This window comes from Streptomyces sp. NPDC058665 (assembly GCF_042714995.1).
Lineage (GTDB): Bacteria > Actinomycetota > Actinomycetes > Streptomycetales > Streptomycetaceae > Streptomyces.
In genome coordinates, this window is the sequence record NZ_JBHXRX010000030.1 from 57,094 (window position 1) to 99,912 (window position 42,819).

Here is a 42,819-nt window from a genome sequence, read left to right on the forward strand (position 1 = left end):
CGGCGGCTTCCGTGTGGCCGCCCAAATTCCCCTGACAGAAAGGGACTTCACGTGACGACGCGCGTCATCATCGTCGACGACCAGGCGATGGTACGAGCCGGCTTCGCTGCGCTGCTGGCCGCCCAGAGCGACATAGACGTGGTGGGCGAGGCCCCCGACGGTGCGCAGGGCGTCGAGCTCAGCCGGCGCACCCATCCGGACGTCGTGCTGATGGACGTCCGCATGCCCGAGATGGACGGCCTGGAGGCCGCGCGCCGGCTCCTCTCGCCCCCGCCGGGCGTGACGCACCGGCCGCGCGTCCTGATGCTCACCACGTTCGACGTCGACGACTACGTGTACGAGGCGCTGCGGGCGGGCGCGAGCGGATTCCTGCTGAAGGACGCGCCACCGGCGGACCTCATCGCGGCGGTACGCGTCGTGGCCTCGGGCGACGCGCTGCTCGCCCCCTCGGTGACCCGCCGCCTCATCGCGGACTTCGCCCGCCAACGCCCCACGGCCCCGGGCAAGCCCGCGCTGCGGCTGAAGGCGCTGACAGCACGCGAGACGGAGGTGCTCACGCTGGTGGCCCGCGGCCGGTCGAACACGGAGATCGCGGAGACGCTGGTGCTGGCGGAGCAGACGGTGAAGACACATGTGAGCCGCGTCCTCACCAAACTCGACCTGCGCGACCGCGCGCAGGCGGTGGTGTTCGCGTACGAGTCGGGCCTGGTGTCCGCGGGCGAGTAGCCGCACCGACCTGGGCGTCGCCGCCGTGCCAGGGCGTGTCCCCGCGCAGGGGCAGCGCCGCGCGCCAGCTGCGGAGGGGGGCGGGCCCGCGTCCCGGACAGGGCCGCCGGGACGCGGCTCTCCGGCCCTTGTCGTCCCGTCGGGGCGGGTCACCCCTGGAACCCGGTCGGCCTCCTACTCGGCAGAGCGTGCTCGCCCAGGCGGCGCGCTCACGCCCGCTCCGAGAGTGGAGCGGGCTGGCTCTTTCCCGAGCAGCCGCAGCCCGGGGCTTCGCCCCCCGGACCCCGTCCCTCCCCCACCCCCTACCCCGGTAGCACCTCCACATTGGCTCCCGGGTATGACGCCCCGCCCGCAGCCCGCCCCGCACTCTGCATTCCGTCAGCACGAGACGTACGAGACGTACGAGTAGCGCGCGAAAGGGCAGAGCATGAGGCTAGGCAAGAGCAAGCGGCAGAAGGCGGACGAGCGGCCGGAGGTGCCGGTCGGGGCGGCCGGGCTCGCCGTTGAACTGCGGGGGGTGCGGCGGCAGTACGGTCGTGGTGCCGGCACCGTGCACGCGCTCGCGGGTGTCGACCTCGCCCTGCCGCGCGGCACGTTCACCGCCGTCATGGGCCCCTCCGGGTCCGGCAAGTCCACCTTCCTGCAGTGCGCCGCCGGGCTCGACCGGCCCACATCGGGGTCGGTGCGCCTCGGTGGCACCGAGATCACCGGAATGAGCGAGAACGAGCTCACCGAGCTCCGCCGCAGCCGCCTCGGCTTCGTTTTCCAGGCGTTCAACCTGCTGCCGTCGCTGACGGTGGAGCAGAACGTACTGCTGCCCATGCGCCTGGCCGGCCGGCGCCAGGACCGCCGCCGGGCGGCCGAGGTGCTCGGGCAGGTCGGGCTCGCCGACAAGGCGCGGCGCCGGCCCGGTGAGCTCTCCGGCGGCCAGCAGCAGCGCGTGGCCGTCGCCCGCGCCCTGGTCACCAGCCCCGACGTGGTGTTCGCGGACGAGCCCACCGGCGCCCTCGACACCGGCACAGCCGCCGAGGTCCTCGGGCTGCTCCGGCACGCGGTGGACACCCTCGGCGCCACCGTCGTCATGGTCACCCACGACCCGTCCGCCGCCGCCTGGGCCGACGGCGTGCTGTTCCTCGCCGACGGCACCTTCGCCGGCGGCCTGGACCGCGGTTCGGCGGAGCAGATCGCGGCGCGGATGACGGAGCTCACCGCCCGTACCGCCCACGCCGGCCGGACGGCGGGTGCTGCGGCATGAAGCGCCCCAACGGACTCGCCCGCGCGGCCGTCCGCTTCAAACCCGCGTCCTTCGCGGGCACCTTCGTCGCCCTGCTGATGTCCGCGCTGATCGTCACCGCGTGCGGCGTCCTGCTGGAGACCAGCATGCGCGCGTCCGTGCCGCCGGAGCGGTACGAGAAGGCGCCGGTCGTCGCGGCGGCCGACCAGTACGTGCGCGTGGCCACCGGCAGCGGCGAGGACCGCGAGGAGGAGGCGACCCCACTGCCGGACACGGCACGGTTGGACGCCGGTCTCGCGGCGAAGGCCGCCGAGGCGCCGGGCGTGGCCACCGCCGTCCCGGACTTCACCTTCGCCGTGCGCACGGCGGACGGAGGCGCGGGCTCCGGCACCCGTGAGCTGCCCGTTGAAGGCGGTGTGCTCACCGGGCACGGCTGGGGCTCGCACGCCTTCACCGGTACGGCGCTGACGTCCGGCTCCGCGCCCCGCGAGGGCGAGGTCGTGCTCGACGCGGGTACGGCCCGTGCCGCGAAGGCCGCCGTCGGCGACACCGTCGCGCTCCAGACCGCCGACGGACAGCGGGACTTCCGCGTCGCGGGCGTCGCCAAGGCCGGACCGGCCGACACCACCCGTAACACCGACACCGACACCGCCGCCGGCGCCCTCGCCTGGTTCGCCGACGCCCAGGCCCCCACGCTCGCCGGCCACCCCGGCAAGGCGGACGCCATCGCCGTACTGGCGAAGCCAGGCACCGACGCCGACACCCTCGCCGGCTCCGTGAAGAAGGCCCTGGCCGGCTCCGGCGCCGGCGTGCACACCGGCGACGACCGCGGCGCCATCGAGGACCCGGGCCTCGGCTACGCCAAGGAGACGCTCTTCGGAATCGGCGGCTCCTTCGGCGGCATCGCCGCCATCGTCGCGGTCTTCACGGCGGCCGGGACCGTGGCCCTGTCCGTATCCCAGCGGGCCCGCGAATACGCGCTGCTGCGCGCCGTCGGCGCCACCCCCCGGCAGATCCGCCGCGCCGTCGCGTCCGAAGCACTGCTCGTCGCACCGCTCGCCGGGATCCTCGGCTGCCTGCCCGGCATCGGGCTCGCGCACTGGTGGTTCGGGCAGTTGCAGGACCGCGGCGCGATCCCGGAGGCGGTGCGGGTGCATGTCTCCGTGCTCCCACTCATCGCCGCCGTCGTCATGGGGCTGCTCACCGCGCTCGGCGCCGGCTGGATGGCCGGGCGCCGGCCCGCGAAGATCAAGCCGGGCCAGGCGCTCAGCGAGGCGTCGGTGGAGCGGCTGCGGCCGGGCGTGGTCCGTACGGTGCTGGGCATCGTCGCCCTCGTCGGCGGCGCGTTCCTCACCGGACTCTCCGCCAGTTCCTCCGGGGACGACGCGGCCGGCGCCGCCCTCGGCGTCGTCATGGCCTTCATGCTCGCCGTCGGGCTGCTCGGCCCGCTGGTGGCGCGGCTGTCCGCGGGCCTGTTCGGCCTTCCGCTGCGCGGCGCGGGCCCGGCCGCCCAGCTCGCCGCCGCCAACTCCCGTACCAACTCCCGCCGTCTCGCCTCCGCGATCACCCCGATCGTGCTCGCCATGGCCTTCGCGTCGACGCTCGTCTTCATGCATACGAGCGAGAACCGCGTCGCCGACAAGCAACTGCGCGCGGGCATCACCGCGGACCATGTGGTCACGGACCCGGCCGGGCTCCCGGTGGACGCGGTGGCGGACGCCGCCCGCGCGCCGGGCGTGGACACGGCCGTCGGCCTGCTGAACACACAGGTGCTGGTGCCGGTCGGCTCGGGCGAGTTCAAGTCGCTCCAGGGCGCGAGGACCCAGGGCGTCACCGGCTCCGGCGCCGAGTTCGCGAAGGTGCAGGACCTGGATGTACGCGAAGGCAGCCTCAACCAGCTCGGCGAGGGCCGCATCGCCATCGACAAGACCCTGGCGACCACGGCGGACGCCGCCGTCGGCGACCAACTCCCGCTCTATCTCCCGGACGGCACCAAGGTCAGCCCCGAGATCGTCGCGGTGTACGGCCGCGGCCTCGGCCTGGCCACGGTGACGATGGACCGGGCGTCCCTGGCCGGGCATGTCAGCTCGGGCTTCGACAGCACGCTGCTGGTACGCGGCGGCTCGGAGAAGTCGCTCGCCGGCCTGGGCCAGGTCACCGACGCCTCGGGTTACGCCACCGAGAAGAACCTCGACGCGAAGCTGGGTGCCTGGACCAACAACACCATGGCCGCGGTCCTCGGCGGCTTCGCCGCCGTCGCCGCCGTCAACACCCTGGTGATGACGGTCATCGACCGCCGCCGCGAGCTGGGCACGCTCCGCCTCGTTGGTACCACCCGGCGCCAGGTGCTGACCATGCTCCGCTGGGAGAGCCTGCTGGTCTCCGTGGTCGGGGTGGTCCTCGGCTCCGCGATCGCCGCGGCCACGCTGTTCCCGATGATGCGCGGCATGACCGGCGCGGCGCCGTACGTGCCCCCGCTGGTGTACGGCGCCTTCGCGAGCGCCGCCGGCACCCTCGCACTGCTCGCGGTCACGCTGCCCGCCCTGGCGGCGCTGCGCCGCAGGCCGTAGCGCAGGCGTACGGAGCGGTGGCCGGCCGCCCGTCGGCTCCCCGCCCGTAAACCCTCGTCTGGCTGGATCTCGCTCATCACCGGCTCTCTCCGGGCCCGTCGAGCGGCCCGGCGGCTCGACTCATTGTGGCCGGACGCCTCGAAGGCTATGGTCTTATCTGAGAGAGACACCTTATTTAAGAATGGAGTGTCATCGTGTTCATCGCTGAGGCAACGGACAGCGTGTCCATCGCTCCGAGCTGGGACCGCACAGCGGCGGCGGAGATCCGCCGGCTGGCGGAGGTGCCGGCCGCCAACGTCGGCGACGCGCTGGAGCGGATGACCGTCATGGACGGCGGCATCAGGCTGTTCACCGGGCACGCCACACTGCTGGGGAACGCCCTCACGGTGAACGTGCGGTCGGGTGACAACCTCGCCATCCACCGGGCGCTCGACGAAGCCCGGCCGGGCGACGTCCTGGTCGTCAACGGACATGGGGACATGACCCGCGCGCTGGTCGGCGACCTCATCGGCGAGATCATGGTGAACGCCGGGGTCACCGGCGCGGTGGTCGACGGCGCCATCCGCGACGTTCAGGCGCTGTCCGAGATGGGCCTGGCCGTCTACGCGCGGGCGATCACCCCCGCCGGTCCGTTCAAGAACGGGCCCGGCTCCATCGGATCCCCGGTGGCGGTCGGCGGCGTCGTGGTGGCGGCGGGTGATGTGCTCGTCGGTGACGCCGACGGCGTTGTCGTCGTCCCGCGCCGCCGCGTGACGGAGGTCCTCGACGCGGTCGGCGGGATTGTCGAGAAGGAGGAGCTGCTACGGCAGCGCATCCTCGCCGCGCGCCCCGACCAGGCGGCGGCGGTGGCCCGATGACCGCGATGTCGCCCGCCTTCCGGGTTGAGGAACTACGTCGCCTCTCGCGGCGCCCGGCCCTCGCCCCGGCCCTGCCGGGAGCCGTCTCCCTCGCCATGGGTGAGCCGGACTTCCCGACACCGCCGCCGGTGATCGAGGCCGCCGCGGCGGCCCTGCGCGACGAGCACACCCACTACGCCGACCAGAAGGGCCTGCGGGAGCTGCGCGCCGCGCTCGCCTCCGGGCTGCCGGCGCACCCCGGCCGGACCTGGACCGCGGACGACGTCGTGGTCACCCACGGCGCCACCGCCGCGCTGGCGGCGGTCGTGCTCGCGACGGTCGGCCCCGGCGACCGCGTGGTCATACCCGAGCCCGCCTACTCGCTCTACGCGGACCTGGTCGTCCTCGCCGGGGGTGAGGTGGACTTCGTCCCGCTCGCCCCGGACCTGCACTGGGACCTCGACGCGCTGGCCGCCGCGCTTCCCGGCGCCACGATGATGATCTTCTCCAATCCGTCGAACCCGACCGGCATCGTGCACAGCGAGCAGGAGCTCAAGGCCCTCGGAGAACTACTCGACGGCTCCGGCGTCCTGGTCGTCAGCGACGAGGCGTACCACCGGCTGGTCTACCCGGGGCACGCGTTCACCTCGGCGCTGGAGGTCGCATCGCTGCGGGACCGGACCGTATACGTGCAGACGTTCTCCAAGACGTACGCGATGACCGGCTGGCGGGTGGGCTGTCTGACCGGGCCGCGCGAGGTGGTGGACGCGGCGGCCCATGTGCACCGGACCCTCAACGGCTCGCTGAACACGGCGGTCCAGTACGCGGCCCTCGCCGCCCTCGATCTGCCGGACAGCGTCGTGGACGCGATGGTCGACAGTTACCGGCGGCGCCGCGAGCTGGTGGTCGAGCAGCTGTCGGGCGTCCCCGGCCTGCACCTCGTTCCGCCGGAGGGAGCGTTCTACGGGTTTCTCCGCTACGACGCCGGCCGGGACTCCGAGACGGTCGCCCGCGAACTCGCCGAGCGGAAGGTGATGGTCAGGGCCGGCGCCGAGTACGGCCCCTCGGGCGAGGGGCACATCCGGATCTCGTTCGCGGCCTCCGAGGACGACCTGCGGACGGGGCTGGCCCGTATCGTCCGACACCTCGGCGTCGCGAGATCCGGATGAGGCCGGGCGTGCGTACCGCGTACCGCATACGCCGAAGTGGTCGAACGCACCTCACTTGGGAGGCGATACCCTTTGCCTGCACTTCGATGAGGCGGGGGAGGCCCGTGACCGATCAGCAGGCCGACCCACGCGGGGGGCGCAAGCTGCGCAGCGACACCCGCCGCAACCGCCGGCGCCTCCTTGAGGCCGTCGGCGAGCTCGCCCGGGAGTCGCCCGACCAGCTCACCATGCAGGCGGTCGCGTCCCGCGCGGAGATCGGCCCGGCCACCGCGTACCGCTACTACTCCTCGATGGACGACGTACTCGCGGCCTATGTGCTCAGCGTCGTCGAGGAACTCCGCGACTTCAGCGAGGAGTCGACCGCGCAGGGGCGACCGCTGTTCGACGCCGTCGTGGACAAATGGGTCGACCTTCTCGCCGAGCACGGCCCGGCGTTGGTGCGGCTTCGATCGCGACGGGGCTACCTGGAACGGCTCCACAACGGGAACGAGATCATCACCGCCCTGCGGGACGGCTGGACCGAGCCGGTGCGGGGACTGCTCGACGACCTCGGCCTCCCGGCCGAGATGCTTGAATACGCCCTGTTCCTCAGCAACATGATCTTCGATCCACGGGAGATCCAGGACCTGTTGCAGGAGACAGGTCTGTCCCGCCGGGAGGTCATCACCCGGCTGTCCGAGGCCTACCGCGGCGCGCTGCGCGGGTGGGCGCGGGCAGGCTGACCGGCCCGCTGCCGGAGCCTGCCGGACACTCCCCAGGGCCGGCGCGGGAACGCTTCACGTACGCCGGCCGCTTCGCGGTCGGTCGGCATGGCTCGGCCATGCCCTTTGCCCCGCTTTCCAAGGGCACCTTCAGCCCACCTCAACCCACCTCAGTCCGCCCCGGTCCCCGGGATCTGACAAACGGGACCCAGTGAAAACGGGCGCTCCTCACCTGATCCGGTGCAGGCATTAAGTGATACGCTCCTCTCGAATTGTAGGAGTGTCTACGTACCACCTCGACAAGGAGGTCACGGTGGCAACGCAAAAGGTAGAGCGTGAATCAGCCGAATCAGCCAAATCGGCCAGTTCGACCGTACGAGCGGGTGAGCTCGTCGTCGGGTTCATCGACAGCGGTGAGGGTGTGCCGCTCGTGCTCGTCCATGGCGGCGAAAGCGACCGCACCCAGTTCGCGACGCTCCGCTCGCGGCTCGGCGCGGGGATACGGGCGATCTCCTACGATCAACGCGATTCGGGGATCACCGTGAACCCGCCGGTCCCGTACTCGCTGGAGGTCCTCGCCGACGACCTCGTCGCCCTGCTGGACGCGTTGGGGCTCCGGCGCGCGCATCTGCTGGGCACCTCCTTCGGCGGCGCCGTCGCACAGCACGCCGCGCTCCGGCATCCCGAACGGGTCGCGTCGCTGATCCTGGTCGCCACCACGCCGAGCTACGCGATGGGCGGCGAGGCGGTCGACGAGCTCCTGAACATGACCCACGACCAGCGGCGGAACGCGGTCGCGGACTTCTTCTTCACAGCCGGGAACCAGGCCGAACTGCACGCCCGGCCCCAGACGCTCACCGCCCGTGATCCCGAGCAGAGCGCCCGTCGGCACGCTGTCGCCCGACAGCACGAGATCCGGGACCGCCTTGAGCGGATCGCGGCACCCACCCTGGTGGTGCACGGCACGGCGGACCGGCTGGCGCCCTACGCCGGCGCCGTCCTGATGGAGGAGCGGATTCCGAACGCCGAACTGCGTTCTATCGAGGGCGGGCGACACGGGATAGCGGTGGAGTTCGCGGACACGATCGCCCGCTGGGTGCGCGAGTACCTGGGAGTGAAAGCGGCATGAGCGGCACGGCGTACGCCCACCTGCGACATGTCACCCGTTACGGCGTCGGGCCGCGTCAGACACGGCCCCGCAGCCATGACTGACGCCCGCCGCGAGGTCGCGAACCGGATGGCCGAGGCGGCCCGCGCGTGGCTGGACTCCCTGGACGCGGACCAGCGCGCGGTGGCCGTCGGACCGCCGCCGGGCGCCGACGGCGCGGCCGAGGCCGAACGCACCAGCTGGTACTACACGCCCACCGACCATGGCGGCCTGACGTTCCATCAACAGCGCGCCGCCCAGCACCGGTTGGTGATGCGGCTGGTCGCGAGCGGACTGTCCGGAGCCGGGTACAACACCGTCGCCACTGTGCTCGGCCTGGAGAACGTGCTCGACCACGTCGAGGGCTTCTCGGTGAACTGGGGGCGGGAGCGCACCCGCGACCCGAGCATGTACTACCTGCGGGTCTTCGGTGAGCCTGGCGGACCGCGGCCGTGGGGATGGCGGTTCGGCGGCCACCACGTCTCGCTCAACAACCTTGTGGTGGACGGGCGGGTAGCCGCCACCACCCCGTGCTTCATCGGCGCGGACCCTGCCGTGTCTCCCCTGTTGGGCGGCGAGAGGCTGCGCCCGCTGGGGACGGCCGAGGACCTGGCCCGTGAGCTGGTCCGCTCCCTGCGCCCCGAGTCCGCCGCCCGCGCGCTGCTGCTGCCCCGCGCGCCGAACGACGTCGTGTCGGGCAACAGCCCCCGTGTCGACGACCGCGTGCCGAAGCGCGCCGAACTCTGGCGCCCCGGCGGGCACATCCCGGACCGCGCCGAGCACCCGGTCACCGGCCTCGACGGTGCGAACCGGCGGGCGCTGGCGCTCACCCCGACGCCCAAGGGCGTACCGGGCACTGAACTCGACGCAGGGCAGCGGGAGTTGCTGCGCGCCCTGCTCGGCACCTACCTCGACCGCGTACCGGACGGGGTGTCCCCGCTGTCCCGTTACGACGACCCGGCGGCGCTGGCCGCCGTGCACCTCGGCTGGGCCGGCTCGACCACGGCGGGCGAACCGCACTACTACCGCCTGCACGGCCCGCGACTGCTCATCGAGTGGACCAACATCCACCGGGGCGTCAACCACGCGCACGCCGTGTGGCGGGACCCGGAGACCGACTTCGGCGGCGATGTCCTGGCCGCCCACCACGCCGCCCACCACGCGCCGTAAGCACGACGCGCCGTAAGCCCCACGCACCAAGAGCCACCACCTGCCATACGAACGGAATGTGACAGACATGGCCGGTCCGAAACCGTCACCGACCGACGACACTCCCTCGCACACCTCGCGCCCCACGCTGCGCGGATCCTTCGGCATGTGCGCGTCGACGCACTGGCTGGCCTCCGCGACGGCCCAGTCCGTACTGGAGCGGGGTGGCAACGCCTTCGACGCGGCCACCGCCGGCGCCTTCGTACTGCACGTGGCCGAGCCCCACCTCAACGGGCCGGGCGGCGATCTCGTCGCCGTACTCGCCACCGCCGGGGACCCCTCACCGCGCGTGCTGGCGGGACAGGGGCACGCCCCACGGGGAGCCACGATCGAGCACTTCCGGGGCGAGGGGCTCGACCATGTCCCGGGCGCGGGTGCCCTCGCCGCCGCCGTCCCTGGCGCCGTCGACTCCTGGCTCTGGCTGCTCGCCGAGTTCGGTACGTGGGAGCTCGCCGACATCCTGGCCTACGCGATCCACTACGCCGAGCGGGGAGTTCCGGTCGTACCCCAACTGGCGCGTGTCCTCGGCACGGTCGAGGATCTCTTCCGTACGCACTGGCCGACGTCGTACGCGCAGTGGATGCCCGGGGGACGGGTCCCGCGGCCGTACGACACCCTCATCAACCCCGCCTACGCCCGCACACTGCGCCGGCTGAGCGGCGAGGGCGCGGCGGGCACCGGGGGCAGCGCGGGCACCGTGGGCACCGCGGGTCCCGGCGGGACGCGAACCGCACGGATCGACTCCGCTCGAAGCGCCTGGCGCACCGGGTTCGTGGCAGCGGCCGTGGCCGAGTCCGCGGCCGTACCGCATCGGCATTCCTCGGGCAGCGACCACGCCGGAGTGATCACCGCCGCCGACTTCGCCGACTTCCTGCCGTCCCTGGAGCCCGCGGCCACCGCGGAGTTCCGGGGGATCACGGTGGCGAAGGCGGGCCTGTGGTCCCAGGGGCCCGTGCTGCTCCAGGCCCTCACCATGCTCGACCACTTCGACGACGAGCGGATCGATCCGTCGACCGCCGGCGGCATCCACACCATCACCGAGGCCCTGAAGCTCGCCATGGCCGACCGGGAGGCGTACTACGGGCATCTGGATCCGGCGGACGCGGAAGCCGTCGTACGCCGACTGCTGTCCCCCCGGTACAGCAAGGTGCGCGCCGGTCTGATCAGCGCCGTCGCGTCAAGGGAGTTCAGGCCCGGCGACATCGGCGGCAGCCCGTACATACCACCGCTCGTCACCCGTCAGCACGCCGTACTGGCCGACGGCGTGGGCGAACCCACCGTGCAGCAGACCGGGGAGACGCGCGGCGACACCTGCCACATCGACGTGGTCGACCGCTGGGGGAACATCATCTCCGCGACACCGTCGGGGGGTTGGCTCCAGTCCTCGCCCACCGTGCCGGGTCTCGGGTTCGCACTGGGCACCCGGCTCCAGATGACCTGGCTGGACCCGGCCGCGCCGTCGCGCCTGACGCCGGGGCGGCGGCCTCGTACGACTCTGACGCCGACCCTGCTGCTGCGCGACGGCAGCCCCGTGGCGGCGCTGGGCACACCGGGCGGCGATCAGCAGGACCAGTGGCAACTGATCTATCTGATACGCACGTTGGCTCTCGGGATGGACCCGCAGGAGGCGATCGACGCACCCGCGTTCCACACGACCGCGCTGCCGAGTTCGTTCTGGCCGCGGACCTGGACGCCGGGCGGGCTGGTGATCGAGGAACGGGCGGACGAGGCGGTCATCCACGAACTGCGCGAACGCGGCCACGATGTGACCGTCTCCGGACCGTGGAGCCAGGGCCGGCTGTCGGTCGTCACGCGTGATCCGGACAGCGGCGATCTCCGGGCGGCGGCGAATCCGCGCGGTGCCCAGGGTTACGCGGCAGGACGATGAACGGCTCCGCGGCGGGCACCTGGAGAGGCGCCCGCACCGGCGGTCGGAGAAGCGGCCGTAGCAGCGGTCGTCTTGTACGACGGCGGGTGACGCCGCTCGGTCTGATGCTCGCCCTCACCTTCGCGACGGGCGTGGTCGACGCCGTCGGATACCTGCGCCTTGACCAGGTGTTCGCGGGCAACATGACCGGCAACGTGGTCATCCTCGGGATGGCGGCCACGGGCGGGACGGACCTGCCGGTGCTCGGCCCGTCCGTCGCGCTGGTGTCCTTCCTCGTCGGCGCGGCCGTGGCCGGGCGGGTGCTGCGCACCGCCGCCCCGGGCTGGACCCACCGGTGCACGGTCTGCTGGGCGGCGCCGGACTGGTCCTGGCCGCCACGGCGCTCGTCCTTGGCGTGACAGGGGTGGGCGATCCCGGTACCCGCGCGTCGATGGCGGCGGCGCTCGCCCTCGCGATGGGGGCGCAGGCGGCGACGGCCCGCCACCTGGCGGTGAAGGACGTCACCACCGTGGTCGTGACCTCCACGCTGACCGGCCTCGCGGCGGACTCCCGGCTGGGAGCCGCCCGCGGGCAAGGGGCAGGGCGCCGAGCCGCGGCCGTCACGCTCATCATCGCCGGAGCGCTCGCCGGTACGGCGCTGTGCCAGGTGAACGAAGGTCTCGCGGTGGCGTCGGCGGCGTTCGTCGTGCTGGCCGTGACCGTCCTCGGCCACGCGACAGCGTCCCCGACGGGCGGTTCCGCGACCGTGCCGTCGAAGGCCCGCGCGGGCGGCAGAGCGCATACCCCCATGTAAGGGCGCGTACTCCCGCGTACCCCCGCGTAAGGAGGCAGCACCAGGCGTACCGCAGACCCCTTCTGCCCCAGCAATGACGGAAAGGATGCATATGACCACAACCCTGGCTCCCCCGGTCCCCATCGGGAAGGCCGCTGTCGGGGCCCTCGGCATGCTGGCGGTCGCCACCGGTGCCCTGGAGTCGGTGGTGACGCCGACGCTCCCGCTCCTGCAACGCGAGCTGGACATGAGCCCGGCCGAAGGGGCGCTGCTCAGCATCGTGCTCCTCATCACCGGCGCGCTGATCACACCGATCGCCGGCAAGTTCGGCGACCGCTACGGCGGGAAACGGGTCCTGATCCGGCTGATGGCGGTGGTCTGCGCCGGCGGTCTGGTCTCCGCCCTGGCGCCGAACCTGCCGGTGCTGCTGCTCGGCCAGGTGCTGCAGGGGGCGATGGTGGGCGCGCTGCCCCTGTCGTTCATCCTGGTGCGAAAACACCTCCCCGAGGGCGAGTCGAAGGTGGCCATCGGGGTGGTCAGCGGGCTGTTCGTGGGTGGCGGGATGGCGGGAACGCTGTCGGCCGGGCCCGTGGCGGAACAGCTGTCCCGGCACTGGATGTTCGCGCTGCCGACGTTCGCGGTCATCGGGTCCACCGTGCTGGTGAGCAGGCTGATGCCGGAAGATCCGCCCGGCCGCTCGGACGACGGCGGGATCGACTGGCCCGGCCTGGCGCTTCTGAGCGGAACGCTGGTGACGCTCATGCTCGTGCTCGCGCTGGCGCCCGACATCGCCTCGCAGCCACTGGTGCTCCTTGCTCTCCTCGGGGTCCTGGCCGCCTTCGTGTACGGATGGACAGCCGTCGAGCGCCGTGCGGTCTCGCCGATGGTCGATCTGCGCATGCTGGCGCGGCCCGCGGTGTGGAAGTCATGTGTGCTGACCTTCGTCATATGCGTCGGTACCTCGGCGGCGGTCTATCTCGTACCGCAACTGTTCGCGGTGCCCTCCGACGAGTACGGATTCGGGGCCAGCGCCACGGCGATCGGCTTCTTCCTGCTGCCCGGCGCCGTGGCCGCGTCACTGGCCGGGCCGATCGGCGGGATCGGGGCGCGGCGGTTCGGCTCGCGTGCCGTGGTGATCGCCGGGGTCGTGATCATGGCCTTCGGCCTGCTCGCGATGGCAGCCGTACACACCGAGAGCTGGCACCTCGTCGTCGGCAAGGCGCTGGTCGCGCTCGCCAACGGTCTGTGCGTCACGGCACTGGTGACCACCACCGCCACATCCGTCGACCAGAGCGACACCGGCATCGCCACCAGCCTGGTCCTGGTGACCCGCGTGATCGGCTTCGCCGTGGGTGTGCAGCTCAGCGGTGCGCTCCTCACCGCCGCGACCCCCGCCGGGTCGGACGTCCCTGCCGAATCGGCCTTCGTCACCGGCTTCGTCATCGCCGGCGCCCTCACGGCGCTGTCCCTGCTTGTCGTCCGCACCATGAACAAAGGAGTAAAGGAATGACCCGTACCACGCCGAGGCGCGAGGTCCTGATCTCCGGGGCCAGCATCGCGGGTCCCACCCTCGCGTACTGGCTGAACCGTTACGGATACGAGGTCACCGTCGTCGAGAAGGCGGGCACACTTCGCAGCGGTGGCTACCCGATCGACGTACGCGGCACCGCACTTGAGGTCGTCCGGAGGATGGGCGTCCTGCCGCGACTGCGGGAGGCGCACATCGATCTGCGCCGGCTGACCTTCCTCGGCGGGGACGGCGGCCAGGTCGCCTCGGTCCACCCGCACAGCGTCACCGGCGGTGTCGAGGGACACGACCTGGAGGTGCGGCGCGGGGATCTGACCGACGCCCTCTACACGGCGGTCCGTGACGACGTGGAGTTCCTGTTCAACGACTCCATCGACGCCCTCGTCCATTCCGATCACGGGGTGGATGTCACCTTCCACGGGGGCGGCAGCCGTACGTTCGACATGGTGTTCGCCGCGGACGGTATGCACTCACGTACCAGGGAGATGGTGTTCGGCCCCGAGGAGCAGTTCCACCGGTATCTCGGCTACTGCTTCGCCGTGTTCACCATGCGCAACACCTTCGGGCTCTCCCACGAGACGGTGATGTGGAACACCCCGGGCCGGGCCGCGGCGCTCTACGCCGTGGGGGACCACGACGACGTGCACGCCTTCCTCAACTTCGCCCGGCCGCAGTCGCCGTTCGAGGCGTTCCCGGACCCGAAAGCCCAACGGGCCCTGGTCGCCGACGTGTTCGCCGACGCGGGATGGGAGGTCCCGGGCATGCTGGCGGCCATGCATGACGCGGACGACGTGTTCTTCGACGCGGTCAGCCAGATCCGTATGCCCCGCTGGTCCAGCGGCAGGGTCGCGCTGGTGGGCGACTCGGCGTATGCCCCCTCGTTCCTCACCGGCCAGGGCACCAGCCTCGCCCTCGTCGGCGCGTACATGCTCGCCGCTTCCCTGACCGACCGGGACCACGCCACGGGCTTCGCCGCGTACGAACACGACACCCGCGAGTTCGTGACCCTGAACCAGGGCCTGGTGGGCGAGGGCGGCGCCACCCTCTTCCCGACGACGGCCGAAGCCCTGGAACAGCGCAACGAAAGGCTCCGCGGCCTCCGCGCCATCCCTACCCCGAAGGCCCGCCCGGCCCACTCGGCACTCACCCTGCCTGCCTTGCCGCCCACGGCGTAAGCCGGCCGTCGCGAAGCCCACAGACCCCGCTCGGTTTCAATAGCGCCGTTGCCCGAGCGGAAACTCCCCGGCCACCCCACAAGGGTGGCCGGGGACCCCACGTTCACGGAGGTCCAGCCCGGTCTGGACGGAGGCGAACGCGACTGGACCTGTCACCAAGGCCACGGCCCCGTCCAGTGGTGGCGCGGGGCGGATCGGGCGCCAAGGCGGTCTGCGTCAGCGCTTCTTGGTCTTCTTCTTTTGCGGCGGGGTCCACTTGCCTCGGTGAATCTGGCAGCGGGAGTAGCCGATCATCGCCGGTTTCCGGCAAGCCTTGCCTGTCTTGGTGTCGGTCGACCCGCACTTGACCTGCTTCCCCATATGTCCTCCCCTGTCCGGTCGAAGGTGCCCAATGTCATCCCATCGTCTCGGCCAGAGGCGTTCGTGGCTCTACTCGCAGGCGTATTCGGCTGATTCGGTAGCCTTCATGCCTGGATAGTGATAATTATCGGCCCAACTAGATCACTTGCACACGGTCGACCGGTCGCCGGAACGGCTATCGCCGTGTTGTCCATCGCCTCGCGTGGACCTGGGGATGCTCCAGACCTCAGTGACCACAAGTCGTCGGTGTCATCGCGCGTTCAGACCGATAGCGAATCCTTGGCTGATCTCCCTTTTGTTGGTGTGCGCCTCAGCCTGGACCATCGTTGCGAAGAAGTCGCTTCGGTTATTCGGGCCGTCGCCGAAGATGGAGCCCGCGCCCCGTTCCCTGGATTCCGCGGAGCAGCCCGAGGCCGCGGAAGCAGTGGCCTATCTCGGCTGCAAGAGGTTCAATGCCTCCTGCTCGAAGCCAACAAGCGCCGGAACAGCACCCGTTGGATGCTGGCCCTGGCGCTCGGACTGCGCTGGTCGGACGTCGACTTGGGCAACGAGTACCTGAAACTGCGCCGCAACCGTCTGCGCCCCCGGTACGAGCATGGGTGCCCGGAAGCCTCACCGTGCGGCCGGAAGGCGGGGTACTGCACGGCCAAGGCGCAGGTCCGGCGCGAGACCAAGAACACCAAGTCTCGCGTCGGCCGACGCGCCGTGCCCCTTCCGGGCCCGCTGGTCGCCATCACGGACTACCGACTGGTACAAGACGCGGGAGTTCGGGACGCTCGCCTTCACGACGCGCGACACACGGCCGCAACCGTGCTCATGCTGCTCGGGGTCCCGACCCGCGTGATTGACCAGATCATGGGCTGGGAGCCGGGCACCTCCGCAAGCATGCGTGCCCGGTACCTGCACGTGCCGGACGCCATGCTCAAGGACGTGGCCCGGAAGATCGCCGAAGCGATCTGGGGCCCCCAGGAAATGCCCGCTGTGGACAAAAACCAGGACAACGAGGTCTGAGAACGTCGAAGGCCCGCCATCGCTAGCGACGGCGGGCCTTCGACTATTGCCCGGTGAGAGCAATGGCGGAGGATACGAGATTCGAACTCGTGAGGGGTTGCCCCCAACACGCTTTCCAAGCGTGCGCCCTAGGCCACTAGGCGAATCCTCCGCGACGAACCATACAAGACGTTGAGCGGTGCTAGCGAACTCGTTCCCGGGGGTGGGCATCGGGTACTGTGGGCGCAGCCCCTCACGTGGCGCTATCTGACTGAACTCCCCCAGGGCCGGAAGGCAGCAAGGGTAGGTTGGCTCTGGCGGGTGCGTGGGGGGCGTTCGCGTTCGCGGGGGTGGGATGTCGTAGCGGGCCGATATCGTCGTAGGTGTGTCGTCCCTAGCGCTGTACCGCCGTTACCGCCCCGAGTCGTTCGCCGAGGTCATCGGGCAGGAGCATGTCACTGACCCGCTGCAGCAGGCCCTGCGCAACAACCGGGTCAATCACGCGTACCTGTTCAGCGGGCCGCGGGGCTGTGGGAAGACGACCAGCGCGCGCATCCTCGCGCGCTGTCTGAACTGCGAGAAGGGGCCCACGCCGACCCCCTGCGGGGTCTGCCAGTCCTGTCAGGACCTGGCCAGGACCGGGCCCGGGTCGATCGATGTCATCGAGATCGACGCCGCTTCGCACGGTGGTGTGGACGACGCGCGTGATCTCCGGGAGAAGGCGTTCTTCGGGCCGGCCGGCAGCCGGTACAAGATCTACATCATCGACGAGGCGCACATGGTCACCCCGGCGGGCTTCAACGCGCTGCTGAAGGTCGTCGAGGAGCCGCCGGAGCATCTCAAGTTCATCTTCGCGACCACCGAGCCGGAGAAGGTCATCGGCACGATCCGGTCGCGTACGCACCACTATCCGTTCCGGCTGGTGCCGCCCGGGACGCTGCGGGACTATCTCGGCGAGGTGTGCGCCAAGGAGCGGATCCCGGTCGCCGAGGGGGTGCTGCCGCTCGTCGTGCGTGCCGGTGCCGGGTCCGTGCGGGACTCGATGTCCGTGATGGACCAGCTCCTCGCGGGTGCCGCCGAGGACGGCGTGACGTACGCGATGGCGACGGCCCTGCTCGGATACACGGACAGTTCGCTGCTCGATTCGGCGATCGACGCCTTCGCGGCGGGCGACGGGGCGGCGGCCTTCGAGGTCGTGGACCGGGTGATCGAGGGTGGCAACGACCCGAGGCGGTTCGTCGCCGACCTGCTGGAGCGGCTGCGGGACCTGGTCATCCTGGCCGCCGTTCCGGACGCCGGTACGAAGGGGCTCATCGACGCTCCCGACGACGTGGTCCAGCGGATGAAGGACCAGGCGTCGGTCTTCGGGGCCGCCGAGCTGAGCCGGGCCGCCGATCTCGTCAACACCGGGCTGACCGAGATGCGGGGCGCCACCTCGCCCAGGCTCCAGCTCGAACTGATCTGCGCGCGTGTGCTGTTGCCCGCCGCCTTCGACGACGAGCGGTCCGTACAGACGCGGCTCGACCGGCTGGAGCGGGGGGTGTCCGCGGCGGCGTTCTCGACCGGGGGGCCCGCGCCCGCCATGGGGTACGTCCCCGGGCCCGAGGCCCATGGGGCGCCGCGCGCCGCCGGACAGGGCGGTGGGGGTACGCCAAGCCCGGCGCCCGCGCCCGCACCCGCGGCCCCACCCGCGCCCCCGGCCCCACCCGCGCCCGCCGCCGACCCCGCGCCCCCGAGCGGCAACCGCCCCGGCGCCTGGCCCGGCGCGGCGGCCCCCGCCTCGGAGGCCCCCCGCAAGCCCGGCGGCTGGCCCACGGCCTCCGCCCCCGGTCGCGGGCCGGGTCCCGCCGAACAGGCCCCTGCCCCGCCCGCGCCGGAGCCCGCCGGTCCGGCCGCCCAGGGCGGCGGTCCCGTCATGACCCAGGGCGCCGGGCAGGTGCGGAACATGTGGCCGGACATCCTGGAGGCCGTGAAGAACCGCCGTCGCTTCACCTGGATCCTGCTCAGTCAGAACGCGCAGGTCGCGGGCTTCGACGGCACGACCCTCCAGATCGGCTTCCTCAACGCGGGCGCCCGCGACAACTTCGCGGGCAGCGGCAGCGAGGAAGTGCTCAAGCAGGCGCTCTCCGAGCAGTTCCACGTGCAGTGGAAGATCGAGGCGATCATCGATCCCTCGGGCGGCACCCCGCAGCCGCCCGCGTCCGGCGGCGGTGGCGGCAACAGCCCCGGCGGCGGCGGAAGTTACGGCGGCGGAGGCGGCTACGGAGGCGGTGGCGGCGGTGCCCCCGGCGGCTACAGCGGCGGGGACGGAGGCGGCGGCTCCAGACCGCCCGCCCCCGCCCCCTCCCAGCGGCCCCAGCCGCCCGCCCAGTCCTCCCCGAACCCCGCCCCCGCGCCCTCCCAGCGACCTGAGCCGCCCGCACCCGCCCCCGGCCGTACGCCGCCCGAGCAGCGCCGCCCGTCGGACGCTCCCGCCGCGCCGCCCCCTCACCACGTCGCCCCCGAGGACGACACTCCTGAAGAGGACGACGCTGACCTCGTCGACTCCGCGCTCTCCGGCCACGACCTGATCGTCCGCGAGCTCGGTGCCACCGTCGTCGAGGAGTACCCGAACGACTAGGGTCTGTCGTTCGGATTTTGCCGGGCTCGCGGGGGCTGGCACGCACGTTCGCCGCGTTGTCGTCGGTCGCCATGTCTCCCTCCTCCGCCTTGCGACCGCACGCACCAGCCCCCGCTCCCTGATCCGGCCTGATCCAAACGACAGACCCTGGTCCCGTCGGGAACGACATCCGCGGCAGCGCTAGGCTGCCCCCCGTGAAGGTCCTTGTCATCGGCGGCGGTGCCCGCGAACACGCCCTGTGCCGCTCTCTGTCCCTCGATCCCGACGTCACCGCTCTGCACTGCGCGCCCGGCAACGCCGGCATCGCCGAAGTCGCCGAGCTGCACGCGGTCGACGTCATGGACGGTGCCGCCGTCGCCCGCCTCGCCACCGAGCTGGAGGCCGGGCTCGTCGTCGTCGGACCCGAGGCGCCGCTCGTGGCCGGGGTCGCCGACGCCGTACGGGACGCCGGGATCGCCTGCTTCGGCCCGTCGGCCGAGGCCGCGCGGCTGGAGGGTTCCAAGGCCTTCGCCAAGGCCGTGATGGCGGCGGCGAGCGTGCCCACCGGGCGCAGCTACGTCTGCACCACCCCGGAAGAGATCGACAAGGCCCTCGACGCCTTCGGCGCCCCCTTCGTCGTCAAGGACGACGGTCTCGCGGCCGGCAAGGGCGTCGTCGTGACCGACGACCTCGCCACCGCCCGCGCGCACGCGCTCGCCTGCGACCGCGTCGTCATCGAGGAGTTCCTCGACGGCCCCGAGGTCTCGCTCTTCGCCGTCACCGACGGCCGTACGGTGGTCCCGTTGCGCCCCGCCCAGGACTTCAAGCGCGCGCTCGACGGTGACGAAGGCCCCAACACCGGTGGCATGGGCGCGTATTCACCGCTCCCGTGGGCCGACCCCAAGCTGGTCGACGAGGTCCTGGAGACGGTCCTCCAGCCGACCGTGGACGAGCTGCGCCGCCGTGGCACGCCCTTCTCCGGGCTGCTGTACGCGGGGCTGGCGATCACCAGCCGCGGTGTGCGGGTCATCGAGTTCAACGCCCGCTTCGGTGACCCCGAGACGCAGGTGGTCCTGGCCCGGCTGAGGACCCCGCTCGCCGGTGTCCTGCTCGCCGCCGCCGAGGGCAGGCTCGCCGACCAGCCGGCCCTGGTCTGGCGCGACGACGCGGCGGTCACGGTCGTTGTGGCCTCGCACAACTACCCCGGTACGCCGCGTACCGGCGACCCGATCGAGGGTCTGGCCGACGTCGTCGCGCAGGATGCGCCGCACGCGTACGTCCTGCACGCCGGGACCCGGCTGGCCGACGACGGCGGCACGGTCCTCAGCGCCGGCGGCCGTGTGCTGTCCGTCACAGCGACCGGCAAGGATCTCGCGCAGGCGCGGAAGCGCGCGTACGCGGCCGTCGACCGCATCCGGCTGGACGGCTCGCAGCACCGTACGGACATCGCCCGCGAGGCCGCCGAAGCCTGAACCGGCCCTTCAGCACGCGGCATCCAAGGGCCCGAAACCGGCCCCGGCCCCGTCCGAACCGATCGGACGGGGCCTTTTCACGCCCCGTTCACCGCATCTCCGCCACGTCCCGGACGTCACATCAAAGAACATTGGCCACGTCAGCACCTTTGACCAAAGCCATTCCATCGAGTGACGGTTAACCCATCCGAATGACCCCCGCCGGGGCCCCAACTATGGTGCGGCGCATGCATTCGGGCACTTGGCCCACCGGCATTGCGATGTCAGTGGCGGGTGCCACAGTGGGGGAGTGAGCAAATCCGCCGTTGTGCAGGCAGAGGGGGTGAGATCCGGACGTGTCCGGTTCAGGTGTCGTTGAGGAGATCGGCGCGCAGGGCGCCAGGGTCCGGGCTCTCGCCGTGCTGCGCGTGCGCGGCAGAGCGGCGGGCATCGCTCTGCTGCCCACGGCCGCAGCGGTCGTCCTGCTCGCGGCCGATGCCACCGGCCGTCTGACCGGCGGGAGTTGGGATGCCGCGCGCTGGATCGTGAGCGGTGTCGCCGTCGTCGTGCTGCTGTGCGCGGCGGCCGTCGCGGCGGTGATCGCCAGGGCCAGACCCGCACTCAGCCCCACCGTGGAGATCGCCGAGAGCTCGGCCCCGGACCTGTACCGCCTGGTGCGGGAGCTGGCCGAGCGGCTCGACGTGCCCGCGCCCTCGTCCATAGCGCTGACACCGGACTGCGACAGCTGGCTGGAGGACCGTACGCACCCCGCGCACGCCCTCGCCGACGCGTCGGGCGGCCCGCACGACCCACACGCCGCACCACACACCCCGGGCACCTCGGCAGGCACCCACGGCACCCCCGCCGCCGGTCGCCGCGCCGCGCCCTCCGCACCAGCCGCACCCGTCCTCGTGATCGGCTCCCCCTTCCTCTGGTGGATGCGCGTCGCCGAGCTGCGCGCCGTGCTGGCCCCGGTCGTGGCCGGTACGGGCCCCGCGTCGCAACCGGACATAGCCGCCGCCCGCCGCTTCGTACGGGGCCTGGACGCCGCGGTGGCCCTCGCGGCCCGCGAGGACCTGGGGCTGATACGCCGGGCTGCTCTCGCCGTCGTCGGCGGCGTCGCCTGCCTGATGCTGCGCGCGTGCGCCGAGCACGCCGCCCTGATGGAGCGCGGTGTCGCGTCCGCCGCGTCCGAGCGTGCGCAGAGTGTGGACTACGGCCTGCGGATCGTCGCCCAGGAGCAGGTCGGCCTCGCCTACGCGGGCTGGGACCGGCTGCTGACCCGCGTCGCCCTGCCCGCCTGGCGGATGGGCCGCTGGCCGTCCCGGCTCGACGCCGGAGTCGTATCGGCGCTGACCGAGCTCTCGCGGCGCGACCGGCTGGCCGAGGGCTTCGCCTCCCGGCTCGGCGAGCGCCCCGCCTGCGATCTGCTCGAAGAGCCCGGCATGGTCGACGAGGCCGCGTCCCTGCTGGCCGCGCGCCTCTTCCACGGGGGCCCGGCCGCCTCGGGCCCCGACTGGTCCCCGGTCGACTGGCAGCAGTATCCGGAAGAGGTCGTGGACCGTAAGTGGCGTACGGAAGCGGCGAGGCTGCACCGCGTCCTGGACGGCATGGGCGTACGCAGCCCCGTGCGGCCGGGCGATCCCACGGCCGACGCCGCCGTGCCCGGACCCACGCTGGACCGGGTCATGGACCATCTCGCCGGACAGGGCGAGGAGGCGGGCGACATCCTGGCCGCCGCGATCAGCGCCGAGGTGGCGCGCGAGGAGGCCGAGGCCGTGCCGCAGGCGCCGAGCGCGCCTCAGGCCGCCGAAGCCACGGGCGACGCCCTGGCGCTCCGCGGGTCGGACCCGCTGCCGCTGTTCCCGCTCATGCCGCCGCGTACGGGCCGTGAGCTGCTCGCCGACCACGTCACAGCGATGGTCTGCTGCGCCGCCGTCGACACGGCGGGCGCGGCCCCGGGGCTCGACTGGCTCGACGGCCCGGCTCTCCTGATGGACGGCAGGCGCCGCACGGATCTGGCGGGCGGAGTGCTGAGCCTGGTGGAGGACGGCGACGGCGAGCCGCTGCGACAGTGGCTGGCGGCGACGGGCGTACGGGCGGAGAAGCCGGTCCGTCTGGTGTGAGGCCGGTCACCGCCCGACCGGCGAAACAGGCCAAACAGTCCGAGCGTGAGCCCACGGGAGGCCCCTCGCCCGCTCCGGCGCACACCCGGCGCACCGCTTCCATCCACTTCCGGTCAGTTCCATTCACAACGAACGGTGACGGAGCGCGTGCGTTATGTGATGTGCTGGGGACCGGCGCCGACGCGGACCGCCCAACAGCGGCCCATCCGGCGGCAGTCGATCAACCATCAACACCTGCACGGGGCATCCAGGGAGGGGCGCGCCAATGTGCGCCGATCACATCCGACGGTGGGAGTCGGGCGCGCTCGCCCACGCAGTCTCCGACCCCTTCGGCCAGGGACCGGTGCCCTGGCTGCGCGGCAGCGAGACCTACTTCGACGACACGGGCCAGGTCGTCCCCTGGTACGCGGAATCGGCTCTCGGGCGCGACCGCGCCGGCCCCCGCACCGCAGACGACGTCCACCGCCAGATCAAGGGCTTCTCCTCCACCGGCGCCGCCGCGCCCGGCGAGTCGATCGACTTCCACATCACCGTCGATCCGCCCCAGCCGTTCTCCGTGGACGTCTACCGGATCGGGCACTACGGCGGCGAGGGCGCCCGCAAGATCACCACGAGCCCCCGCCTCTCCGGGATCGTCCAGCCGGCCCCGCTCGCCGCCGAGCGCACCGTCTCGTGCCACCACTGGTGGCTCTCCTGGCGCCTCCAGATCCCGTCGTATTGGTCGCTAGGCGCGTACGTCGCCGTCCTCACCACCACCGACGGCTACCGCTCCCACATCCCCTTCACGGTCCGCGACACCCACCCCGCCGACCTGCTCCTCCTGCTCCCCGACATCACCTGGCAGGCGTACAACCTCTACCCGGAGGACGGCCGTCTCGGCGCCAGCCTCTACCACGCCTGGGACGAACAGGGCCGGCTCCTCGGCGAGGAGGACGCGGCGATCACCGTCTCCTTCGACCGCCCGTACGCGGGCGCCGGCCTGCCCATCCATGTCGGCCACGCCTACGACTTCATCCGCTGGGCCGAGCGTTACGGCTACGACATCGCCTACGCCGACGCCCGCGACCTGCACGCCGGCCTGATCGACCCGACCCGCTACCGGGGGCTGGTCTTCCCCGGCCACGACGAGTACTGGTCGCTTCCGATGCGCCGCACCGTCGAGCGGGCGCGCGAGCACGGCACGTCCCTGGTCTTCCTCTCCGCCAACACCATGTACTGGCAGATCGAGCTGGGCCCGTCCCCCTCCGGCGTCCCCGGCCGCCTCCTCACCTGCCGCAAGCGCCACGGCCCCGGCCGCCCCGCCCTCTGGCGGGAGGTCGACAGACCCGAGCAGCAGCTGCTCGGGATCCAGTACGTGGGGCGGGTCCCCGAGCCGCACCCGATGGTCGTACGGAACGCGGAGCACTGGTTCTGGGACGCCACCGGCGCCTTTGAGGGCGACGAGATCCCCGGCCTCGTCGCAGGTGAGGCCGACCGCTACTTCCCCCGTACGGCGCTGCCCGAGCACGACGAGCGGATGCTGCTGGCCCACTCGCCGTACCGGGACAGCGGCAACGCCCTTCGCCACCAGGAGACTTCGCTCTACCGGGCCCCCTCCGGCGCCCTCGTCTTCGCCTCCGGGACCTTCGCCTGGTCGCCCGCGCTGGACCGCCCCGGCCATGTCGACGCGCGCGTCCAGCGGGCGACGGCGAATCTCCTCGACCGCATCTGCAAGCGCGACTGAGTACGAACCGACGCCCCGCGGCCCCCGCCCCGAACCCGTACGGGACAATCGGAACCGGAAACTCCCACGGCGAGGAACGAGGAACCGTGTCCGGATTCGTAGAGAAGCCCGAGCCGCTTCAGGTCCCGGGTCTGGTGCATCTGCACACCGGCAAGGTGCGCGACCTGTACCGGAACGGGGCGGGCGATCTCGTGATGGTCGCCAGCGACCGCATTTCCGCCTACGACTGGGTCCTGCCCACCGAAATCCCCGACAAGGGCCGGGTGTTGACCCAGCTCTCGCTCTGGTGGTTCGACCGGCTCACCGATCTCGCGCCCAACCATGTCGTCTCCACCGACCTCCCGGACGGCGCCCCCGCCGACTGGGCGGGCCGCACCCTGATCTGCCGCTCGCTGCGGATGACCCCGGTCGAGTGCGTCGCCCGCGGCTATCTCACCGGCTCCGGCCTCACCGAGTACGAGCAGACCCGCACCGTCTGCGGACTCGCCCTCCCCGAGGGCCTGGTCGACGGCTCCGAGCTGCCGGCGCCGATCTTCACGCCCGCTACGAAGGCCGCCGTCGGCGACCACGACGAGAACGTGTCGTACGAGGAGGTCGCCCGCCAGGTCGGCGCGGAGACCGCGGCGCTGCTGCGCCGTACGACGCTCGACGTCTACGGCCGCGCCCGGGACATCGCCCGCGACCGGGGCATCATCCTCGCCGACACGAAGTTCGAGTTCGGCTTCGACGCCGACGACCGGCTGGTGCTCGCCGACGAGGTGCTGACCCCGGACTCCTCGCGCTTCTGGCCGGCGGCGAGCTGGGAGCCGGGGCACGCGCAGCCGTCGTACGACAAGCAGTACGTACGTGACTGGCTGACCTCGTCCGCCTCCGGCTGGGACCGCGCGAGCGAGCAGCCGCCGCCGGAGCTGCCGGGTGAGGTCGTGGACGCGACGCGTGCCAAGTATCTGGAGGCGTACGAACTCCTCACCGGCACCCGCTGGTAGCAGACGGCGGACACTACGAACACCGGGACGAAGAAGAACCCCCGGCCGGTGATCCGGCCGGGGGTTCTTGTGACTGAGCGGACGACCAGGTTCGAACTGGCGACCTCAACCTTGGCAAGGTTGCGCTCTACCAACTGAGCTACGTCCGCATGCGCCGTGGCGCGTCACCCACTATACCCAACCTCGCTCGCGGGCGAGACGCACCGCCGTATGCCGACTCGAAGCCCCCAGTTTGGACGCGGCGGACGACAGATAGTTCCGTACGGTGCCCTGTGACAGCGAGGCCCACGCCGCGATGTCGGCGATCGGCGCCCCGTCGGCGGCCAGCTCAAGTACCTCGGCCTCGCGCACGGTCAGAGGCGAGTCCCCGGCCGAGATCGCGTCGGCGGCCAACTCGGGGTCCACATGCCGGTTTCCCGCGTGCACGGTGCGGATGATCTCGGCGAGCTGGAGGGCGCTGACGGTCTTCGGTACGAAGCCGCGTACGCCCGCCGCGAGGGCCCGCTTGAGATGACCGGGCCGACCGTGGCTGGTGACGATCATCGTGCGGCAGCTGGGCAGTTCGGTACGGAGTGATGTGGCGACCTTCACACCGTCGGCGCCCGGCATCTGGAGATCGAGCACGGCGACGTCCGGGCGGTGCGCGAGCGCCATCGCCAGCGCCTCGGGCCCGGAGGCGGCCTCGGCGACGACGGTCAGATCGTCCTCCAGACCGAGGAGCGCGGCGAAGGCGCCCCGGATCAGATGCTCGTCGTCGGCGAGGAGGACACGTACGGGAGCGTCCGGCGTCGCGCCGGGCTGCTCTTGTCCGGCGCTGTCTTGTCCGCCGCTGTTCACGCGGTCACCTCGTCGGATACGGGACGGTGCGCCACCGGCTCGGCGGCGGTCGCGTCCCCGGACGGCGCGGACGAAGCGGACGGCGCCGGCAGCGGCACCCGGGCGGTGAGCCGGAAGCGCGCACCGGCCACCGGGCCCGCGTCGAGCGTGCCACCCAGCGTGGCCAGCCGCTCGCGCAGCCCTGCCAGCCCGGCCCCGGCCGTCCTGGGTGTGCCACCCGAACCCACCCGGACCAGGACTCCCTGCTCGGGCAGCCCGTCGTTCTCCACGACCAGCACCGCGTCGCCCCCTTCTCGTACCGTCAGCCGTACCGTGCAGTGCCGCGCGTCCCCGTGCCGCAGCACGTTCGTGGCGGCCTCCCGGACCACCCACCCGAGGGCGGAGCGCACCTCGGGAGTCAGCCCGCCGTCGAGCCCGCCGGGCAGCTCTCCGACGCCGCCCGAGACGGCTCCGGCCGCCCCCTCCAGGTCCAGCTCGAAACCGATGCCGGCGGCCTCCAACACGCCCCGTGCGCCTTCCAGTTCGGTGTGCAGATCCACTTCCCGGTATCCCCGTACGACGGCCCGCACCTCGCGCTGCGACTCCCGCGCTATCCGCTGCACCTCGGCCATCTGCTCGGCCGCCTGCTCCGTACCGCCGCGCCGCGCCAGTTGCAGCGCGAGTTCGCTCTTGAGCGCGATCACCGCCAGATTGCGGCCCATGACGTCGTGCATGTCACGGCCGAACCGCAGCCGCTCCTCTGCGACGGCGAGCCGCGCCTGGAGCTCCCTGGCGCTGTCCAGCTCCCACACGGACTTGGCCAGCCAGACGGAGAAGCCGCAGGCGAAGACCAGTGCCAGCGAGGCCAGCAGCACCCCCATCACATTCCCCAGGACGGCGGCGAACCCCACTCGGAACACCAGACCGGCCACCGCCACGAGGACCAGCGTGGCCAGCACCATCAGCAGCATGCTCCGCACTCGGCGCACGCCGACGGCCAGCGCCCCGACGCCGAAGCAGGCGAACGTGACGAGCAGATAGGCGACGGACTGGGCCTCGTCCACGTTCGGTTCCCGGGGGAACACGCTCATCGCCGCCACGATGCCGACGGCCGTGAGCACGGCCGTCGCGGTCATGAGCCGGACCGGCCTGGCCTGCCTGCCGAGCGCCCAGGACAGGGCGTACGAAGTGGTGGCGGCGGCCGCGAGCGCGTGGGCGCAGACCAGCAGCAGGAACCAGCCGCCGGCCGGGGAGTCGGCGCTCAGGAGGGGCAGTGCGAGGACTCCCACCTCGATCAGCGCGAAGGAGTGGAAGGACCAGCGGGTGTAGATCTCGACCTTGGCCGGCTTGCTCTTCCCGGCCCATGAGCCCGTCGCCCGCGTCCTCGCCATGTGGTCCCTCCCGGGCTCTCGTCCGTGTCGGTGCTGGTGTCGGCTCTGGTGTCCGTGTCCTCGTGGCGCTCAGCGCCGCGGCTCCCAGCGGAACCACTGCCTGACAGCGAACACCGCCAGCACCGTCCAGACCAGGGTATTCAGTCCCGCCGTCAGCAGGTCGCCGCCCGAAGCGCCGCCCAGCCAGCCGGCCCGCACCAGGGTCACGAGCCCGGTCATCGGCAGCAGCTCGCAGACCGAGGCGACGTTGTCCGGCAGCGCCTCCAGCGGCACGAACAGTCCCGATCCCATCGCCGAGATCAGCAGCATCGGCAGAGTGGTGATCTGCGCGCTCTCCACGGTACGGGTGAACGACGCCGAAGCGGCGGCCAGCGCCGCCATCAGCCCGATGCCCGCCAGCACCCCCAGGACCAGCAGCTCGGGCCGCTGCGGAGCGCTCACGTCCAGGACCGCGACCCCGGCGACGACCAGCACGACGCACTGCGCGAGCGCCAGCGACGCGGCGGGCAGCGCGGTCCCGGCCAGGATCTCCTGGTCGGAGACCTCGCCCGTACGGAGCCGCTTGAGCACCAGTTCCTCGCGCCGGGCGGTGTAGGCGGAGGTGAGGTTCATATAGACGACCATGAGTAGCACCATGCCGATGCCGCCCGTCAGCGCGACCTCCGTGATGTTCAGCCCGGTCCCGCTCAGATCGACGTTCTTCAGCGAGGCCTTGGTCGAGAGGATCAGGAAGACCGGCATGAACAGGGCCATGAAGAGCATCGTCCTGTTGCGTACGAGCATGGTCATCTCGGCCCGCGCGAGCGCCCCCAGCCGTCCCGCCATGGTCGTCGTCCCGCCCTCGGCGGCCGTCTCCCGGTTCTGTGCGAGTGCCGTGCTCATGCCGCTGCCGCCTCTCCCGTGCTGCCCGTGCCGTTCATGCCCGTACCGGCAGCCGCGGCCCCGGTGCGCTGTGCCGCGATGTCCAGGAACGCCTCTTCGAGCGAGGCCGAGCGGGCGTCGAGCGCCTCCAGGTGTACGCCGAACTCCCCGGCCCAGCGGAGCAGTTCACCGAGATCCCGCTGGAGTTCCTGGGTACGGATGCTGATCTGCCGGCCGTCCGCCGCCGCGCGCAGCGTGAGTGGCAGATGCCCCGGCTCCACCCCCACGGGCAGCCTGAACCGGATCCGGGCCGGCCTGGTCGCCGTCACCTCCGCCGGTGTGCCCGAGACCACGATCCGGCCCGCGTGCATGATCGCCAGCCGGTCCGCGAGGCCCTCGGCCTCCTCCAGGTAGTGCGTGGTCAGCAGGACGGTCGTGCCGCCGTCGCGCAGCTGCCGCACCAGCTCCCAGGTGTCCCGCCGCCCCTCGGCGTCCAGGCCGGTCGTCGGCTCGTCCAGGAACAGCACCTCGGGCTGCCCGAGCAGCGCGAGCGCCAGGTCCAGGCGCCGCTTCTCACCGCCGGAGAGCTGCTTGACCCGCACGTCGGCGCGCTTGGTCATCCCCACGAGCTCCAGCGCCTCGCCGGCGGGCCGTGCGCCGCTCGTGCAGCCTCCCCACATCTGTACGGTCTCCTTGACCGTCAGATCGCTCGGAAAGCCGCCCTCCTGGAGCATCACCCCGGTCCGCGGCCGTACCCGCGCCCTGTCCGTGTACGGGTCCCGCCCGAAGACCCGTACCGTCCCGCCGCTGGGGCGGGTGAGGCCTTCCAGCATCTCGACGGTGGAGGTCTTGCCCGCGCCGTTCGTACCGAGCAGCGCGAACAGCTCCCCCTCCCCGACGGTGAAGGAGATCTCGTTCACCGCCTGGAACCCGCCGGCATACGTGCGCCGGAGCCGGTCCACTTCGATGACGTTCCCGTCCGAATGCGCTGTGCTCGTGCTGTGGATTCCCCGAGTTCGTGTCATGCCCTCAAGGTTTCCGGCGGATCGGTCCCGGGAGCAGTGCGCGCTGTCATCGGTGCTCATGACAAATGTCATCGGTGCACGGATCGAGAGCGAGAAGGGGCCCGCCCGGTGTCGCGTACGACGAAGGTCCCGGCCAACAAGTGACCGGGACCTTCGATACGGAGCGGACGACCAGGTTCGAACTGGCGACCTCAACCTTGGCAAGGTTGCGCTCTACCAACTGAGCTACGTCCGCAGTGCATCGTCCATCAACAACAACCTTCGATGTGATGCAGAGCGGGTGACAGGAATCGCACACTGCGCCTCCCCCTTGGAAAGGGGGCGTTCTACTACTGAACTACACCCGCACGCTGCGTCAGGTTCGGCTTTTCGGCCTTGCCCTTCGGCGTGCTCCAGACTCTAGCCGATCGCTGGGGGTGCAGTGCAACTCCGTTCCCCGGCGTGCCCGTCCGGCCGCGTCGGCGGCCGGTGTCTCAACTCGCCTCGCGGAACGCCTCGTAGACCCGCTTGGGGATCCGGCCGCGGGCCGGCACCTCCATCCGGTGCGAGAGCGCCCAGGCGCGTACGGCCGCCGGGTCGGGCGCGAGGGCCGTGTGCCGGTACGACTTACGGTTCCTGCCGGCATGGGTCTGCCGCCGGCCCGCCTCCAGGTACGGGGCCAGGGCCTTGCGTAGTTTCTTTGCATTGGCGGGATTGAGGTCGATCTCGTACGACTTCCCGTCGAGGCCGAACGAGACCGTTTCCGCCGCTTCTCCGCCGTCGATGTCGTCGGAGAGCGTGACCACTACGCGCTGCGCCACGGATATCGGTCCTTTCATGCGGCACCCGCTCCGTCGGCCCGTGCTTCTGAAACATGGCTGACGTGCGGTGATACCGGCCTTCCGGCTGTTTAGGGGCAATACGCCCTGTCGCTCTATTCCTTTGTACAGCGAACTGCCTCGCATTGTGAAGCCCAGCCAATTACATCAGCGTGTCCGGCGGCAATGGTGAGGGCGAGTTTTTTCCTGGATTTTTCCGTGTGGACTCCCGGCGCGATATCGACGGAGATCGGTGGAGAGTCCGGCGGCGGGTGGATATCTACCCGCGTAGATTTTGTGTGCGGGTACGCTGAGAGGACTCGGGGGGTCGGGGGATTCCCCGGTCAGAACCACAGCCGCACACGGCAGCAGACAGCTGCACACAGCCGCACCACACCACCGGGAGTGCCAGTGGCACGCGTCGTAGTCGACGTCATGCTCAAGCCGGAGATCCTCGACCCGCAAGGACAAGCAGTGCAGCGCGCACTGCCCCGGCTGGGTTTCGACGGGATCGCGGACGTCCGCCAGGGAAAGCGTTTCGAGCTGGAGGTGGAGGGCCCGGTCGACGAGGCCGCCCTCGCCCGCATCCATGAGATGGCCGAGACGTTCCTCGCCAACACCGTCATCGAGGACTTCGTCGTAAAGGTGGAGTCGTGACCACTCGTATCGGAGTCGTCACTTTCCCCGGCACTCTCGACGACCGCGACAGTCTTCGCGCGGTGCGGATCGCCGGAGCCGAGCCTGTCTCACTCTGGCACCGCGACAAGGACATCAAGCAGGTGGACGCCGTTGTCCTGGCGGGCGGATTCAGCTACGGGGACTATCTGCGGGCCGGTGCCATTTCCCGTTTCTCGCCGGTGATGGCGACGATCATCGAGCAGGCGAAGGGCGGTATGCCGGTCCTGGGGATCTGCAACGGCTTCCAGATCCTCACGGAAACGCATCTGCTGCCGGGCGCCATGCTGCGCAACAACCATCTGCACTTCATCTGCCGTGACCAGCGGCTGCGGGTGGAGAACGCGGAGAGCGCGTGGACCGCCGACTACACGGCGGGCCAGGAGATCTCCGTACCGCTGAAGAACATCGACGGCCGGTACGTGGCCGCCGAGCCGGTCCTGGACGAGCTGGAGGCCGAGGGCCGGGTCGCCTTCCGCTATCTGGACGGCAATCCGAACGGCTCGCTCCGCGACATCGCGGGCATCACGAACGCGGCGGGCAATGTCGTCGGTCTGATGCCGCACCCCGAGCACGCCGTGGAACCGCTGATCGGTACGGGCCGTACCGACGGGCTCGGGTTCTTCACCTCGATCCTGAAGAAGCTGGTAAGCGCCTGATGACGATCAAGAACCTGGACACCGTCAAGCACGCGACGGGGACGCCCGACGTCGACCAGCCCTGGAAGGAACTCGGCCTCAAGGAGGACGAGTACGCCCGGATCCGCGAGATCCTGGACCGTCGGCCGACCGGCGCCGAGCTGGCCATGTACTCGGTGATGTGGTCCGAGCACTGCTCGTACAAGAGCAGCAAGGTCCATCTCAAGCAGTTCGGCGACAAGGCCCCGGCCAGTGACGCGATGCTGGTGGGCATCGGCGAGAACGCGGGCGTCGTGGACGTCGGCCAGGGGTACGCGGTCACCTTCAAGGTCGAGTCGCACAACCACCCCTCGTACATCGAGCCCTATCAGGGCGCGGCCACCGGCGTCGGCGGCATCGTGCGCGACATCCTCGCCATGGGCGCCCGCCCGGTCGCCGTCGTGGACCCGCTGCGCTTCGGCGCGGCCGACCACTCCGACACCCGGCGGGTGCTGCCCGGGGTCGTCGCCGGCATCGGCGGTTACGGCAACTGCCTGGGCCTGCCGAACATCGGCGGCGAGGTCGTCTTCGACCCCTGCTACCAGGGCAATCCGCTGGTCAACGCGGGCTGTATCGGCGTGATGAGGCACGAGGACATCCATCTCGCGCAGGCGTCGGGCACCGGCAACAAGGTGATCCTGTACGGCGCCCGCACCGGCGGCGACGGCATCGGCGGCGTCTCGGTGCTGGCCTCCGAGACCTTCGAGTCGACCGGACCGGCCAAGCGCCCGGCGGTCCAAGTGGGCGACCCCTTCCAGGAGAAGCTCCTCATCGAGTGCACCCTGGAGCTCTTCGCGGAGAAGCTGGTCGCCGGTATCCAGGACCTCGGCGGCGCCGGGCTCTCCTGTGCGACGAGCGAGCTGGCCTCGGCCGGATCGGGCGGTATGCGGGTCGAGTTGGACACCGTGCCGCTGCGTGACTCGTCCCTCTCGCCCGAGGAAATCCTCATGAGCGAGTCGCAGGAACGCATGTGCGCGGTCGTCGAGCCCGACAAGGTCGACCGGTTCATGGAGATCTGCGAGAAGTGGGACGTCATCGCCACCGTCATCGGTGAGGTCACCGAGGGCACCCGGCTGGAGATCTTCTGGCACGGCGAGCAGATCGTGGACGTGCCGCCGCGCTCGGTCGCGCACGACGGTCCGGTCTACCACCGTCCGTACGCCCGTCCCGACTGGCAGGACGCGCTCCAGGCCGACGACGCCAACAAGCTTGCCCGGCCGGCGAATTCGGCCGAGCTGCGGGAGCAGGTGCTGCGGCTCGTCGCGTCGCCGAACCAGGCGTCGAAGGCGTGGATCACCGACCAGTACGACCGCTTCGTCCAGGGCAACACGGTGCTCGCGCAGCCCGAGGACGCGGGCATGGTCCGGATCGACGAGTCGACCAACCTCGGTGTGGCGATGGCGACGGACGGCAACGGCCGGTTCGCCAAGCTCGATCCGTACGCGGGCGCGCAGCTCGCGCTGGCGGAGGCGTACCGCAACGTGGCCGCCTCCGGCGCCAAGCCGCTCGCCATCTCGGACTGCCTCAACTTCGGTTCGCCCGAGGACCCGGCGGTCATGTGGCAGTTCGCCGAGGCCACGCGCGGACTCGCGGACGGCTGCCTCCAGTTGGGCACCCCGGTCACCGGCGGCAACGTCTCGCTCTACAACCAGACCGGTGAGACGGCGATCCACCCGACGCCGGTCGTGGCCGTGCTCGGTGTGATCGACGACGTCACGCGCCGTACGCCGATCGCCTTCGGGGAAGAGGGCCAGCTCCTCTATCTGCTGGGCGAGACCCGCGAGGAGTTCGGCGGGTCGGCGTGGTCGCAGGTGATCCACGACCATCTGGGCGGACTGCCGCCGAAGGTGGACCTGGACCGGGAGAAGCTGCTCGGCGAGATCCTGATCTCGGCCTCGCGCGACGGCATGATCGACGCGGCGCACGACCTGAGCGACGGCGGTCTGATCCAGGCCGTCACCGAGTCGTGCCTGCGGGGCGGCCACGGCGCGCGGCTGGTCGTGCCGGACTCGTCGTCGATCAGCGGCTCCGCCACGGGCGACGCCTTCACGTTCCTGTTCAGCGAGTCGGCCGGGCGTGCGGTCGTCGCGGTGCCGCGCAGCGAGGAGACGCGCTTCACCGACATGTGCGGGGCGCGCGGGCTGCCGGCGACGCGGATCGGTGTCGTGGACGGCGAAGAGGTCGAGGTCCAGGGCGAGTTCAGCATTCCGCTGAGCGAGCTGCGGACGGCGCACGAGGGGACGATCGAGGCGCTGCTCGCCTGAGAAAGACTCTCCTGGCCCCCGCCCGGTTCTCACGGAACCGGGCGGGGGCTTTGTCATGCCCGTACGCGGGAGGGGTTGCGCTCGATTACGTAATTACGTAACTTCTTGGTATGGAACTGGAGGAGCGTGTCGCCGAGCTGGAGCGCCGGCTCGCGGCGCTGGAGCGCGCGGAGCCGGAGGCGTCGCCCAGGCCGCCGCGAGGGGAGCGGCCGGGGCCGACGCAGGACGACACCTTCCGGCCGCTCCAGCTCCTGGAGGAGCAGCTCGCGGAGCTGGACGCGCCCGGCGGCGGCGTGACGTACACGGGCTCGGTACGGCTGCCGACCGAGGAGCACTACAAGTGGCAGTTCACCGAGCTGACCGACGGGGTGCTCGACGCCGACTGGTCGGTTGCCGCCGACTGCTTCGCCGCGCTCGGGCACGCCGTACGGCTGCGGCTGCTGCGCGAGATCCTCGGCGGTCTGCGTACAGCGGCCGAACTGGCCGCGCTCGACGACATAGGCACCACCGGCCAGATCTACCACCACCTGCGCCAGCTGACCGGGGCCGGCTGGCTCCAGACGACGGGGCGGGGGCGTTACGAGGTGCCGGGCGCCCGGGTCGTACCGCTGCTGGTGATGCTGTCCGCCGCCAGGAACTGACGAGGAACTCACCACCCCCACCGGAGAACCGAGGTGACCCGCACCATGTCCGTCCGGAAACTGGCCATGACCGTGGCCCGCGCCTGCTGGCTGTTCGTCCTCGTGCTGGTCCTCGGCATGATCTTCGCGAACCGGTATCCACCGCTGTGGCTGCTCTGCGTCCCCGCCGTGCTGCCCATCGTGGTGTTCGTGGTCCTGGGCCGGCTGACGTCGGCCGCGCTGAAGGGGCCGACCGCCCGCGCGCCCGTCGAGACACTGGCGCCGGTGTCCGGGCGCTGGACCGCGCTCAACAGCCCGGCGGACAAGGTGCCCAGCCATGGCATTCACGGCTACGGCCAGACGTACGCCATCGACATCCTGGCCGCGCCGGAGCCCGACACCCGCCCGCCGTTCGCGAAGCTGTGGCCGCTCGCGCGCGGGAACGGCCGCTATCCGGCCTTCGGCGCCCCCGTGCTGGCCGTCGCCGACGCGACAGTCGTACGGGTGCTGGACCGGCGCCGCGACCATCTGACCAGGACCTCTCTCCCGGCGCTCGCCTGGATGATGCTGGTCGAAGGAGCGGCACGGGAAGCGGCGGGGCCGTCGTGGATCGTCGGCAACCACGTGGTGCTTGACCTCGGTGACGGCACGTACGCCCTGTACGCGCACCTGAAGCAGGGCTCGGTGACCGTCGCGGCCGGGGACACGGTGCGGGCGGGGCAGCGGATCGCGGCGTGCGGCAACACCGGCAACTCGACGGAGGCCCACGTCCACTTCCAGCTGATGGACGGGCTCGATCTGGACACGGCGCGCGGCATCCCCTTCACCTGGCGCGGCGTGGGGGTCCCGGCCAACGGCGAGTCGTTCACGCCGCCCGAGGCGCTGACCCCGCGGGAGACGTCCACGACGGAAGTCCCGTCCGCCGACCGGCTCGATTAGCCTCCCGGCTATGCCCCCGGCCAAGAAGCGCAAACAACGCGGTTACGACTCCGACAGGACCCGTACCGCTGTCCTCACCCAGTTCGCGCACGTGCGCGAAGCGGTCGCCGCCCTCACCCCCGAGCAGCTCGCCCAACCCGCGGGCCTCGGCGACTGGACCGTACGCGAACTGACCGCACACCTGTGCATGGGCGTCGAGAGCGTCAGCCGCGCGGTGGAGCAGCCCGCGCCGCCCGCCGTGGAGCTGGGACTGCCCGAGTGGGCGTTCGCGACCGCCGCGGTGGCCGCCCCGATCTCGGACGACGTCAAGGTGTACGCGGCCTCCGCCGAGCCCGCCGAACTGTTCGAGCGCACCGCGGGCCGGATCACCGGCCTGCTGAAGGACACCCCGCCCGAGCGGCTGATCGCCGTCCGGGTCGGTGCCATGAGGCTGGGGGACTTCCTGGTCACCCGTGCCGTCGAGCTCGTCGTCCACACCGACGACCTGAACCGCGCCCTCGGGCTCGCCGTCCCCCTCGACCGGCAGGCACTCGCCGCCTGCACCCGGCTGCTCGCCGACGCGCTCGCGATCAAGGCGCCGGGAGCGTCCACGGAGGTGCGGATCCCGCCGTACGCCGTCGTGCAGTGCGTGGAGGGGCCCCGGCACACCCGCGGCACCCCGCCGAACGTCGTCGAGACGGACCCGGTCACCTGGCTGCGGCTCGCCACTGGACGTACGGCATGGACCGACGCGCTGGCAGCGGCACGGGTCAGCGCCAGCGGGGAACGCGCGGACCTCGGCGGGCTGCTCCCGGTCATGAGCTGAACGGGCCGGGCCCGGCCCGCGCGGCAACCGCACGGAACCGGACCCGGGCCTGTCTCGTCCCACCGGTATGCGGAAACAGTCAGTGACCACCGTCACCGCCCTCACGACCCTGGCCCTCCTCGCCCTCGCCGGCTGCGGCACCGAGTCCGGCAGAGAGTCCGACGGGGCGGCCGAGGCCGGGAGCTCGGTGGGGACCGATCTGCCCCTCACCGATGTGCGCTGGAACATCGAGAGCCTGAACGTCGGCGGCAAGAAGGCCCCGGTGCCCGAGGGCGCCAGTGTGGAGATCGACTCCAAGGGCAAGGCCAGCGCACGGACCGGCTGCAACTCCATCGGCGCAGAGGTCACCATCGAGGGCGACACCCTCACTGTCGGTGAGAAGTCCACGACGATGATCGCCTGCCCGGACGAGCTGGCGGCCTTCGAGAAGGCACTCGGCGACGCCTTCGGCGGCAAGCTCAAGGCCAAGGTCGAGGACAAGAAGCTCACCCTCACCGGCGCCGGAGGCGACTCCATCGCCCTGTCCGCCGAGGAGCCGGCCCCGCTCGTGGGCACGGGGTGGGCCGTCACCAGCCTTCTCGCCGGGGAAACGGCCAGCTCGCTGCCCAAGGACAAGAAGGGCGAGACCGCGAAGGCGACGCTCACCTTCGCCAAGGACGGCACCGTGAGCGGCGACCTCGGCTGCAACACGTTCTCGGCGTCCGCGAAGACCACGGACACCACGATCACCTTCGGGCCGGTCAAATCCACCAGGAAGATCTGCCCGGAGCCGGGAATGTCCCTGGAACGCAAGCTCCTGAAGGTGCTCGACGGACAGGTGACGTATGAGGTGCACCACCGTGAGCTGACCCTCAAGACGGCCGACGGCAGCGGTTTCGGGGCCGCCGCCGGCACCCCCGCGAAGTAGTACAGGCGCGGTTCCGCCTGGTGAAGGGGGGCCTCCCCGGCCGGGCCGGTGGCGACACGCCGCCGGCCCGCCGCGGGGTCCGTCTCCCGGCCCACTTCCGTACCGCATTCGGACCAGCGGTCGATCTCGCCTACACTCGGTGGCGTGCCTCGTGGTGATGGACGACTCAGCCACGACCTCCTCCCCGGCGAGAAGGGCCCTCAGGACGCTTGCGGCGTCTTCGGAGTCTGGGCCCCCGGTGAAGAGGTCGCCAAGCTCACCTACTTCGGACTGTATGCACTGCAACACCGCGGACAGGAATCCGCGGGTATCGCAGTGAGCAACGGCTCCCAGATTCTTGTCTTCAAAGACATGGGCCTTGTCTCACAGGTCTTCGACGAAACTTCCCTCGGCTCCCTCCAAGGGCATATCGCCGTGGGCCACGCCCGCTACTCCACCACCGGAGCCTCGGTGTGGGAGAACGCGCAGCCGACGTTCCGGGCCACCGCGCACGGTTCGATCGCGCTCGGTCACAACGGCAATCTGGTCAATACGGCGGAGCTCGCCGGACTGGTCGCCGACCTCCCCAAGGAGAACGGCCGCACGACCCGCGTCGCGGCCACCAACGACACCGACCTGATCACGGCGCTCCTCGCCGGGCAGACGGACGACGACGGCAAGTCCCTCACCGTCGAACAGGCCGCACCGCGGGTCCTGCCGCACGTCAAGGGCGCCTTCTCGCTCGTCTTCATGGACGAGCACACCCTGTACGCGGCCCGCGACCCCCAGGGCATCCGCCCGCTGGTCCTCGGCCGGCTCGAACGCGGCTGGGTCGTGGCCTCCGAGAGCGCCGCGCTCGACATCTGCGGCGCCACGTACGTCAGGGAGATCGAGCCCGGCGAGCTGATCGCCATCGACGAGAACGGTCTCCGCAGCTCCCGATTCGCTGAAGCGAAGCCCAAGGGCTGTGTCTTCGAGTATGTGTATCTGGCCCGCCCGGACACCGACATCGCCGGCCGGAACGTCTACCTCTCCCGGGTGGAGATGGGGCGCAAACTCGCCAAGGAAGCGCCGGCCGACGCCGACCTCGTCATAGCCACTCCCGAGTCAGGCACCCCCGCCGCGATCGGGTACGCGGAGGCGAGCGGCATCCCGTACGGCTCGGGACTGGTGAAGAACGCGTACGTGGGCCGGACGTTCATCCAGCCCTCACAGACCATCCGCCAGCTCGGCATCCGCCTCAAGCTCAATCCTCTTAAAGAGGTCATCAGGGGCAAGCGCCTGGTGGTCGTCGACGACTCGATCGTCCGCGGCAACACCCAGCGGGCCCTGGTCAAGATGCTCCGCGAGGCGGGCGCCGCCGAGGTCCACATCCGGATCTCGTCCCCGCCGGTGAAGTGGCCCTGCTTCTTCGGCATCGACTTCGCCACCCGCGCGGAGCTGATCGCCAACGGCATGTCCATCGAGGAGATCGGCAGGTCACTGGGTGCCGACTCCCTCTCGTACATCTCCATCGACGGCATGATCGAGGCGACCACCATCGCCAAGCCGAACCTCTGCCGCGCCTGCTTCGACGGCGAGTACCCGATGGACCTGCCCGACCCCGAACTCCTCGGCAAGCAGCTGCTGGAGACCGAGCTGGCGGGCGGCGCCGACGCCGCCGACGCCCTCAGGCGGCCCTGACACCGGCCGTGAGCGCCCGTGAACGTGAACGTGCCCGTACAGGCCCGCCGCGACCCTCCTCCCGGCCGCGGCGGCCCACGGCCACGTCCCGGACCCACGGACCCGAACCGTATCTCCGCAGCAATGACACGAAAGCTCCCCGCCATGCCAGCTGAATCCTCCGGTGCCTCCTACGCCGCCGCGGGCGTCGACATCGAGGCCGGCGACCGCGCCGTCCAGCTGATGAAGGAGTGGGTGAAGAAGACCCAGCGCCCCGAGACCGTCGGCGGCCTCGGCGGCTTCGCCGGCCTCTTCGACGCCTCCGCCCTCAAGCGCTACGAGCGCCCGCTGCTCGCCTCGGCCACCGACGGCGTCGGTACGAAGGTCGATCTGGCCCGCAAGATGGGCGTCTACGACACGATCGGCCACGACCTCGTGGGCATGGTCGTGGACGACCTGGTGGTGTGCGGCGCCGAACCGCTGTTCATGACCGACTACATCTGCGTCGGCAAGGTCTTCCCCGAGCGGGTCGCCGCCATCGTCAAGGGCATCGCCGAGGGCTGTGTGCTGGCCGGCTGCGCCCTCGTCGGTGGCGAGACGGCCGAGCACCCCGGTCTCCTCGGTGAGGACGACTTCGACGTCGCCGGCGCCGGTACGGGCGTGGTCGAGGCGGACCGGCTGCTGGGCGCGGATCGTATCCGTACGGGTGACGTGGTGATCGCCATGGAGTCCTCCGGGCTTCACTCCAACGGGTACTCGCTCGTCCGGCACGTGGTGTTCGACCGGCTGGGCTGGTCGCTGGAGCGCGAGGTCGAGGAGTTCGGCCGCACGCTCGGCGCGGAGCTGCTGGAGCCCACCAGGATCTACTCGCTGGACTGCCTGGCCCTGACCAGGACCACCGAGGTGCACGCTTTCAGCCACATCACCGGCGGCGGCCTTGCCAACAACCTGGCGCGCGTCGTCCCGGACCATCTGCACGCGACCGTGGACCGCTCGACCTGGACGCCGGGCGCGGTCTTCGACCTGATCGGCTCGGCGGGTCAGGTGGAGCGTACGGAGCTGGAGAAGACGCTCAACATGGGCGTCGGCATGATCGCCGTCGTCCCCGAGGAGTCGGTGGACAGCGCCCTCACGACGCTCGCCGACCGGGGCGTGGGCGCCTGGGTGGCCGGCGGCATCGTGGACCGACAGAGCACCGGCGCGACTACGGGCGCGGCGCTGACCGGGGACTATGCCTAGTTCAGTGGGCGCGCCGACGCGGCGCCGGTCTCATGGTGAAACCCGGTCCAGGGAGCCCGGACCGGGTCACATGGGTGATTTCTTTTTGAGGTGTACGTACGTCAAGCGCCGCGACGCTGTGACGACGGGCCGGACTCCTCGTCCTCTTCGTCGTCGTTGTACAGCTCCGCGTACTGTGCGTACGGGTCATCTTCCTCGTCGTCATCCTCGAACGGCTCAGCGTTCGGCGGTTGACTCGAAGGCGATGCGCCCAGCTCATTGGCCAGACGCGACAGGTCTGTCCCGCCGCTGTTGTACTTCAGCTGGCGGGCGACCTTTGTCTGCTTGGCCTTGGCCCGGCCGCGCCCCATGGCTCGACCCCCTCGGTGACGGGGCTCCACGGCCCCAGAGTCTTGACACGCGTTCATGTTTCAGAACGAGCTCTCCGCAGAGAGACCCGTCCTTAGGACTTCAACGGTACCTGCTTCCGCGGCCATACGGTACGCCGCCCGCATGACGCGCCTCGGCGCGGGACCGGCGAGAACGGGTGTCCTCGCTGGTCAGCTGCGATTTTAACCTCTTCTTGAGGGGCGACCCGCCGACCGGGGTGAGTCTCGTCTCCCCCGGAGCCGCGCGACGGCGTCGCACCGGCCGGCCGCCCCGCCGGGGACCTCAGCGGAGGCGGGCCTCCGAGATGCGCTGCTCGGCGATCCGGTCGGCCGCCGCGGCCGGCGGAATCCCGTCGTCCTTCGCACGTACGAATATTGAAAGCGTGGTGTCGAAGATCTTCGCGGCCTTCGCCTTGGACCGCTCGAAGTCGAATCCGTGGAGTTCGTCGGCCACCTGGATCACGCCTCCGGCGTTCACCACGTAGTCCGGCGCGTAGAGGATGCCGCGGTCGGCCAGATCCTTCTCGACGCCCGGGTGCGCGAGCTGGTTGTTGGCCGCCCCGCACACCACCTTCGCGGTCAGTACGGGCACGGAGTCGTCGTTCAGCGCGCCGCCGAGCGCGCACGGTGCGTAGACGTCCAGACCCTCCGCGCGGATCAGCGCGTCGGTGTCGGCGGCGACGGTGACCTCGGGGTGCCGGTCGGTGATCCGGAGCACCGAATCGTCCCGTACGTCCGTGATCACGACGGACGCGCCGTCCTGGAGCAGATGCTCCACCAGGTGGTGTCCGACCTTGCCGACGCCCGCGATGCCCACCTTCCGGCCACGCAGCGACGGGTCGCCCCACAGGTGCCTGGCGCTCGCGCGCATCCCCTGGAAGACACCGAACGCAGTCAGTACGGAGGAGTCGCCGGCGCCGCCGTTCTCGGGCGAGCGGCCCGTCGTCCAGCGGCACTCGCGGGCGACGACGTCCATGTCGGCGACATACGTACCGACGTCGCACGCCGTGACGTAACGGCCGCCGAGGGAGGCCACGAACCGTCCGTACGCCAGCAGCAGCTCCGTGCGCTGACTGCCCTCGAACTGCTCGGAGTCACCGATGATCACGGCCTTGCCACCGCCGTGGTCCAGACCGGCCATGGCGTTCTTGTACGACATCCCCCGCGACAGGTTCAGCGCGTCGGCGACGGCGTCCTGCTCGGAGGCGTACGGGTAGAAACGAGTGCCGCCCAGGGCGGGGCCCAGGGCGGTGGAGTGCAGAGCGATGACTGCCTTGAGCCCGCTGGCGCGGTCCTGACAGAGGACGACCTGTTCATGGCCACCCAGCTCGGAGTGGAACAGGGTGTGCAGTGCGTCGACTGTCGCGACAGGGGCTCCGGTCACATCGGTCACGGTGGTGACTCCCAAGTACGAAGCGGTGAAAGCCCTCCTGTGGGTGGGGAGGGACTGTTTGGGCATGAGGGTAAGTCCTACCGCGACGTAGATCCGACGCAGTGCCGAGGATCACCCTCCCGGGGGGTACGGGCATGGGACGATTCGCCGCATGCCAGCGGTGTCTTCACTCCTCGTCCCTTACGCCTCCTACCTGCGCGTGTACGAGCCTCTGGCCGCCTTCCCCGAGCCCGAGAGAAGCCACTGGGCGCGTTACGCCGCCCGGGAGCGTACGCCGACCGCACAGGACGAACTCCGGCGCTCCCTGGCGGACTTGCTGCCCACGCCACCCGTCGCGGTGCCGGTGCACGAGAGCGCCGACGCGTTCGTGACGGAGGTGGACGGCGTGGTGTGCGTCTGCCCCTGGCGCACCCGGCTGCGCGGCTGGCTGGCCCTGGAGTCGCTGGGCGACACCCTGCCGAAGCCGCTGCTGGAGGCCGTGCTGCCCTCGGTCGTACGCGAGCAGGCGGCGGCCGACTTCGAGCAGTGGCGCGACCGCAACCCGGACGCCCGGCCGTGGATCAGGACGGCGGTCTGGCAGGTGCCGGTGCGCTGGTTCACGCTCTTCGCGGACGACGAGCGCGAGTACCGGGCGTACGAGGAGTCGGGCCCCACGGCGCCGGCCCTGCGCTACCGGACCCCGATGGTGCAGGCGCGGCGGAGGCTGGCCCGCGCGCTGAAGGCGCTGCGGGAGTCGGTCGACGAGGGCCCGCTCATTGAGGGCCTCATAGACGTGGGACGGTGGCTGGAGGAATTCCACCCCCGCTCGCTGGTCGAGCTCGACTACGGCGGGCTGGTGCACGCCCTGACCGGGCCGCAGCTCGCCGACGACCGGTCGGCGGCGGACGTGGCGGCCGGGATCGCGGCGCTGCGGGCCGGCGACGGCGAGGCGGCGGGCGAGGCGTACGAACGCCTGGCGGAGCGCTGGCGGGCGGTCAGGGACCGCCAGTTCGCCAACTGAGGCCTGGGTCACAGGCGGGCCGTGGCGTCCCTGTGGCAGGCGTGGTGCCATGCGTCCCGCACCCAGGGGACTTAGGGGGTGTCTTGTCGATCTTGCCGGGCTCGCGGTCCCTGGTGCGCGCGCTCGCCGCGTTGTCGTCGGTCGCCATGGCTCCGCCATGTCTCCCTCCTCCGCCTTGCGATCGCACGCACCAGACCCCGCTCCCTAATCC

The 42,819-nt window shown here is 71.3% G+C and carries 36 protein-coding genes, 4 tRNA genes, 1 other RNA gene and 1 pseudogene (1 of these 42 only partly in view); 31 read left to right on the forward strand and 11 right to left on the reverse strand.

Annotation, left to right across the window (positions count from 1 at the left end; all coding sequences use genetic code 11):
• The 15 genes and pseudogenes from ACFWV8_RS20920 to ACFWV8_RS20990 all read left to right on the forward strand — a co-directional run.
• A protein-coding gene (locus ACFWV8_RS20920; RefSeq protein WP_384204112.1) for a sensor histidine kinase crosses the window boundary here: on the forward strand, positions 1–55 show its 3' portion. The gene continues 1,232 nt to the left of window position 1, outside the view; the window shows 55 of its 1,287 coding nt (coding positions 1,233–1,287); its start codon lies beyond the left edge, outside the window; it ends in the stop codon at positions 53–55.
• Positions 52–726 (forward strand): response regulator, encoded by a 675-nt coding sequence (locus tag ACFWV8_RS20925; RefSeq protein ID WP_384204114.1) that lies wholly within the window; start codon positions 52–54, stop codon positions 724–726. The genes ACFWV8_RS20920 and ACFWV8_RS20925 overlap by 4 nt, the downstream gene beginning before the upstream one ends.
• A 427-nt stretch (positions 727–1,153) precedes the next feature.
• Complete coding sequence (locus ACFWV8_RS20930; RefSeq protein ID WP_384204117.1) at positions 1,154–1,981, forward strand: ABC transporter ATP-binding protein; 828 nt, start codon at positions 1,154–1,156, stop codon at positions 1,979–1,981.
• Complete coding sequence (locus ACFWV8_RS20935) at positions 1,978–4,530, forward strand: FtsX-like permease family protein (RefSeq protein WP_384204120.1); 2,553 nt, start codon at positions 1,978–1,980, stop codon at positions 4,528–4,530. Before ACFWV8_RS20930 ends, ACFWV8_RS20935 begins: the two co-directional genes overlap by 4 nt.
• A 194-nt stretch (positions 4,531–4,724) precedes the next feature.
• On the forward strand, positions 4,725–5,387 hold the full coding sequence (locus ACFWV8_RS20940; protein WP_384204123.1) for an RraA family protein: 663 nt from the start codon (positions 4,725–4,727) through the stop codon (positions 5,385–5,387).
• On the forward strand, positions 5,384–6,535 hold the full coding sequence (locus tag ACFWV8_RS20945; RefSeq protein ID WP_384204125.1) for a pyridoxal phosphate-dependent aminotransferase: 1,152 nt from the start codon (positions 5,384–5,386) through the stop codon (positions 6,533–6,535). Before ACFWV8_RS20940 ends, ACFWV8_RS20945 begins: the two co-directional genes overlap by 4 nt.
• Positions 6,536–6,639: 104 nt before the next feature.
• Complete coding sequence (locus tag ACFWV8_RS20950) at positions 6,640–7,257, forward strand: TetR/AcrR family transcriptional regulator (protein ID WP_384204128.1); 618 nt, start codon at positions 6,640–6,642, stop codon at positions 7,255–7,257.
• 292 nt (positions 7,258–7,549) lie between these two features.
• A complete protein-coding gene (locus tag ACFWV8_RS20955) occupies positions 7,550–8,365 on the forward strand; it encodes an alpha/beta fold hydrolase (RefSeq protein ID WP_384204131.1) in 816 nt (271 codons plus the stop codon).
• A gap of 75 nt (positions 8,366–8,440) precedes the next feature.
• Positions 8,441–9,553: a DUF3500 domain-containing protein gene (locus tag ACFWV8_RS20960; protein ID WP_384204133.1), complete on the forward strand. Its 1,113-nt coding sequence runs from the start codon at positions 8,441–8,443 to the stop codon at positions 9,551–9,553.
• 67 nt (positions 9,554–9,620) lie between these two features.
• Complete coding sequence (locus tag ACFWV8_RS20965; RefSeq protein ID WP_384204136.1) at positions 9,621–11,480, forward strand: gamma-glutamyltransferase family protein; 1,860 nt, start codon at positions 9,621–9,623, stop codon at positions 11,478–11,480.
• Positions 11,481–11,566: 86 nt separating this feature from the next.
• Positions 11,567–11,878 (forward strand): YoaK family protein, encoded by a 312-nt coding sequence (locus ACFWV8_RS20970; protein WP_384204139.1) that lies wholly within the window; start codon positions 11,567–11,569, stop codon positions 11,876–11,878.
• Positions 11,815–12,273, forward strand: coding sequence for a DUF1275 family protein (locus ACFWV8_RS20975; RefSeq protein ID WP_384204142.1), 459 nt, complete (start codon positions 11,815–11,817; stop codon positions 12,271–12,273). The genes ACFWV8_RS20970 and ACFWV8_RS20975 overlap by 64 nt, the downstream gene beginning before the upstream one ends.
• A 91-nt stretch (positions 12,274–12,364) precedes the next feature.
• Positions 12,365–13,762, forward strand: a complete 1,398-nt coding sequence (locus tag ACFWV8_RS20980; protein WP_384204145.1) for an MFS transporter — start codon at positions 12,365–12,367, stop codon at positions 13,760–13,762.
• Positions 13,759–14,955, forward strand: coding sequence for an FAD-dependent monooxygenase (locus ACFWV8_RS20985; protein WP_384204148.1), 1,197 nt, complete (start codon positions 13,759–13,761; stop codon positions 14,953–14,955). Before ACFWV8_RS20980 ends, ACFWV8_RS20985 begins: the two co-directional genes overlap by 4 nt.
• 798 nt (positions 14,956–15,753) lie before the next feature.
• Positions 15,754–16,326 (forward strand): annotated as a pseudogene (locus ACFWV8_RS20990) (tyrosine-type recombinase/integrase); the annotation flags it as partial.
• 63 nt (positions 16,327–16,389) lie between these two features.
• On the opposite strand, the gene ACFWV8_RS20995 reads toward ACFWV8_RS20990, so the two are convergent.
• Positions 16,390–16,477, reverse strand: a tRNA-Ser gene (locus tag ACFWV8_RS20995).
• A gap of 72 nt (positions 16,478–16,549) precedes the next feature.
• On the opposite strand from ACFWV8_RS20995, the gene ffs reads away from it, so the two are divergent.
• The 6 genes from ffs to ACFWV8_RS21025 all read left to right on the forward strand — a co-directional run bounded on the left by ffs (position 16,550) and on the right by ACFWV8_RS21025 (position 25,190).
• An RNA gene (gene ffs / locus ACFWV8_RS21000) (signal recognition particle sRNA small type) lies at positions 16,550–16,648 on the forward strand.
• 42 nt (positions 16,649–16,690) lie between these two features.
• Positions 16,691–18,925: a DNA polymerase III subunit gamma and tau gene (locus ACFWV8_RS21005; protein ID WP_384204149.1), complete on the forward strand. Its 2,235-nt coding sequence runs from the start codon at positions 16,691–16,693 to the stop codon at positions 18,923–18,925.
• 194 nt (positions 18,926–19,119) lie between these two features.
• Complete coding sequence (gene purD, locus ACFWV8_RS21010) at positions 19,120–20,376, forward strand: phosphoribosylamine--glycine ligase (RefSeq protein WP_384204152.1); 1,257 nt, start codon at positions 19,120–19,122, stop codon at positions 20,374–20,376.
• Positions 20,377–20,711: 335 nt separating this feature from the next.
• Positions 20,712–22,481 (forward strand): hypothetical protein, encoded by a 1,770-nt coding sequence (locus ACFWV8_RS21015; protein WP_384204155.1) that lies wholly within the window; start codon positions 20,712–20,714, stop codon positions 22,479–22,481.
• Between the two features lie 265 nt (positions 22,482–22,746).
• Positions 22,747–24,204 carry a N,N-dimethylformamidase beta subunit family domain-containing protein gene (locus ACFWV8_RS21020; RefSeq protein ID WP_384204158.1) on the forward strand — a complete coding sequence of 486 codons (1,458 nt, stop codon included), beginning with the start codon at positions 22,747–22,749 and terminating at the stop codon, positions 24,202–24,204.
• Between the two features lie 86 nt (positions 24,205–24,290).
• A complete protein-coding gene (locus tag ACFWV8_RS21025; protein ID WP_384204160.1) occupies positions 24,291–25,190 on the forward strand; it encodes a phosphoribosylaminoimidazolesuccinocarboxamide synthase in 900 nt (299 codons plus the stop codon).
• 76 nt (positions 25,191–25,266) lie between these two features.
• On the opposite strand, the gene ACFWV8_RS21030 is transcribed toward ACFWV8_RS21025, so the two are convergent.
• The 8 genes from ACFWV8_RS21030 to ACFWV8_RS21065 form a co-directional block, all read right to left on the reverse strand.
• Positions 25,267–25,339: transfer RNA gene (locus ACFWV8_RS21030), tRNA-Gly, on the reverse strand.
• 22 nt (positions 25,340–25,361) lie between these two features.
• The gene (locus tag ACFWV8_RS21035) at positions 25,362–26,027 is read right to left on the reverse strand and encodes a response regulator (RefSeq protein WP_384204163.1); all 666 of its coding nucleotides are present in this window, start codon (positions 26,025–26,027) and stop codon (positions 25,362–25,364) included.
• On the reverse strand, positions 26,024–27,397 hold the full coding sequence (locus ACFWV8_RS21040) for a sensor histidine kinase (protein WP_384204166.1): 1,374 nt from the start codon (positions 27,395–27,397) through the stop codon (positions 26,024–26,026). The genes ACFWV8_RS21035 and ACFWV8_RS21040 overlap by 4 nt, the downstream gene beginning before the upstream one ends.
• A gap of 69 nt (positions 27,398–27,466) precedes the next feature.
• Complete coding sequence (locus ACFWV8_RS21045; protein ID WP_384204169.1) at positions 27,467–28,279, reverse strand: ABC transporter permease; 813 nt, start codon at positions 28,277–28,279, stop codon at positions 27,467–27,469.
• Positions 28,276–29,283, reverse strand: a complete 1,008-nt coding sequence (locus ACFWV8_RS21050; protein WP_384204171.1) for an ABC transporter ATP-binding protein — start codon at positions 29,281–29,283, stop codon at positions 28,276–28,278. The genes ACFWV8_RS21045 and ACFWV8_RS21050 overlap by 4 nt, the downstream gene beginning before the upstream one ends.
• Positions 29,284–29,445: 162 nt before the next feature.
• Positions 29,446–29,518, reverse strand: a tRNA-Gly gene (locus ACFWV8_RS21055).
• A 40-nt stretch (positions 29,519–29,558) separates the two neighbouring features.
• Positions 29,559–29,630, reverse strand: a tRNA-Gly gene (locus ACFWV8_RS21060).
• Positions 29,631–29,756: 126 nt separating this feature from the next.
• Positions 29,757–30,083, reverse strand: coding sequence for an Lsr2 family protein (locus tag ACFWV8_RS21065; RefSeq protein WP_329385565.1), 327 nt, complete (start codon positions 30,081–30,083; stop codon positions 29,757–29,759).
• 408 nt (positions 30,084–30,491) lie between these two features.
• On the opposite strand from ACFWV8_RS21065, the gene purS reads away from it, so the two are divergent.
• The 9 genes from purS to purM all read left to right on the forward strand — a co-directional run bounded on the left by purS (position 30,492) and on the right by purM (position 39,847).
• The gene (gene purS / locus ACFWV8_RS21070) at positions 30,492–30,737 is read left to right on the forward strand and encodes a phosphoribosylformylglycinamidine synthase subunit PurS (protein ID WP_078076409.1); all 246 of its coding nucleotides are present in this window, start codon (positions 30,492–30,494) and stop codon (positions 30,735–30,737) included.
• Positions 30,734–31,414: a phosphoribosylformylglycinamidine synthase subunit PurQ gene (purQ, locus tag ACFWV8_RS21075; protein ID WP_384204173.1), complete on the forward strand. Its 681-nt coding sequence runs from the start codon at positions 30,734–30,736 to the stop codon at positions 31,412–31,414. The genes purS and purQ overlap by 4 nt, the downstream gene beginning before the upstream one ends.
• Complete coding sequence (gene purL / locus ACFWV8_RS21080) at positions 31,414–33,696, forward strand: phosphoribosylformylglycinamidine synthase subunit PurL (protein ID WP_384204175.1); 2,283 nt, start codon at positions 31,414–31,416, stop codon at positions 33,694–33,696. Before purQ ends, purL begins: the two co-directional genes overlap by 1 nt.
• A gap of 110 nt (positions 33,697–33,806) precedes the next feature.
• Complete coding sequence (locus ACFWV8_RS21085) at positions 33,807–34,337, forward strand: ArsR/SmtB family transcription factor (protein WP_384204178.1); 531 nt, start codon at positions 33,807–33,809, stop codon at positions 34,335–34,337.
• A gap of 45 nt (positions 34,338–34,382) precedes the next feature.
• Positions 34,383–35,255, forward strand: coding sequence for a M23 family metallopeptidase (locus ACFWV8_RS21090; RefSeq protein WP_384204181.1), 873 nt, complete (start codon positions 34,383–34,385; stop codon positions 35,253–35,255).
• A 10-nt stretch (positions 35,256–35,265) separates the two neighbouring features.
• Complete coding sequence (locus ACFWV8_RS21095) at positions 35,266–36,060, forward strand: sterol carrier family protein (RefSeq protein WP_384204183.1); 795 nt, start codon at positions 35,266–35,268, stop codon at positions 36,058–36,060.
• Positions 36,061–36,142: 82 nt separating this feature from the next.
• The gene (locus ACFWV8_RS21100) at positions 36,143–36,967 is read left to right on the forward strand and encodes an META domain-containing protein (RefSeq protein WP_384204185.1); all 825 of its coding nucleotides are present in this window, start codon (positions 36,143–36,145) and stop codon (positions 36,965–36,967) included.
• 144 nt (positions 36,968–37,111) lie between these two features.
• Positions 37,112–38,629 (forward strand): amidophosphoribosyltransferase, encoded by a 1,518-nt coding sequence (purF, locus tag ACFWV8_RS21105; RefSeq protein ID WP_329385584.1) that lies wholly within the window; start codon positions 37,112–37,114, stop codon positions 38,627–38,629.
• 144 nt (positions 38,630–38,773) lie between these two features.
• Entirely contained in the window at positions 38,774–39,847 is a 1,074-nt protein-coding gene (gene purM, locus ACFWV8_RS21110) for a phosphoribosylformylglycinamidine cyclo-ligase (RefSeq protein WP_384204188.1), read from the forward strand.
• A 101-nt stretch (positions 39,848–39,948) separates the two neighbouring features.
• On the opposite strand, the gene ACFWV8_RS21115 is transcribed toward purM, so the two are convergent.
• Together ACFWV8_RS21115 and ACFWV8_RS21120 are read right to left on the reverse strand one after the other, a co-directional pair.
• Positions 39,949–40,197 carry a DUF3073 domain-containing protein gene (locus tag ACFWV8_RS21115; RefSeq protein ID WP_189111161.1) on the reverse strand — a complete coding sequence of 83 codons (249 nt, stop codon included), beginning with the start codon at positions 40,195–40,197 and terminating at the stop codon, positions 39,949–39,951.
• 301 nt (positions 40,198–40,498) lie between these two features.
• Positions 40,499–41,608: a Leu/Phe/Val dehydrogenase gene (locus ACFWV8_RS21120; RefSeq protein WP_384204191.1), complete on the reverse strand. Its 1,110-nt coding sequence runs from the start codon at positions 41,606–41,608 to the stop codon at positions 40,499–40,501.
• Between the two features lie 151 nt (positions 41,609–41,759).
• Between ACFWV8_RS21120 and ACFWV8_RS21125 the strand changes: the two genes are divergently transcribed.
• Positions 41,760–42,608: a hypothetical protein gene (locus ACFWV8_RS21125; RefSeq protein ID WP_329385593.1), complete on the forward strand. Its 849-nt coding sequence runs from the start codon at positions 41,760–41,762 to the stop codon at positions 42,606–42,608.
• Positions 42,609–42,819: the final 211 nt, after the last annotated feature.

Coding starts and splice junctions, on each gene's coding strand:
- ACFWV8_RS20965 (WP_384204136.1), top strand. CDS start 9,621: ATGGCCGGTCCGAAACCGTCACCGACCGACGACACTCCCTCGCACACC.
- ACFWV8_RS21115 (WP_189111161.1), bottom strand. CDS start 40,197: ATGGGGCGCGGCCGGGCCAAGGCCAAGCAGACAAAGGTCGCCCGCCAG.
- ACFWV8_RS20960 (WP_384204133.1), top strand. CDS start 8,441: ATGACTGACGCCCGCCGCGAGGTCGCGAACCGGATGGCCGAGGCGGCC.
- ACFWV8_RS21125 (WP_329385593.1), top strand. CDS start 41,760: ATGCCAGCGGTGTCTTCACTCCTCGTCCCTTACGCCTCCTACCTGCGC.
- purM (WP_384204188.1), top strand. CDS start 38,774: ATGCCAGCTGAATCCTCCGGTGCCTCCTACGCCGCCGCGGGCGTCGAC.
- ACFWV8_RS21085 (WP_384204178.1), top strand. CDS start 33,807: ATGGAACTGGAGGAGCGTGTCGCCGAGCTGGAGCGCCGGCTCGCGGCG.
- purL (WP_384204175.1), top strand. CDS start 31,414: ATGACGATCAAGAACCTGGACACCGTCAAGCACGCGACGGGGACGCCC.
- ACFWV8_RS21095 (WP_384204183.1), top strand. CDS start 35,266: ATGCCCCCGGCCAAGAAGCGCAAACAACGCGGTTACGACTCCGACAGG.
- ACFWV8_RS21050 (WP_384204171.1), bottom strand. CDS start 29,283: ATGACACGAACTCGGGGAATCCACAGCACGAGCACAGCGCATTCGGAC.
- ACFWV8_RS21045 (WP_384204169.1), bottom strand. CDS start 28,279: ATGAGCACGGCACTCGCACAGAACCGGGAGACGGCCGCCGAGGGCGGG.
- ACFWV8_RS20985 (WP_384204148.1), top strand. CDS start 13,759: ATGACCCGTACCACGCCGAGGCGCGAGGTCCTGATCTCCGGGGCCAGC.
- ACFWV8_RS21040 (WP_384204166.1), bottom strand. CDS start 27,397: ATGGCGAGGACGCGGGCGACGGGCTCATGGGCCGGGAAGAGCAAGCCG.
- ACFWV8_RS20930 (WP_384204117.1), top strand. CDS start 1,154: ATGAGGCTAGGCAAGAGCAAGCGGCAGAAGGCGGACGAGCGGCCGGAG.
- ACFWV8_RS21090 (WP_384204181.1), top strand. CDS start 34,383: ATGTCCGTCCGGAAACTGGCCATGACCGTGGCCCGCGCCTGCTGGCTG.
- ACFWV8_RS20945 (WP_384204125.1), top strand. CDS start 5,384: ATGACCGCGATGTCGCCCGCCTTCCGGGTTGAGGAACTACGTCGCCTC.
- ACFWV8_RS20935 (WP_384204120.1), top strand. CDS start 1,978: ATGAAGCGCCCCAACGGACTCGCCCGCGCGGCCGTCCGCTTCAAACCC.
- ACFWV8_RS20980 (WP_384204145.1), top strand. CDS start 12,365: ATGACCACAACCCTGGCTCCCCCGGTCCCCATCGGGAAGGCCGCTGTC.
- ACFWV8_RS21020 (WP_384204158.1), top strand. CDS start 22,747: ATGTGCGCCGATCACATCCGACGGTGGGAGTCGGGCGCGCTCGCCCAC.